A 56430-nucleotide genomic window follows, 5' to 3' on the forward strand; every position below is an offset into this window, starting at 1 on the left:
CACCGGTGGTGCTGAGCCACACCACCACTGGGGCTCTTCCGCACGAACGGTGGGGCTCAACCGCGCGATCGGGTGGGGCTCAGAGGGTCGAATACTCACCTACGTGCGGACTTTGCGGGAGATTTCTAAACTCGGTCAGCTCAGCGCCTGTACGCTCAAGATAGCGAGGCGCCCAGATCCTGTGTTTCGCGAAGGCGGAACACCAGATGGGCATGCTCACCTACGGCAACGGCAAGATCGAAGTTGAATTCGACGACCGCACCCTTGCTCACCTTCAACTCGTAATCATTGCGAAACTTCGTCGCCGAGAGAGTTTCGTTTTCACGTGGACGAACTCCAAGATCGTTGGGCACGGTCGGACCAGTATCTGGATCGACCCGAGCATTCCCCTGCAATTCCAATACCTCGGCAACCGGTCACCAACCATTAACCGGTCTTGGGTTGATGCCCTCATGGATTCGGCCAATAGCAGCAGCGGTCTGATCCTCACAAACGAGCAGCCAGTGTGCCCTGGAGGGATTCGAACCCTAGTCACGACCCAGCCATTGCCTCGTACAGGGCCAACTTCCGCGTAACTTTAACGTTTTTCGGTCACTGTGGCACGTTGTAAATCAGGAGGATTTTCGCGAAGTAACGGGCAAAATGTGGACACGGACGACAGATCAAGGCCAGTTCGCTGGCGTAGACCACTCGGCGGCGCGACAATATGCAGCCGTCTGAATGCCCACCGAGGGGCCCAAGAACGCGGCAGCACCGACATCCGTTGACGGCGTGCAGACCTTCCCGAACCAGACCTCCCAGCACGTCACCGGTACGGTGAAATACAATCCGCTGCCGCCGGTAGGTGGAGACCACTCCGTCACTCTCCTGAACTGTGGCGTGTATTCCGAGAACGTCCCCAACGAAAATGCAGTGCATTCGCTTGAGCACGGCGCCGTGTGGGTCACCTACGACGCCTCCACGGTGACGGGTGATCAGCTCGCAGCGCTGCGCAAGGAAATCCCGTCGGCATACGCGATCCTGTCTCCGTTCGCCGGTCTCCCGTCGTCGATCGTCGCATCGGCATGGGGCACGCAGCTTGACATCGCCGACCCGGCCGATCCCCGACTCGCGGCATTCATTGCCAAGTACCGGGGCGCCGCAACTGCTCCAGAACCCGGCTCACCTTGCACCGGAGGCCTGGACGGACCGGGCAAGGTGTCCTAACCTGCATCGTCGCCAGCGAACACCAGTTCCACGATTGAACGTCAAGAGTTGTGCGCACAACATGATGGGGTTCGGAGGGATGGGCTGGACAGGACCAGGGATGCTCTTCGTCCGAACGGTGGCTAGCGGAATGGCGATCGTGGGCATATCGGTCGTGTACGCCCACCGAACAGCACAACCGGCACGAGTGCCGCGTTCACCCAACGGCTGCCGAGAGCACCCGCCGTCGAACCGTTTGCGTCGGCTGGTGTGTTGATAGACGCAGGATTCCAGACGCCCGCGCAGCCTCGCCGCTAGCAGCAGTGATCGTCTTCGATGTTGCGCTCCCCGGTGAGCGCGCTGATCGGGACCGCGCAGCTCTCGCCTTTCCACGCTTCGAGGCCTTCACGAAAAGCGAATGCTGCGATCACGAGCGCGGCGATAGAGTCGGCCCAGGCCCAACCCAGCAGGGAATTGAGCACAAGGCCCACGAGGAGAGCTGCGGAGAGGTAGCTGCAGATGAGGGTCTGTTTCGAATCGGCGATCGCCGACGCGGACCCCAGTTCGCGGCCGGTTCGACGTTCGAACCAGCTCAGGAACGGCATTACCGCAAGACTCACGGCGGCAAGAACGATGCCCACCGGACTGTATGTGGCTTCACGGAGGCCGAAGAGGGACGACCCGGCCTCGACGATGACGTAGGCCGCTAGGGCGAAGAAGGCGTATGCGATTACGCGCACCGCCACCTTTTCCCGTTTCTCCGGATCCGGAGCGGCGAACTGCCATGCGATCGCGACGGCGGACAGGACTTCCACGATCGAATCGAGCCCGAAGCCGATCAACGCGGCCGACGACGCCACGTTTCCCGCTGCAATGGCGATGACCGCCTCGACGACGTTGTAGGTGATTGTGATGCCGACGATAATGCGGATGCGACGCTGGAGAAGCAGTTTGCGGGCGACATCGAGGACGACGCCAGGGCCGTTCGTCGTGGCGCTCACTCGAGCCTGCCGCAGCAGAGCGGCTGGTCACAGTTCTCGTCGACGCAGGCCGTGCCGCAATCGACCGCGAGGACAACGTCGAACAGGGACTGAAGCGCCCGGGTCAGGTGCCTGTCGGCAATTTCATACCGGGTCTGTCGTCCTTCGGGCACGGCGACAACAAGGCCGCAGCCGCGAAGACAACTGAGATGGTTCGAAACGTTTGAGCGGGTGAGTTCCAGTTCTCGGGCGAGCTTCGCCGGGTAGCCAGGTTCCTCGAGCAGGCTCAACAGGATTTTGGATCGGGTGGGATCGGCCATCGCGCGCCCGATCCGGTTCATCACGTCCAGACGTGAGGCAATAGTCAGCATGTAGTGACTATACAGTCTAGGATGACCATTGGTGATTGTGCCCACAAAGCAACGGCGGACACGACTATGACAGAGCACGACCACGCCCCTGCCGGTGCCTCCGGTCGCCGACGGCTCGTTATTGCCTTCGGAATCACCTCGACAATCCTGGTCGCCGAGGTCATCGGCGCTATCCTCACCGGTAGTTTGGCCCTGCTGATCGATGCGGCCCACATGCTCGTCGATGCAGGCGGGCTCCTAATCGCTCTTGTAGCGGCAACTCTCGTTACGCGTGCCGCCACGGCCCGCCGGACGTGGGGTTATGCCCGGGCTGAAGTGCTCGCCGCTACCGTGCAGGCGGCTGTTCTTCTGGCGGTCGGGATTTTCGTGTTCGTCGAGGGTATTCAGCGTCTCATCGCGCCTCCTGAAATTGCGTCGGGCCAACTGCTCGTCTTTGGCGTCATCGGATTGGTCGGGAACGTCACCTCGATCACGGTCCTCGCCAGCGGCCGAGACTCAAGCTTCAACCTGCGCGCGGCATTCCTTGAAGTGGTCAATGATGCTCTTGGATCCGTGGCTGTCATCGTCGCCGCCATCGTTATCGCGATGACCGGGTGGACGCGCGCGGATGCCGTGGTGGCCATGCTGATCGGCGTGCTGATTCTGCCGCGGACGTTCACACTCCTCCGAGAAACGGTCGACGTACTGCTGGAATTCGCTCCGAGAGGGCTGGACCTCGACTCGGTGCGGAGCCACATTCTGGAACTCCCGCATGTCCGGGCAGTGCACGACCTCCACGCGACACAAATCGCAACGGGCCTGCCCGTTCTCACCGCACACGTCGTCGTTGACGACGAGTGCTTCTACGATGGGCGCGCCTCAACGATCATCGATGACCTACAGAATTGCGTAGCTGAACATTTCGAGATCTCCGTCGAACACTCCACCTTCCAGCTCGAGCGCGCCGTCCACGCCGAACACGAGAACCACACCCATAAGTGACATATTCGAGCCTCGCCTGTCGCGGACGCTCATCCGGTGAGGTTCCAGAAACCCAACACAGGGCTGTGGACGCGTTCATTGACGCACGCCCTTCGGCGCGGTTGGTCACGAAGCATTGGAAGGCGTGCACGTTTGACACCATTCGCTGTCTCGTAAAGCCAGGGATACGAGACGTCTCACGGCCGAGACCGTTCCTCCTCAGAATCGGCGGAACCACGTGGCTGCGAGTCTCATGATCACGTCACATATCCTCCTGGGCGAATTCCGATCCGCACCGTTAGTTCTAAGACACCTCAAGAGCAGGTGATGAACCGGGAATGATGTCGGTTTAGTTGACTCGCGCGGTTTGTCGTCTCTACGACGCCCGAGCGGCAGCTTCAACCATCTCAAGCTCGATCGGCGTGAGCCTTCCGAGTCCGCGATGCCGACAACGCCGGCGGTAGGTCCGTTCCATCCAAATCACGATCACGATCACGAGCCCCAGTCTCAACAGTGTCGCCGCGACAAAATGCATTCGACTTCAGACCTACGCCACGCGACACGCGCCGACTCAACGGCTACGGCATTTCTCCTCATCAGGCAGACCAATTTCACGAGCCGGCGACGCGCTCCGAGCGAATAAGTGGTGAATAAAAGTGCGCGGCATTAAGTGCCACAAGCCAGAGCTAAAGAAACCTGCAGATCAGCGCGCATTCTCGAGACCACGCGTCACTTGAACCCAGGACGGTTCGCAGGACCGGGCGAGGCGCTGCCAAACAAGAAGATTTAAGTGCAGGTCAGGATGCAGTTCTGACCCACCCGCGCGACGCCGAGTCGAGTCCTCTTGACTATTTACTCAAGTCTCGCGAGAAACTACCAACCTAAAATTCCTGGTCAAAAGACACTTTTTCGTAGGGCGGCCGGGACTTGAACCCGGGACCGACGGATTATGAGTCCGCTGCTCTAACCAGCTGAGCTACCGCCCCCAACCGCAGTCACTCCGTGGAGCGGGCGGCGGCATCTGAGGTGATCGTGTCGACCACCGGTTCCCCACGATACAGGCTCTCAAAAGTGTCGAGGGTGCGATTGATGTCGTGGGCACCGATCAGCCTGAGCGACTCGTGCTTGAGGGCGTCGAGCGCTTCGGGGCCCGCAGTGAGTACACGGGTCAGCTTGTCCGCAAGGTCCTGGGCACTTCCTGGCTCGAAGAGGAAGCCGTTCTGTCCGTCGTGGACGAGGTGCGGCAGCGCCATGGCGTTCGCGGCGACGATCGGCAGGCCCGAGGCCATTGCCTCCATGGTCGCGATACTCTGCAGCTCAGCGATCGACGGCATCGCGAATAGGGTGGCGCGGGTGTATGCCGCGCGCAGTTCCTCATCCGTCACGTAGCCGCGGAAGACGACGCGATTGCTGATGCCCAGGCTCTGGGCGAGGTGTTCGAGGTTGCGCTTCTGGTCGCCACCGCCCACGATCTCGACCTGGGTGTCCAGTTCAGGCGCGAGCAGCGTCACGGCGTGCAGGAGCACATCGATCTGCTTCTCGCTCGTCACTCGGCCGACGAAGAGGATCCGGTTCTCCGTGCGCGGCTCGAAGGACGGTGAATAGTTATGGGCGTCGATGCCGCACGAGATGGCGAGCACGCCCTCGAGTCCGGTGTACTTCTCCAGGAACTCGGCGGCGCGCACGGTCGGGGTCGTGACGGCTTCCGCCCGGCCGAAGGTGCGGCGAGCCGCCTTCCAGGCCATCTTGATCAGACGCTCGTGCATGCTCTTCGGAATGAGCGTGAATTCGAGCATGTTCTCGGGCATGAAGTGGTTCGTCCCGATGATGCGGATGCCGCGCTTCGCGGCCTCGATCGTGACGCCGCGCCCGATGTTGATGTGGGACTGGAAGTGCACGACATCCGGTTTGAAGGTGTCGAGAATTCGGCGGCTCTCCGCATGGATCAGCCACGGCAGCGCGTAGCGGAGCCAGTCGTGCGGGTACCAGCGCCAGCTCTTGATCCGGTGCACGAGGAACGTCTGTCCCTCGTGCTCTTCGGTCCAGGTGCCGTGCTTGGCCGAGGCAGCCGGCGCGAAGACCTGCACCTCGTGGCCGCGGGAGGTCAGGCCGGCGGCGAGACGCTCGGCGAACTTCGCCGCGCCGTTGACGTCAGGGGCGAACGTGTCGCAGGCAATGAGGACCTTGATCGGCTTTTTCGAACCCGGAGCCACAGGGGTCGAACCTAGTGGCGAAGCGGTCGAGTCTGACAAAGTGAGGGTGTCCCAACGTGTGTGGGCCGGAGGTCGTCATCCGGCGGTATTTCAGGTCTTGGACGGCGCGAACGCGGCCGACATCTCCTAGCACCCTATTCTAAATCCGCGTGTTCTCGCCCATCCTCGGCGACGGCGCGCCCTATTCCGATACGGTAACGGATGCCTGCGGGTGGTGCCGCGACAGCAGGATGACACCCCAGATCGCGATGGCACCTGCGAATGCGAACGCTACTCCCGCCCACGCTGGAGCCTGTGCGATCTCGCCGAGGACGACGATGCCGATTCCGACCGCCACCAGCGGATCGATCACGGTCAGGCCGGCGATCACGAGATCGGGCGGTCCCGACGAATACGCGTTCTGGACGAAGTAAGCGCCGAGAGCTGCCGCGAGGAGCAGGCCGGCGACGCAGGTGAGCGTCAGCCACTCGAAATTGCCGTTCTGAGTGCGGTTGATGATCACCTTCGCCAGGGTCGCGACGAAGCCGTAGAGCACACCGGCGCCGGTGATGTAGAAGATCGCCTTGAACTGGGTGTGCAGCAGCGCGAACGCGACGACGAAGGAGACGAGCACCGCGGCGAGCACGATCAGGATGGTGATGAGGTTCTTGTCGGTCACCGGCTTGTCCACGGCGAAGAAGGCCGCGACGGTGACGAAGAGCCCGATGCCGCCGACGCAGAGCGCGATGGCGATCTTGGAGGCCCGGTTGACCGGGGTCCTGGTCACCCGGGCGTTGACGATCGACGTGATCACGAGGGCGACGGCGCCGAGGGGCTGCACGACGATGATCGGGGCGAAGGCGAGGCTCGAGAGCTGGAAGACGATGGCGAGGCCGAGCATGAGGGTGCCGATCACCCAGGAGGGCCGGCGCAGCAGGAGCAGCAGCTGGTGCGGGTCGAGGCCTCCCGTGACCGCAACGGTGTTGGCTTCGACCTTGTTGACGCCCCGGTGCTGGAACTGGGCTCCGAGCGACAGGAACACGCCGCCGATCAGGGCGAGCGGTATGCCGATCGCCTGGCGAGGGTCGACGGGGAGGTCGACGGTGAAGTCAATCAGGTCGAGGTGCACTCAACGACCCTACGACGGAACGGCCCGATATCCTTGCTGAATGGCCGTTCGCTCAATTGTTATTTTCGGGGACCCCGTCCTCCACACCCCCGCCAAGCCCGTCGAGACCTTCGACCAGGAGCTCCGCGATCTCGTCCAGGACATGTTCGAGACGATGGACGCCGCTCCTGGAGTCGGTCTCGCCGGCCCGCAGGTCGGCATCCCGCTGCGTCTGTTCACCTACGCCTACCTCGACGACGACAACCGACAGTGGCGCGGCGTCGCGATCAACCCCGAGCTCTGGATCACTCCGGTCCCCGCCGGAGAGGCCGACGAAGACGAGGACGTCGAGGGGTGCCTGTCGTACCCAGGCGAGCGATTCCCGCTGCTCCGCTCCCCCCGGGCGATCCTCCGCGCTGTGGACCTCGACCAGAAGCCGTTCGAAATCCACGCGGACGGCTGGCTCGCCCGGATCTTCCAGCACGAATTCGACCACCTCGACGGCACGGTGTATGTGGATCGCCTCGAGCACTTCTACGCGAAGATCGCAACGAAGGTCACGCGCAAGCGCGGCTGGGGCGGTCCCGGCCTCGCCTGGCTGCCGGGCGTAGACAACCTCGACGAATAGGCTCAGAAGAGGGCTCGAAGGCCTGCCGCCACAAGCGCGGCCACGATCACGACGACGATGAAGGGCACCCGCAGGGCGAACAGGACGACCGCGACGAGGACCGCGGGCACCCGGGCGTCCAGGGCAACGCCCGTCCCCGCGCCGAGCGTCTGCACCGCAATGAGGGCCGCGAGCAGGGCAACGGTCACGAGTTCGCTGATTCTCGCCAGGGTCGGCTTCTTCAGCACGGAGGCCGGCACCAGATAGCCGGCGAGCTTCAGCACGACACAGGCGATGGATGCCGCGATCACGATCTGCCAGAGGGTCACCTGCCGCTCCCCCGCGTTGGAGTACCAGAGGGGGTGCCGGAGCGCGCGCCGGCCCAGTTGGACCAGCCGACGACGATGGCGACGAGCGCGGCCGCAAGCACGGGCAGCCCGGGCGCGAGAACGGGCGTCAGGGCTGTGGCCACGACGAAGGCGGCCACCGCGACGACGAGGGCCTGCCGCCGCTTCAGCCGCGGCCAGAGCAGGCCGACGAAAGCGGCAGCGGCCGCGGCGTCGAGGCCGTACGCGCGGGTGTCGCCGAGGGTGTTGCCGATCAGGGCGCCCACGAAGGTCGTCAGGTTCCAGCCGGCGAACACGATGAGGCCGGTCACCCAGAACCCGCGCCGGCTCGACCGCGGGGTCGGCTGGGCGAGCGCGACGGCCGTCGACTCGTCGATCGTGATCCACGCCGCCGCGAACCGGCGCAGCCAGCCGCGGCCGACGATGGGCGCGGTGCGAATGCCGTAGAGGCCGTTCCGGGTGCCGAGCAGCGCGGCACCGGCGATCGCCGATGGCCCCGCCGCGACCCCGCCGGCCGCGAGTACTCCGATCAGGGCGAACTGGGATCCCCCGGAGAACATCACCAGGCTGAGGAACGCCGTCTGCCAGAGCGTGAGGCCGGACGCGACGGAGAGCGCCCCGAAGGAGACCCCGTATGCGGCCGTCGCGACGCCGACGGCGATGCCCTCGCGCGTCGCGACCCGGTCGAGAGCCCGGGCGGCGATCTCCTGGGAGGCGGCGTCCTCGGCAGTGTCGTCCTTCGAGGTGTCGTCCACGGCAGCGTCGTCGTCGACAGCGTCGTCCTCGGCAGCGTCGTCTTCGGGAGGGAGCTGCGCGGGCATCCCGCTACCGGGAGAGGTTCACGCCGTGCACACCGTTGTGGTAGCGCAGGGACGGGAAGACTACGGACACGGAGAAGCCGACACCCGGGACGGTGCCCGCCGTGAAGGTGCCACCGAAGAGCTCTGCGCGCTCACGCATCTGGGTGATGCCCGCACCGGACACGCTCTCGCTGAGCGCGTGCAGGTCGTCGTCGATCGTGTACCGGGTGCGCGCGGCGACCTCGTCGGGGTCGGAGCTCACCCTGCGGGCGGCCGCGCGGATGCCGTCGTCGTCGACGAGGAGCTGCAGGCCGTCCCTGGTCCAGGTGAAAGAGACGTTCGCCGCCGTGCCGCGGCCGCCGTGCGTGAGGGCGTTGGCGAGTGCGCCCTGCAGGATCCGGAAGATCGCGAGTTCGGCGCCCGGCTTGAGCGGGAAACGGTCGCCGGACTCGGCGAAGCTCACCTCGAGGCCGGCGTCGCGCATCACGCGGAACAGGTTCCGCGCGGACTGCAGGCCCGGCTGGGGCGTGTCGACGGTTTCGCCCTCGCGCACGATCGTGAGCACCCTGCGCATGTCCGCGAGGGCGACCCTGCCGTCCTCGACGAGGGCCGTCGCGACCCGGACCGCGCTCGCCGGGTCGTTCTCCGCCGTGTACCGCGCACCCTCGGCCTGCGTGATCAGCCGGGCGACGTTCAGCACCGCACCGTCCTGAAGCTCTCGGATGATGCCGAGGCGGCCGTTCTGTTCGGCGAGGGACAGTTCGAGGTCGATACGCATCCGTTCGGCCGCCGTGCGGTCGAAGATGATGCGGCGAAGGCGCAGAGCCGTGAGGAGCCACAACAGCAGCAGGACGACGGCGACTGCGGCGAGCACGCCGGCGGCGAGAGGCCAGAACTCCACGGTGTCGCCTTTCCAGAACTTCCGGACGAAAAGAGAAAACAGAATGAAATAGAAATAGAAAAGGCCACCCGGGGTGGAGCCCTGAGTGGCCTTTCGCTCCCCGACTTGGACTCGAACCAAGAACCGTCGCATTAACAGTGCGATGCTCTGCCAATTGAGCTATCGAGGAAAAGCTGGAACAGCGTTTCCGCTTGAACAGCGTTATTACTTTACCAAGAATCGGCCGTTCGCCAAATCGAGGCCGGGAAGCGGTCTCCTCCCAGCGCTTCGGCACCGGCCCGGCACGGGCTCAGTACCCGCGCTGCGGGTCGACGACGCCGACGAAACGGCCATCGCCGAGGAAGGCCAGCACGTTGAGCCGGATCCGTTCGGCGAGCAGCGGAGCGGTCATCTCGGGCGTGTCCGCCGAGTGCGGCGTGATCAGGCAGCGCGGCTCCGTCCAGAGCGGATGCCCGTCGGGCAACGGTTCCGGTTCCGTGACGTCGAGTGCTGCGCCGGCGATGCTCCCTGCGGCGAGGGCCGCGACGAGGGCATCGGTGTCGATGAGCGGACCGCGGCCCACGTTGACGAGGTTGGCGTTGCGGTTCATCAGCGCGAGCTCGGGGGCGCCGATCAGATGCCGGGTGTCCTTGGTGAGCGCTGCCGCGACGACGACGACGTCGGCGTCAGGGAGGACCTCGTGCAGGGCGCTCGTCTGCACCGTGCGCGCCGCGCCGGCCACGGGCTGTGCGGACCGGCGCACAACGGTCACCGTCGTCCCGAACGGTTCGAGCAGCCGGATGAGTTCGAGGGCGATGCCGCCTGCGCCGATGATCACGACATGGCGACCGTAGAGGGAGCGCCCCTCCGGCAGGGTGCTCCAGCTCAGGGCCCTGGCACGCTTGGGCAGCACGCGCAGGAGCGCGAGGGTGAGCGTGAAGGCGTGCTCGGCGACGGGCTGGGCGTATGCGCCCTTGGCGCTCGTCCAGAGCAGTCCGGGCCGGTCCTGCTCGGCCAGGAGGTCGCTGAACGCGTCGACTCCCGCCCAGGGCAGCTGGACCCAGCCGATGCCCGGGTTGTCGTCGAGAGCGGCGCGGAGCTCGTCCGCACGCCCGTAGGAGAGCCAGATCAATCCTCGGGTGGCATCCGAGAGCGGTCCGAGGACTCCCCCGGCCGCCTGCACCGCCCACGTGGCGGTGTCTGCGGGGTGCGGGAGGATCGCGATCGGCCCGCTCGGCGGCCGCTGCCCGAGCGGAACGGCCGTGACCGTGCCGGCCAGGACGGCCTCATGCTGGGCGTGCTCAGGTATCGCTGTCATGCTGTCCGTCCTGGGTGAGTGCCGAAGCAAGCTCGGCGACGTAGGGATGCCACGGGTCGGCGAAGACCTCGTCGATCGTGCCGAGGCCCACGAGCACGCCCTGGTGCAGCACGGCGATCCGGTCGGTCACGCGCCGGAGAACGGCGAGGTCTGAGCTGATCACGACGGCCGTGAACGCGCGTTCGCGCTGCAGTTCGCCGATCAGGTCGACGACGGCGTCACGGACGGTGACGTCGACGCCCGCGAGCGGTTCGTCCGCGATCAGGAGGGTGGGGCCGAGCACGAGCGAGCGGGCAAGCGCGACGCGTTGCCGCTGGCCGCTGCTGAGCTCGTACGGGTATTTCGTGAGCACGGTGAGCGGCAGGCGCACGGCATCCACCATGGTCGCCACGAGCGTCCTGAGGGAACCGGCCTGGTACCGGGCGTCGCGCTCGAGCACGGGCTCCGCAACGAGCTCGCTGACGGTGAGTGTTGCCGGAAGCGTCTGGCCGGCGTCCTGGGCGAGCATCCCGACCTCGAGGGTCAACCGGGCGAGCTTGCGGCGGCTGATGCCCCGCAACCGCAGGCCGAGCACGGTCGCCTCGCCGCCGGTGATCAGCGGTCGTACGTCCGTGCCGGCCGATCCCCCGCTCCCGGAGAGCACCCTGGCGAGGGTGCTCTTGCCTGAGCCGCTTTCGCCGAGCACACCGAGCACCTCACCGGGATTGACCCGGAGGGTGATCCCGCGCAGGGCGGCGAAGGAGTCGCTCGCACCGTGGGCCGGATACGAGACGGAGAGGTCGTCCATCGCGATGGGAAAGGTCCATGCCGCGCCGCGAGTCATGGTTCCTATCCTGCCGTACGCAGCTCCCGCAGCTTCTCACGGCGTCCGGCCTGTTCCACCGGGTCCGGAACGGGCAGCGAGGCGAGCAGGCGCTGCGTGTACGGATCTTTCGGGGCGCCGAGCACCTCTGCGCTCGTGCCCTCCTCGACGAGCTTGCCGTGGTAGAGCACCGCAATGCGGTCGGCGAGGATATCCACGACGGCGAGGTCATGGCTGATGAAGAGTGCCGCGAAACCGAATTCCCGCTGGAGCTCTGCGAAGAGCTCGAGGACGCGGGCCTGCACCGAGACGTCGAGCGCCGAGGTGGGCTCGTCGGCGATCAGCAGGCTGGGCTCGAGCGCGAGTGCCCTCGCGAGGCTCGCGCGCTGGCGCTGGCCGCCGCTCAGCTCGTGCGGGTACCGGTCACCGTAACTGCGCGGGAGCTGGACGGCCTCGAGCAGTTCGTCGACCCTGGCCCGTGCCTCAGCAGGGTTCTTCGCCCTGCCGTGCACGATGAGCGGCTCCGCGACGCAGTCGGCGATGGTCAGCAGCGGGTTGAAGCTCGATGCCGGGTCCTGGAAGACGAAGCCGATGTCGCTGCGGAACTTCTTGAAGGCGCGTTCCTTGAACCCGTTCATCTGGTGGCCGTGCACGGTCAGGGAACCGTCCGTCACCCGGGTGAGGCCGGCGATGGCGCGGCCGATGGTGGTCTTGCCGCTTCCGCTCTCGCCGACGAGGCCGAGGACCTCGCCAGGGCGGATGCTGAAGCTCACGCCGTCGACGGCGGTGAAGCCGCCGCGGCCCATCCGTCCCGGATACTCGATGCGCAGGTCCTTCGCGACGACGACGGGCGTCTCGGCGGTCCAGCCGGGCGTCCGCGCCGCCGCGCGGTCGGCGGCGTGCACGACGCCCTGGCCGAGGTGCGGAACGGCGGCGAGCAGCTTCTTCGTGTAGTCGTTCTGCGGGGAGGCAAACAGGGTGCGCGCATCCGCTTCTTCGACGACCTTGCCCTGGTACATCACCGCGACCCGGTCCGCGAGGTCGGCGACGACGCCCATGTTGTGGGTGATCAGGACGATCGCTGTGCCGAAATCGTCGCGGCAACGGCGCAGCAGGTCGAGGATCTCGGCCTGCACGGTGACGTCGAGCGCCGTGGTCGGCTCGTCCGCGACGATGAGTCCGGGGTCGAGCACGAGGGCCATCGCGATGACGACGCGCTGCTTCTGGCCGCCGGAGAACTGGTGCGGGAAGTAGTTGACCCGGATCTCAGGGTCGGGGATGCCGACCCTGCCGAGGATCTCGACGGCCTTCTTCTTCGCCTCGGCGCGGCTGAACTGGCCGTGGGCGCGGATGCCCTCCATGATCTGCCAGCCGACGGTGTAGACGGGGTTGAGCGCGGTGGACGGTTCCTGGAACACCATCGAGACGTCGGTGCCGCGGAGCTGGCGGAGTTTCTGCTTGCCGACGGAGATCACGTTGTTCGTGCTCGAGCCGTCCTTGCTGCTGAGGAACACGGCACCCGATGACGTCGCGGTCTCCGGAAGCAGGCCGAGGATCGTCTTGGCCGTCACGGTCTTGCCGCTTCCGCTTTCGCCGACGATCGCGAGCACCTCGCCGGGCGCGACCCGGAGGCTGACGCCGGCGACGGCGTGCACGGCGCCGGCGTCGGTCGCGAAGGTCACAGTGAGGTCGGTAATGCTGAGCACGTCGGAGCTTCGCGCGGTGCTGGACACGGCTCCGGCGGACTCGGGGGTGGTGGCGGATGCCGCGGTCATGACCGGTCCTCGAATCCTTCGTCGGTGAAGCTGTCTATGTCGGCGTCGATGCCGTCGGCGCCGCCCTCGAGGCCGTCGAGGCCGCCAGGGCCGCCCGTGAGCGTACCGCCGGGGACGACGGACGTCGCCGCGACGACGGAAACAACCTTGCCGACCGAGCGGCGACCGCGGAGGCGCGGGTCGGCGAGATCGTTGAGGCTCTCGCCGACGAGGGTGATGCCGAGCACGACGAGCACGATCGCGAGACCGGGGAACAGCGAGGTCCACCAGATGCCGCTCGTGACGTCGGAGAGGGCCTTGTTCAGGTCGTAGCCCCACTCTGCTGCGGCGCTCGGCTCGATGCCGAAGCCGAGGAAGCCGAGCCCGGCGAGGGTGAGGATCGCCTCGGAGGAGTTGAGCGTGAAGATGAGCGGCAGGGTGCGGGTGGCGTTGCGCAGCACGTGCCGGAACATGATCCGGCCGTTGCTCGCGCCGAGGACCCTGGCGGACTCCACGTAGGCCTCCGCCTTGATCCGGACGGTCTCCGCGCGGATCACCCGGAAGTACTGCGGGATGAACACGACGGTGATGGAGATGGCCGCCGCGACCACTCCGCCGACGAGGTCGGACTTGCCGCCGGAGATCACGATCGACATCACGATCGCGAGCAGCAGGGACGGGAACGCGTAGACCGCGTCGCACACGACGACGAGGATGCGGTCGAGCCAACCGCCGAAGTAGCCGGAGACGAGGCCGAGGAACACGCCGGCGAAGATGGAGAGCAGTACCGCGACGACGATCACGAACAGCGCGGTCTGGGCACCCCAGAGGACGCGGGACAGCACGTCGTAGCCGCCGACGGTGGTCCCGAGGATGTGAGCGCCGCCCGGGGCCACCTGGGCGCCGAAGGGGCCGTTCGCGTCACGCAACTGGCTGTAGCCGTACGGCGAAATCACGGGGGCGAAGATGGCGGTGAGCACGAACAGGCCGGTGATGACGAGGCCGGTGACGAGCATTCCCCGCTGCAGGCCCATGCTCTGCTTCACCTGGTGCACGACGGGGAGCCGGTTCCAGAGTGCGGCGAGGCCGCCGCGGCGGACGGGGGCAATGGTGGTGTCTGGCGTGTGGCTCATGGTCAGTACCTCACCCTCGGGTCGATGATCGCGGCGATGATGTCCACGATGAAGTTGGACAGCGCCACGATCACGGCGAGCAGGGCGACGATGCCCTGCACGGCGACGAAGTCACGTGCCTTGAGGAATTCGGAGAGCATGAAGCCGAGGCCCTTCCATTCGAAGGTCGTCTCGGTCAGCACGGCACCGCCGAGGAGCAGGGCGATCTGCAGGCCGATCACGGTGATGATCGGGATCAGGGCCGGCCGGTACGCGTGCTTGGAGACCAGCCGGAACTCGCTCACCCCCCGCGACCGGGCGGCATCCACGTAATCGGTGCCGAGGGTGCCGATGACGTTGGTGCGTACGAGACGGAGGAAGACACCGGCGGTGAGGAGGCCCAGGGCGATCGCCGGGAGCACGGCGTGCGCGAGCACATCCATGAGCACCGCGGGGTTGCCGGTCATGATCGCGTCGATCGTGTAGATCCCGGTCTTGCTGGGCAGGAACTGCATCTGCAGCTCCGAGCCGGTCGTCGCCCGTCCCGCGACGGGCAGGACCTTGAGCCAGACCGAGAAGATCAGCTTGAGAAGCAGGCCGGAGAAGAAGACCGGGGTGGCGTAGCAGAGGATCGCGAAGATCCGGAGGGAGGCGTCCTGGCCCTTGTCGCGGAAGTACGCGGCCACCATGCCGAGCGGGATGCCGACGATGAATGCGACGAGGAGCGCGTAGAACGCGAGCTCAGCCGTGGCGACGCCATAGGTGAGGAGGACGTCGACGACGGGCTTGTTCGTGCTGATCGTCGTGCCGAAGTTGCCGGTGAAGATCTGGCCGAGGTACTCGAAGTACTGGACCAGGATCGGCCGGTCGTAGCCGGCGGCGTGGATGCGTTCGGCGAGCTGGTCGGCGGTGAGGCGGCCACCGAGGGCAGCCGTGATCGGGTCGCCGGTCGCGCGCATCAGCCAGAAGACCATGGAGACGAGGATGAAGATCGTCGGGAAGATGAGCAGGAAGCGGACCGCGATGTAACGACCGATGCCCCCGCCGGGGGAGGTTCGTTTGCGCCGGATTCCCTGGGGGGCGGTCGGGCGCGCTGCCACTGTTGTCATCACTGCCTATCGATCGAGAATTGAAAGGGGGCACCCAGCGCTCTGGCTGAATGCCCCCGGTTACAACTGGTGAAACAGGCCGGACTTAGCCCTTCTTCAGCGCCGCGTAGCGGAACTTGAAGGATGCGTCGAGCGTGTCGGTGGTTCCGGTGACCGTGGTCCCGGTGACGGCGACCTGGGCACCCTGGAGGAGGGGCAGGGTCGACAGCTGGGCTGCGACCTTGTCCTGGATCTCCTCGATGAGCTTGGTACGGGCGTCCTTGTCGGTCGTGACGGCCTGCTGCTTGATCAGGTCGTTGACGACAGAGTCGCTGTAGTGGTTTCCGACGAAGTTACCATCGGCGAAGAACGGCGTCAGGTAGTTGTCCGCGTCCGAGTAGTCCGGGAACCAGCCGAGCTGGTAAGCGGGGTATGCGTCCTTCACGCGCTCCTTGGAGTACGTGACGTACTCGGTCGAAGCCAGGTTGACCGTGAAGAGGCCGGAGGCGTCGAGCTGGTCCTTGACGAGCGCGTATTCATCGCTCGAGCCGGGGCCGTAGTGGTCGGTGTTGTACTGCAGGTTGAGGGCGACAGGGCTCGTGATGCCGGCGGCTTCGAGCGTTGCCTTGGCCTTCGCCTTGTCGGGTCCTCCGTTGCCGTCGCCGTAGAGGCCCTTGAGGGACTCGGTGGCACCGGTCATGCCGGCCGGAACGTAGGAGTAGAGCGGCGTGTACGTGCCCTTGTAGACCTGCTTGGCGATTTCGGCACGGTCGACGAGGTCGGCGACGGCCTGGCGCACGGCGAGCGACTTGGCCGGGTCGGCCTCGGGCGTCTTGGCGCCGAACGGCTGGGTGTCGAAGTTGAAGACGATGTAGCGGATCTCTCCGCCGGGTCCGTCGACGACCTTGACCTTGTCGTTGCCGCGCAGGTCATCGATGTCCGTCGACGACAGGCTGCGGAAGGCGACGTCGATATTGCCTTCCTGCACATCGAGCTTGAGGTTCGACGCGTCGGCGTAGTACTTCACGTTGACGACATCCGACTTCGCCGCGCCGAGGTTGCCCTTGTAATCCTTGTTGGCCTTGTACCCGATGAGGTTGTTGAAGTCGTAGCTCGTGATGACGTACTGGCCTGCGAAGGCGTTCGCCTTCACGATGTCGGCATCGGGCGTGATCGCGGTCGCCGAGAAGGTCTCCTCGTCGACGATCACGCCGGCAGGGCTCGACAGGATCTGCGGGAAGACTTGGTCGTTCGCGGCCTTCAGGGTGAAGACGACGGTGGTGTCGTCCGGAGCCGCGACGCTCGCGAGGTTGTACAGCAGGGTCGACGGGCCGTTGGCGTCCGCGATCGACAGCTGGCGGTCGAAGCTGAACTTCACGTCTGAAGACGTGAGCTTGTGACCGTTCGCGAAGACGAGGTCGGGCTTGAGCGTGACCGTGTACTCGGTGGGGGTCGTGAACTCGGCCTTGGTCGCGATGTCCGGCGTCACATCGGCGGTGCCGTATGCGCTGTTCATCAGGAACGGGAAGACCTGGTTCATCACGGCGAACGAGCCGTTGTCGTACGAGCCGGCCGGGTCGAGCGTCGTGACCTTGTCGGTCGTGCCGATCAGGAGGGTGCCTCCGGCGCTTGCGGTGGTGCCGCCTGCCGAGCAGCCGGCGAGGACGAGCGCGGAAGCGGCGACGACCGCCAGTCCCCCGATCAGCCTGGTGCGCCTGGTGGGTGAAAATGCCATGTGCGTGAGCCTCTTTCTCTCGAAATGCGGCAGAGGCGGCATGCGAGGGAGCCGCACCTCTGCATTGCTGTACCGAAAGGAATATCACGAAAAACGCAGTTTGCCCGAATTCTCGCCAGAATATTTACCTAGCTGCAACACGCGAGGTGTGCTCAGTTACTCATCCCTCAGGTTGCGCCGCTCGAGTTCGACCCGCATGAGTTCACGCTGCAGCGCCGTGTACGGCACACGGTCGGTGGGGTCAGCACGCTGCAGCCGGCCGAGCAGCTCGGCTTTCTGGCGGAGGAAGTCCCGGTCGATGAGCGCGACGGTCACGTCGCGCACGTAGCGTTCGACTTCGCGTTCGGTGCGTTCGGGAAGCGGCGCCATCGCCAGGTCGGTGACCAGGTTCTGCAGGGAAACCGGTACGTCCGCGACAACGCGCTCGATCCAGTCCGGCGCCGAGAGGGTATCCAGGTTCGCCGCGATCGCGTCACGCACGACAGCGAGGGACTGGTGGGAGAATCCCGTCTGCACCGCCCGCTGCAGCAGTTCGACACCGACGAGGGCAGGACGCTGGAGCATGGCCATCAGCCCGTCGCGTTCCAGTCGGGTGACCGGGTCCGTCGGCAGTTCGACCATCGAGAACGGGCGTTCGCGCGCGGGCTCGCCGGTCTCACCGCCTCGGGCGGCGGCGGATGTCCCCGGCGCGGTGCGTGAGCGGCTGAGCGCGGCCGAGACGGCCCGGCCGACCTCGCCGAGCTCCATGCCGAGCATCCGGGCGAGCTCGTGCGTATAGCCCGGCCGGAGGGCGGGGTCGCGAATATCGCTCACGAGCGGGGCCGCCGCCCGGAGTGCGGAGACCCGCCCTTCGACAGTCTCGAGGTTGTACTGGGCGAGCAACTGCCGGATCATGAACTCGAACATCGGCTTCTTGGACTCGATCAGCCGTTGCACGGCCCCATCGCCCTTGTGCAGCCGCAGGTCGCACGGGTCGAGGCCCTCCGGGGCGACGGCGACGAAGGTCTGCGCGGAGAAACGCTGCTCCTCGCTGAACGCGCGGACGGCGGCCTTCTGGCCTGCGGCATCCGGGTCGAAGGTGAAAACGACCTCGCCGACACCGCTGTCGTCGCCGAGGACCCGGCGGAGGACCTTGATGTGGTCGACTCCGAAGGAGGTTCCGCAGGTCGCGACGGCGGTCGTCACCCCGGCCAGGTGGCACGCCATCACGTCGGTGTACCCCTCGACGACGACGACCTGGTGGCTGCGGGAGATGTCCCGCTTCGCGAGGTCGAGCCCGTAGAGCACCTGCGCCTTGTGGTAGATCGGGGTCTCCGGGGTGTTCAGGTATTTCGGGCCCTTGTCGTCGTCGAGGAGCTTGCGCGCCCCGAAGCCGATCGTCTGGCCGGTGATGTCGCGGATGGGCCAGACCAGCCGGCCGCGGAAGCGGTCGTAGACGCCGCTCGATCCCTCCCGGCTCGACACCAGTCCGGCGAGGGTCAGCTCCTCATCGGAGTAGCCGCGACCACGGAGGTGTTTGGTCAGTTCGTCCCAGCTCTTCGGGGCGAAGCCGATCCCGAACCGGGTCGCCGCGTGGGCGTCGAAGCCGCGTTCGCCGAGGAATGTTCGGCCGACGGCGGCCCCTGCGCTGCCGAGCTGCTCGACGAAGAAGTCGGCGGCGGCCTGGTTGGCCGCGTAGAGCCGCGCGCGGTTGGTGTGGTCCGGCGCATCCGCCCCGCCGCCCTCGTAGTGCAGTTCGAGGCCGACCCGGCCAGCGAGTCGTTCCACGGCCTCGCTGAAGGTGACGTGGTCCATCTTCTGCAGGAAGGAGTAGACGTCGCCGCTCTCGCCGCAACCGAAGCAGTGGTAGAAACCGACCTGCGGGCGGACGTGGAAGCTCGGGCTGCGTTCGTCGTGGAAGGGGCACAACCCCTTCAGGGAGCCGACGCCGGCCGACTTGAGGCTGACGTAGTCGCCGACGATGTCGGCGATATTGGTTCGGGCCTTGACCTCTTCAATGTCGCTTTGTCGAATCAGGCCTGCCATAGCTGAATGTTATCCCGCCGCACGCCCGACTTCGGCACGGGCCGGGTTCTGCACAGGCTCAGTTCTGGATCAGGCGTTCGTACCACGCGAGCGCGGACTGGTCGGTGAGGCTCGCGACCTGGTCGACGACGACGCGCTTGCGGGCGGCATCGTCCGCGGCGGCGTGGAAGTCTTCCTTCGAGCCGGCGGCGAGGTGTTCGTCGCCGGTGGCGAGCAACCGGTCGGCGAGCAGCGTCAGGACCTGGCGCTGCTGCTGGTAGATCGGCTGCCGGGTGTTCTTCGACATCACGAATGCAGCGACGACGCCCTTGAGCACGGCGATCTCGGCTGCGATATTCGGCGGCACCACGACGTGGGCGCCGAAGCGCGCGATGCGCTCGGCCGGGTAGGCCTGGCGGGTGGCATAGACGGCTGCTCCGGAGAAACGACCGATGAGCTGGCTCGTCAGGTTCTTGAGCCGACCCTGGTCACGCCGCCCTGCCGTCCAGCCGCGCAGCCAGGAGTCGAGGGCGCCGAGGCGGTCGTATGCCGCCGCGAGGTCGGCGTGGGAGACGGCGCCGCCGATCCAGGCGTGCATCGAGGAGACGAGCTCGGTGCTCGCGCGGCCGTTCAGGGCGGCGAGGTCGAGGTAGCCGTTGACGACGGCATCCTCGAAGTCGTGCACGGAGTACGCGATGTCGTCGGAGAGGTCCATGACCTCGGCTTCGATGCACAGCATCCGGTCGGGGGCGTCGGTGCGCATCCACGCGAAAGCGGGCAGGTCATCGGGGTAGTACCCGAATTTGGCGCGGCTGCTCGGGTCGGACACGGATTCGCCGGCGGGCCACGGGTACTTGCAGCTCGCGTCGAGGCTCGCGCGGGTGAGGTTGAGCCCGTAGCTGCGGCCGTCGGGGCCGAAGACCTTCGGTTCGAGCCGGGTGAGCAGGCGCAGCGTCTGGGCGTTGCCCTCGAACCCGCCGATGTCGAGGGACCAGGCGTTGAGCGCCTTCTCGCCGTTGTGGCCGAACGGAGGATGCCCGATGTCGTGCGCGAGGCAGGCAGTGTCGACGACGTCGGGGTCGAGGCCGAGGCGTTGGGCGAGCTCGCGTCCGATCTGCGCGACCTCGAGGGAGTGGGTGAGCCGGTTCCTGGCGAAATCGAGTCCGGCGGTCGGGCTCAGCACCTGGGTCTTTGCGGCGAGGCGGCGGAGGGCGCTCGAGTGCAGCAGCCGGGCGCGGTCGCGCGCGAAGTCGCTGCGGCGTGAGCTGTGTTCCTCCGGGAAGTAGCGTTCCTCGTCGAAGCTTGTGTACCCCGATCGGTTAGCCACCGCTGGTGTCCCCTTCGCCCTCGGTGAGCCGGGCGCGTTCGGAGCCGACGAGTTCCTGCGAGTCGAGCCAGTGCTCGGGCAGGCTGGTCTTCTTGGGGCTGCCTGCCCGGCCGCGGGGACCCTCCGCGCCGATGCCCGGGTACTCCTGGGTCGGGTCGAGGGTGCCGAGAAGGTCGTCGAGCTGGGCGAGGGAGACCACGGAGGCAAGGCTGGCCCGCAGTTCGCCGCCGACCGAGTAGCCCTTGAAGTACCAGGCCACGTGCTTGCGCAGGTCGCGGCAGGCACGTTCCTCGCTGTCGAAGAATTCGGTGAGCAGTTCGGCATGCCGACGGAAGGTGTCTGCCACGACGCCGAGGTTCGGCTGGATGAGTGCGGCCCCGGCACCCTCTGCCGGACCGAAGGCCGCCGCGAGATCGCCGAACAGCCAGGGCCGGCCGAGGCAGCCTCGGCCGACGACGACGCCGTCGCAGCCGGTTTCCGCGACCATGCGAACCGCGTCCTGGGCCGACCAGATGTCGCCGTTGCCGAGCACGGGGACACTCGTGATGGCCTGCTTGAGGGTCGCGATCGCCGTCCAGTCCGCCTGCCCGGAATAGTAGTCGGACGCCGTGCGCGCGTGCAGTGCTATGGCGGAAACGCCGGCGCCTTCTGCTGCCCTCGCTGCCTCGAGGTAGGTGAGGTGGTCGGAGTCGATGCCCTTGCGCATCTTGATCGTGACCGGAACGGCGCCTGCCGCGTTCACCGCGGCCTCGACGATGCTCCGAAAGAGGCCGAGCTTCCAGGGCAGGGCGGCTCCGCCGCCCTTGCGCGTCACCTTGGGGACCGGGCAGCCGAAGTTGAGGTCGATGTGGTCTGCGCGGTCCTCGGAGACGAGCATCGTGACAGCTTCGCCGATGGTCTTCGGGTCGACCCCGTAAAGCTGGATGGAGCGGGTGGTCTCACTCTCGTGGTGGTCGATGAGGCGCATCGAGCCCGGGGTGCGCTCGACGAGCGCGCGCGAGGTGATCATTTCACTCACATAGAGCCCGGCGCCGAATTCCCGGCAGAGCCGGCGGAACGCGGTGTTGGTGATGCCGGCCATCGGTGCGAGGACGACGGGCACGTCGAGCGTGAGCGGGCCGATCCGCAGCGCGGGGACCGGCGACGGGTCCGTGCGCGAAGCGGTGAGTTCAGGAGTCATTGGTTCAATTCTCCCAGATGCGGGCGGCCCTGCTGACCCGTAGGAGCGACCCGCACCGATCGAGGCCTAGATTCCGCAGGAATCGCCCTCGCAGCTCCCGGCGCCGGACTGGCCGAGGAGCTGGATGAACGGGGTGACGCGCGGTGCCGGGGCCGCGGCGACGGGGACGGCGCTGGCATCGGTCATCAACGGTCCTCCCCTGCTGCTGCGGTCGTTCCTGCGGCCTCGTTCTGGTCGGCCTGGGCCTGGCGGAGTGCGCCGGCGAAGGCCTCGGGGTCCTGGGCCCCGGAGATGCCGTACTTCCCGTCGATCACGAAGAACGGGACGCCCTGGATTCCGTAGGCATTTGCCTGGGCTACGTCCGCCTTCACGTCGGCGAGATAGTCGTGGGCGGTCAACGCGCGGACGACATCCGCTCGGTCGAGTCCGATTTCGGCGGCGAGGTCCGCGAGGTCTTCGATGCGACCGACGTGCCTTCCGTCGACGAAGTAGGCCTTGAGCAGGCGTTCCTTCATGTCGAGCTGGCGACCGTGGGCCTTGGCGTAGTGCAGCAGCTCGTGGGAGATGACGGTGTTGGTCTGGTGCACCGAGTCGTAGTCGTAGTGCAGGCCGACGCTCTCAGCGATTCCAGTCACGCGGGCGAGCATCTCGGTGACCTGGGCGACGGGGATACCCTTGCGCTCGCTCAGGTAATCGATGGGACTGCCGGCGAAGTCGACCGGGGTATCGGGGGCCAGCTCGAAGCTGTGGTATTCGACCTCGACCGAGCCGTCGAAGAGGGCGGCCCCTGCCTCGAACTTGCGCTTTCCGATGTAGCACCAGGGGCACTGCACGTCGGACCAGATGTCGACCTTGATAGTTTCGCTCACACCCGGTCCAAGCCGCCGGTCCCCCGATCTATTCCCCCTGCCGCGTGAGTGGATCAAACGCTTGGGGTGTCGACCGCCCCGCCGTAGCGGCGGTTGCGGGCGGCGAAGAGCTCGATGGCATGCCACAGCTCCGCCCTGCCGAAGTCAGGCCAGAGGGTGTCGAGGAAGACCATCTCGGCGTATGCGCTCTGCCAGAGCAGGAAGTTGCTCGTGCGCTGCTCCCCCGAGCTCCGCACGAAAAGGTCGACGTCCGGGAGGTCTGCCGTGTAGAGCTGGCGCTGGATCGCCTTCTCGGTGATTCCGGAAGGCTTCAACCGGCCGGCGGCGACCTCCTCGGCCAGCGCGCGGACGGCATCCGTGATCTCGGTGCGCCCGCCGTAGTTGACGCACATCGTCAGGGTGAGTCCGGTGTTGCCCGCCGTGAGGCGCTCGGCGTACTGCAGTTCGTTGATGACGGATGCCCACAGGCGCGGCTTGCGGCCAGCCCAGCGCACGCGCACGCCCCAGTCGTTGAGCTGGTCGCGGCGCCGGTGCAGCACGTCCCTGTTGAAGCCCATCAGGAAGCGGACCTCGTCAGGGGAACGTTTCCAGTTCTCCGTCGAGAAGGCGTAGACACTCAGGTGCTTGACGCCGATCTGGATGGCGCCGGCGACGACGTCGAGGAGCGCGGCCTCGCCGGCCTTGTGGCCTTCGACCCGCGGGAGTCCGCGCGCGTTCGCCCAGCGGCCGTTGCCGTCCATGACGATCGCGACGTGCTCGGGAACGACCTTCGCCGGCAGCGCCGGCGGGTACTGGCCGGTCCAGTCGAGCGGTCGGAACGGCATGGCGTCCTTGTGCGTGAACGGCTTCGGGGCGAAGGGATTCAGCGAGCTGGGCTTCGGGGTCATCGACTGACGTGCTCCAAGGATCGGAGGCCCCGGCCGAGGTGCCACTGCGTGTATGCGGCGACGACTCCGTTGGCCTGGTTCCTGGTCTGCTCTGGCATGGATTCGGCCTGGTCCCAGTCCCCGGCGAGCAGGGAGCCGAGGAGCAGGATGGTCGCCTTGTCCAGCCGGGGCGACCCGGGGGCCGCGCAGTCGTCGCAGACGATTCCGCCGACTTGCACGACGAGCGCGGAGTGATCGCCGAGTGCGCCGCAGCGCGCGCAGCCCTGGAAGCTCGGCGCCCAGCCGGCCATCGACAGGGCACGCAGCAGGTAGGAGTCGAGGGTGAGGCTCGCGCCGTGTTCCATCCGGGAGAGGGAGCGCAGGGCCCCGACCAGGAGCAGGTACTGCTGCAGGGACCCCTCGGCCTCCGTGAGCTTGTCTGCGGTCTCGACCATGGCGCTCGCCGCGGTGTAACTGGCGTAGTCGCCGGAGATCAGGGCGCCGTATGAGCCGATCGACTCGGCCTGGGTGACGATGTCGAGACTGCGGCCCTCGTAGAGCTGCACATCCGCCACCATGAACGGTTCGAGCCTGGCCCCGAATTTGGAGGCCGTGCGGCGGACGCCTTTGGCGACGGCACGGACCTTGCCGTGCTGGCGGGTGAGCATGGTGACGATCCGGTCGGCTTCACCCAGTTTGTGGGTGCGCAGCACGACGGCTTCATCACGGTAAACAGGCACGTCCTATTCTCCCACCCGAGCGGGCTTTGTGGGTCCGGTCCCGGCCGACGCGCCGGTCGAGCGGTTCCTGCCTCCACGCGCCTGTCGACGGTCAGGAAACCCCGCGGCGGATGGTTTCATTGGAGGGTGCCTCCCATCCTGTTCACGATCCCGCTCTGGATCGACCTGACGGCGGTCGCCATCGGCGCGATCCAGGGGGCCATGTTCGCCGGGCGATTCACCGATCGCCGCTTCGACCTGCTCGGCATTGCGATCATCGGTGTCACTGTCGGCCTCGGCGGCGGACTCCTGCGCGATATCCTGCTCGGCGGGGTGCCCGCTGCCCTGCAGAGCAACTGGTACCTGCCGATCGCAGGCGGATCCGCTCTCCTGGGCATGCTGTTGCAGAGCCTCTTCAACCGCCTCGGCCCGTTCATCATCGCGCTCGACGCTGTGACGATCGGCCTGTTCGCCGCTCTCGGGACGAGCAAGGCGCTCGCGCACGGCCTCCCGGAGATTCCGTCGCTGTTCGTGGGCGTGATCACGGCCGTCGGCGGCTCGGCGCTCCGGGACATGATGCTCAACGTTCCGATCGCCGTCATGCACGTCGGTTCGTTCTACGCCATGGCTGCCGGATTCGGTAGCGCGCTCCTCGTCGTGCTTTTCGAACTGCACGTGGACATCACCATCGCCGCGATCGCCTGCGTGATCGTGACCACGGTGATGCGGATCCTCGCGGCCCGGTACGGCTGGAGCCTGCCAGAACAGCGTGCGATCGGCAGCTGGCCGCGTTGGCGGCGTCGCGTGCGCCCCGCAACGCTCCGCCGCCGTCGCACCCACGACTGAATCCCCCGACCAGGTCCGGAGCTCGGAATTCCGCGGCACCGCAGCTGCAGGGCGGGAATGTGCGGGAGTTGGGCCCACCCAGACGGCGTGGGAGGGACGGAGAAATCGGCGGGATTCCCTCTCGCATTTGTGGGCCCGCGGGGAGACACTAGTGAGGAGTACTCACTTGTCTGGAGGATCCATGAATATGCTGAAGGGCAACTCGCCCGATCCGATGCCGGTGCCCAGCCTGATGCCGGTCCTGTCCCGCGGCAAACACCGCACGCCGCGCTCCGGTGCCTGCTTCATGGAGTTCGCGTCCTACCTCGCAGGCGAAGCGTGGAGTGACCATCCGGCGTGCACGCACCCCCTGGTCGCCTCCCTCGCCCGCATGGTCAACGACTGCACCTCGGACAGTTCCCGGGCCCGCCTGGTGCCCCTGATCCCGTCGGTCATCGGCCTCAAGGGCGACAACCCCCGGGTGCGGCTACTGATCGCGGTCAGGGCCGCGACCGCGGCGCTTCCCGTGAGCAGCTCGGATCACCAGCGTGCGCTTGCCGTCGGGATCCTGAATTGCGAGCGCCAGCTGGAGGGGCTCGATGGCGAGTTGCCCGAAGGACTCGAGGCCCGTATCCGCACCGCGTTCGACGCGGCGCCGGAGACCGAGCGGTGGGCGCGCGAGTTCATCTCCTCCATGGGGGCATGGTCGCGTACCAAGTTCACCGATCGCACGGCGGAGACGATCATCCGGGTCTCGGTTCAGGGTATTGCTGAGGCATGCACCCCGAATCCCGACGACCGCCTGTTCGAGTTGCTGTCCGGGGTGATCGACGATGCGACGCGTGTGCTTGTTTCGACGCAGCCGGCGCAGATGGCGACGTCGGTAGTCGAGCGACCGGCCGAGACACGTCCCGCAGGGGTGCGTGTTCACAGCTGAATCCGGAAGGAAACCAGCCCTTCGGATGTGCAGTTGAACGCAGTTAAGAAACCACAGCGATCGGAGCGATCCGCCGTTGGGCGGATCGCCCCGATTCGCATGCCCCGACTCACATCCCATGGATCCGTATCGTCAAGGGGCGCTATCGTCCAGGGGCGCTGAGAATCAGACCTGCCGGGCGGTTCGCGGATTGAGTTCACGGTATTCGCGGTAGACGAGAACGACGATTGCGGCATCGAGCGCGGTGATGACGGCCATGCCCACTGTGGGGCGGAGGACGAAGGCGTAGAGCTGGTAGCCGAGGAAGGCGATCAGGATCCCCAGCGCGTACGGATAGGCCCGGTGCCATTTGCGCAGGAGGCAGTAGACGAGAGCCACCTTCACGGCTCCGTGGGTGATGAGGAAGGCGATCAGGAAGCCGGCTCCCGTTGCGGCAAGCTCGGAATCCAGCCGGGCTACGTACTGCGCCAGGAAGCGCATGGCGGAGGAGTCGCCCTCCCCCGCCTCGCCCGCTACTCCCGCGAGCAGGGCGTGGACGAAGGCGGGTGACACCCACAACACGAGTCCGGCGGCGAGTTCGATCACGCCGTCGATGCCCTTGATGCCCACTCCGACGGAATAGAGGCGATCCGTGACCGTCCGAGAACGTCGGGACTCAGTGGGAGTCGAGGCCACCGGATACCTGCCTTCCCGCTGATCGAGCCGGTTCCTAGGCCGGAACACCCGCCAGGGCGAGGTCGCCTGCCACCGCACGGATGCCGCGGTTGACCGCGGAGACGACGGCCTTCAGCGAGGCGGTCGAGATATCGGCGTCGATGCCGACACCCCAGTAGCGCCGGCCGTTGACGTCGAGTTCGACGTAGGACGCAGCCAGGGCGTCTCCGCCGGCGGACATGGCGTGTTCGACGTAGTCGTAGAGCGTGATCGCGATGCCGCGCTCGGCCATGATTCCCAGGAACGCGGCGATCGGACCATTGCCGGCCCCCTCGACGCGCTCGACTCCGTCGTCGTCCCGGAGGTCGACCGTGAGGTCGACACGGCCGCCCAGATCGCTCGAGGTCCGCGTGGAGAACAGTTCGAACCGGCCCCACTTGTCGTCGGGCTGCCCACTGGAACTCGGCAGGTACTCGTCGTTGAAGATCTCCCAGATCTGCTCGCTCGTGACCTCGCCGCCCTCGGCATCCGTCTTGGACTGGACGACCCCGGAAAACTCGATCTGGAGCTTGCGGGGCAGGTCGAGGGAGTGGTCGGTCTTGAGCAGGTAAGCGACGCCGCCCTTGCCGGACTGCGAGTTGACCCGGATCACGGCTTCGTAGCTGCGACCGAGGTCCTTCGGGTCCACCGGCAGGTAGGGAACCGCCCACTGGAGTTCGTCGACGGATCGGCCCTGCGCCGCGGCATCCGCCGCCATGGCTTCAAAGCCCTTCTTGATGGCGTCCTGGTGCGACCCGCTGAAGGCGGTGAAGACGAGGTCTCCTGCCCAGGGACTGCGTTCGGGAACGGGCAGCTGGTTGCAGTATTCGGCGGTGCGCTTGACCTCGTCGATGTTGCCGAAGTCGATCTGCGGGTCGATGCCCTGGGTGAACAGGTTGATGCCGAGGGCGACGAGGTCGACGTTGCCGGTCCGTTCGCCGTTGCCGAAGAGGCAGCCTTCGATCCGGTCTGCGCCGGCGAGGTAGCCGAGCTCCGCCGCCGCGATCGCGGTGCCGCGGTCGTTGTGCGGGTGCAGGGAGATCAGGACGTTCTCACGCTGGTCGAGGTGCCGGGACATCCACTCGATCGAGTCGGCGTAGACGTTGGGACTGGCCATTTCGACGGTCGCAGGCAGGTTGATGATGACCTTCCGCTCCGGGGTCGGCTCGAGGACGGCGATGACCTGGTTGCAGACATCGACCGCGAATTCGAGTTCGGTGCCGGTGTAGCTCTCCGGGGAGTACTCGTAGTAGATCGTCGTGCCGGGGACGGTCGCTTCGAGAGCGCGGCAGGTGCGTGCGCCGAAGAGGGCGATGTCGATGATGCCCTGCTTGTCCTCGCGGAAGACGACCTCGCGCTGCAGCACGCTCGTGGAGTTGTAGAGGTGCACGATGGCCTGCTTGGCGCCGGCGATCGATTCGTAGGTGCGCCGGATCAGGTGTTCCCTCGCCTGGGTGAGCACCTGGATCGTGACGTCGTCCGGGATGGCATCCTCGTCGATGAGGCTGCGCACGAAATCGAAGTCGGTCTGGCTGGCCGACGGGAAGCCGACCTCGATCTCCTTGTAACCCATGCGCACGAGCATGTCGAACATGATGCGCTTGCGCTCAGGGCTCATCGGGTCGATCAGCGCCTGGTTGCCGTCACGCAGGTCGACGGCGCACCAGCGCGGTGCGACTTCGATGTGCTTCGAGGGCCAGGTGCGATCGGGCAGGTCGACCGCGAACTGCTCGTGGTACGGACGGTACTTGTGGATCGGCATCGTCGATGCGGACTGGTTGTTTCTCATGATCGTGATCTCCTCGCTGGGGTTGGGATAGCCAACAACAAACGCCGCGACGAGGGAGGCCTCAGATTAGGACTCGTCGCGGCAGCGAAGGAGGAGCTGACCGAACAACACAAGGGAATGCTAACACCGATTTCCGGCCGGCATCCTGAGAAGAGTCTGAAGCGGCGGTCGACGGATGCCGCGCTCCCGTCGCGGGCGCGGCATCCGTCGCAGGACCACCGGTCTCACCCGGCGGCGAGGGCCGCAATCGGCGCCAGTGACACCGCCCGACGAGCGGGCAGGATCGTCGCCCCGACGGTGAGCACGGCGGTACCGACCACGCAGAGGGTGACGAGGAGCCACGGAATCGACGGCGCCACCAGACCGGCATGGGTGACGGATCCGAACAGTGATTGTGCCGCCGCCCACCCGTATGCGACCCCGAGCACCAGGCCGAGGGTGACGGCCGCCACGGTCATCTGCACGCTTTCGGCGAGGATCATCGCGCGAACCTGCCTGCCGGTGAAACCGAGGGCCCTGAGCAGGCCGATCTCGCGAGAACGCTGCAGCACGCTCAGTGCCAGGTTGTTGATCATGCCGACTGCGGCGATCAGGGCGCTGAAGCCCACGAGCACGGAGATCACGGCGAGGCTGGTCGACACCGTCTCGGAGACGGCCGCACGCGTCACCGGGTCGTCCATCAGCGGCTGCATCATGGTTTCGAAGGTCGATCCCGCGACGGCGAACATGGTGATGAGCGTCACCCCGATGACCAGTCCGATAGTGGTGCGGGCACTGCGCTCCGGGTGTTGACTGGCGTTCGCGACAGCAAGCCGGGCCGGCGCGCTGCCGCCCAGGAACCGGCCGACCAGGCTCAACATGGGCGGCATGATCAGATGCGACCCGAGCACAAGGCCGGTGAACGAGAGCAGGCCGCCGGCAAGTCCCAGCAGCACGCCGTACTCCGTGACCTGCCCGGCCCAGACTCCCCCGGCGAGAAACAGTACGCCCGTGGCCATCAGCACGATCGCGAAGGCATTGCGGCCCGGGCGCCGAGCCGACTCTTCGAGCGTGCGCTCCTGTGCTGCGCCGACAGCCTGCATCGGGCTCACGGTGAGGACCCGGCGAGACCCGACCCACGCTGCGCACCAGGTGGACAACACGACGATGACGACGGGCAAGGCGAGCAAGGGCTCGAGGAGACGGTAGCCGAGATCCGGGATCAGCCCGGCGCCGAAGGCAAGCCGGACACCGGCGAAACTCAGCAGGATGCCGGCGGCGGCGCCCAGCACGGCTCCGGCGAGCCCCACCTTCAGCCCGTCGAGGGCCACGGCGCGGCGCTGGTCACCCGCGCTCGACCCGATCAGGCGCATGAGCGCGATCGTGCGGGTCCGACCGGCGATGACGGTGGCCACCGTGTTGGTGGTCACGATCGCACTCACGTACACCGCAATCGTGATGAACAGGAATGCGACGATCGAGAGGGCTGCACGGACCGCTGCAATGCGGGACACGTCATTGCCACTCACGACGGTGGCGAGCACGCTCGTCGTTTCCAGGAGCAGCACCCCGAAGGCCGATGCGAGCGCCGCCACGAGCAGGCTCGCACCACGGCCGGCGTGCCCGGTGGCGCTGGCGGTTTCGCTGCCGCTCATGCGCACTGCTCCATGCCGAGCATGATGCCGGAGATCTCTTCGGCGGTGGACCGTTCCCGGTCTTCGACGACCCTGCCGTCCGCGAGGAAGAGGATGCGATCGGCGAAGCTGGCCGCGATGGGGTCGTGGGTGACCATGGCGATGCTCTGGCCGTAGCCGGTGCTCGCCGCCTTGAGCAGGGTGAGCACTTCGCGCCCGCTCCGGGAGTCGAGGTTCCCGGTCGGCTCGTCGGCGAAGACCAGCTCGGGCCTGGTGGCCAGGGCCCGCGCGATGGCCACTCGCTGTTGCTGGCCACCGGACAGCTCGTGCGGACGGTGCCTGAGCCGGTCGCCGAGGCCGAGGGAGTCGGTGAGCTGATCGATCCAGTCCTTCTCCGCCGCATCCGGCCGCCGCCCGTCGAGCGCGAACGGCAGGGTGATGTTCCCCCGCACGTCCAGCGTCGGGACGAGGTTGAACGACTGGAAGATGAAGCCGATCCGGCGGCGGCGCAGGACCGTCAGTTCCGAGTCGCCCAGGCCGGTGATCTCGGTATCACCGAGCCAAACCCGACCGGAGCCTGCCTCGTCCAGTCCCGCCATGATGTGCATCAGGGTGGACTTGCCCGAGCCGCTCGGTCCCATGATCGCCGTGAACTGGCCACGACGGATGCCGATGGACACGTCGTCGAGCGCCGTTACCGAGGTGGTGGCTGATCCATAGGTTTTACAGAGGTTGGTGACTCTGGCCGCGAGGCCGAGTTCTGCAGATGTGATTTCCATGCTTCAACGCTAGGAATCGCTCCCCCCTCACCGCATCGGGCAGCAGAGGTATCCCGGATGCCGAGGGGATGACTACCGGCCGGACCGGGTCATCCGCTCGTTACTCCGTGAGGCCGTGCTGGAAGGCATACACGACGAGCTGAACCCGGTCGCGGAGGATGAGCTTGGAGAGGATACGGCTGATGTGCGTCTTGACGGTGGCCTCGCTGAGGAATTCACGCGCCGCGATCTCCGCGTTGCTGAGGCCCAGGGCAGCAAGGGCGAAGATGTCGCGTTCGCGGCTGGTCAGTGTGCCGAAGGCCTCGGGTTCCACCGGCTGCGCGGGGGCCGGCGCGTCGAAGTGGGCGAAGAGTTCGCGGGTCGCCGATGCTGCGATGACGGCGTTGCCCGCGTGCACGGTACGGATTGCGGCCAGCAGGAACTCGGGATCCGCATCCTTGAGCAGGAAGCCGCTCGCCCCGCCCCGGATAGCCCTGCTCGCGCTTTCGTCGAGTTCGAAGGTCGTGAGGACGACGATGCGCGGCGGCATCACGCCGGCAGCCTCGGCCGCGGCCAGAATGGCGACGGTCGCGTCGATCCCGTCCATCACGGGCATCCGGATGTCCATCAGGATCACGTCCGGACTGACTGCGGCCGCCATGGTGACGCCAGCGGCGCCGCTGCCCGCCTCGCCGACGAACTCGAGGTCGGCCTGCGAAGATACCAGCATCCGGATCCCGGCACGGAAGAGCGCCTGGTCGTCGACCAGGGCGACACGGATGCGCGGGGCGTCCGCCGCCGCGACCTCGCTCATGCACGCACGTCCGTGGCCTGGACCGGACGCACGACGGGCCCCGCCATGATGGCCGGCAGGTGTGCCGCGACGCGGAAGTACCCTTCGTCGGGCTCTGCGGTCAGCGAACCGCCGGCGAGGAGCGCCCGTTCCCGCATGCCGGGCAGGCCGTGGCCGATCTCCACCGCGTGCGTCTCCCCGACGCCGGCCACCCCTGGGGCCACGGTGGACGGCGCGATCCGGAGGGCATTGTCGATCGTCACCGCGACCCAGTCGGTCGTCCAGTCGAGTCGGAGAGCCACGGTCCGGCTGGTGTCACCGTGCCGGAGTGCGTTGGTGAGCGCCTCCTGCACGATCCGGTAGACGGCGAGCTGGGCGCCGGAGCCGAGCGTGGCCGGCGTGCCGGTCGTCGTCCAGTGGATGTCGAGTCCCGTGCCGCGCATCTGCTCGACGAGGCGGTCGAGGTCGGCGAGCACGGGTTGCGGTCCGCTGACCACGTCCTGCCGCAGCCGGGCGAGCAGGATCCGGACATCTCCGAGGGCCTCCCGTGCGGTTGTGGAAATGGTGATGAGCGCCTCGTCGACGGCGTCCGGGTTCTGCGCCCTCGAGTAACGGGCGCCGTCGGCCTGGGCGATCACCACGGCAAGCGAGTGTGCGACGACGTCGTGCATGTCCCTGGCGATGCGGTTGCGCTCCTGTTCGACGACCACGGCACGCTGGGCCTGGCGCTGCTCCTGCTCGGCGCGGTACTGGGTGAATCTGCTGTCCCTTGCGGCCTGCCGGGAGCGCTTCAGCAGACCCAGGGTCCAGGAGAGGCCGAGAACGGCCAGGCTGACAAAGGTCAGCATCGCCGTCGACCAGACCAGGGCGCCGATGTCCCCCTGCGCGAGCGCTGTGCCGAGGTGTCCCACGCCGCGTTGTGCGACCGCGAGGTAGACCCCGGCCACCAGCGCGCCGACAGCGACCGAGATCAGGCCGGCCCTGCGCGTGGCCGGTCCGGCATAGGCCGCCGTGACGTAGAGCACGGCCAGGACGGCCACGTCACCGCCAAGCACCGGCTCGCCCGCGAGCATCTGTCCGGTCGCGGCCAGCCAGGCGAGGGTGAGGGCCAGGGCTGGCGAGAACCGGCGCACCGCGAGCGCCGCAGCGAACCCGACCAGGACGAGGACGGTCGCGGGGCTGCCCGAGTCGACCAGGAGAAGGAGCAGGAAGAAGAGGCCGGCGATGACGATGTCGAGGGCGAGCGAACGACGGGGAATCACACGGATCCAGCGGTACCGTGCGACACGCGTGGACACTCCCGGCTCGACCATCCTCCCAGCCTACGACCCCGTGCCGGACCGCCAGGGGGCGCCGCAGGAACGTCATCCCTGAGTGAACCGGAAATCCTCCGAGCGATGTAGTCCCGGCAGGTCAGGTCAGGTCAGGCTCCTGGCGAAAGCAAGGGCTTCCCGCACGGAGAGAGCCGGCAGATACGCGCGTGCAAGTGCGAGCCCGATCGCAGGAAGGGCGACCGGGTCGGGGTAGGCCATGAAGAGCGGGTGGAATTCGGGCTGGAACTTCCGTTTGAAGGCGAGGAGCGAACGGAACCCGTAGACGGGCTCCAGGCTGCGCCCGAGGAAGTCGATGAACCGGGAGGCGAGGCTCGACGCCCGGTTGTCTCCGTCGCCCGCGCCGGTCTGGGCGAGCGGGGCCGCCGAGAGGCTCAGGAATTCGATTTCCGGCTGTTCGCTCATCTGCCGGGCGGTCTGCGCGATCAGGAATTCCATCACGCCGTTCATGCTGTCCGGGCGCCGCCGCATGAAGTCGAGCGTCCAGCCGATCACCTTCCCGTCCCGGTAGCTCGGGAGCCAGCTCGTCACCGCGTGCACGACCTGGCCTTCGTCGATCGCCAGCATGAGCCGGACCGCGGGGTCACGGAGCTCGTCGAGTCCGCCGAGGGTGAAGCCCAGTTCGGGGAGTTCCTTCTCCTGCACCCAGAGCTCGGAAATCTCGGAGATCTGCACGTTCTCGAGCACGGGAAGCGCGCGGTACGTCGTCCATTCCGCGCGCACTCCGGCACGTTCCGCCCGGTTGATCGACGAGCGGATGTCCTGCCACTTCTTCCCGGTTGTGTCCCAGGTCCGGGGCCTCAGGATCGTCTCTTCGCCGATCCCCATGGTCTGCCAGCCCATCCGGGCGAAGGTCGCCTGCCAGCTGCCGTGCAGGCTGTAGAAGACCGGGACCCAGCCGTGGTCGTCGCACATGATGGCGAAGTCGGCGATCGCCCGCGCGGCGTCTTCGACGGGTCCGACCGGCTCCGTCGTGGTGATGGCGACGCCGGCCTCCACGCGATACGCGATCGCGGTCGATCCGGAAGCGTTGAACCACAGTGAGTTCCCCTCCCACGTGGTCATGTATGCGAGGGAGCCTCCACCGCCCCTGCTGAGGATGGCCCGCAGCCGGGCCGCGTCGTCGCTCCGGCCGCCGGCGACGGTGCTGCGCATGCACTGGATCGCCCCGATGATGACGATCGCCCAGAACACCGGTCCGACCCACTGGTAGAGCAAGGTCGACGCCCAGTCGGTCGGCAGGAAGGAGAGTCGTTCGAGTCGGAGGAATCCGACGGGAATGAACCGCTCCGGCACGTCGCTGACGAGGTCCACGAGGTTCACGGCGGGGGTGAACCGGTCGCTGAGCGCGAGTCCCCCGATGACGTACACGGCCGCGAGGCCGAAGAAGGAGACCACGGTCGTCACGAAGAAGCGGCGGAGCCTGCCCGGCCTGCTGCGCACGGGGAAGCGACGCAGGTTCACGATGATCAGCACGGCAGTTGCAAGCGGAACCAGCACCGACACGACGAGCACGACGGCGACCTCCCAGTACTGGAAGGAGCGCCAGTGCCAGACGTACGGCTGGCCGGAGATCGGCAGGAGGCCGTAGTACCAGGCGCCGAGAACGGCCATGCCGGTGTTCACGACGATCGCGAGCCAGGCCGCGAATCGTCTGCCCCGCAGGACTCCGAAGGCGGCGACAAGAAGGGTGAGGAGCGGCAGCAGCGAGACGAGCACCGGCCCCACGCCGGCGACCCTCTCGAGGGTTAGTTCGTGCACGCACTGCCGGGTGATATCGCCCAGGAGGCACCGGTCCACGACATCGGTGACGGAGGGCACGCCCTGGGTGAGCAGGAGTCCGAGCGGAGCGAGGAGGCCGAAGCGCGTTCCGGAGAAGATCGTGATGACCGGGCCGACGGCGAGGATGCCGAGCACGGACGCGAGGAGTGTCCGCGTCTCGCGGTGCGAACTGCGGCGCCAGGTCAGGTCGATCCGCCGGGGCCGGAAGACGGCCCCGAGCGCGAGACCGGCGAGGGCCCCGAGAAGGCGGTACACGTCTGAGGGCTGGCCGGAGTAGAGCACGAGCACTAGGGCAACCATCAGGGTGAATACGCGAATGCGTCGCCGCCAGAGCGGCCCTGCGAAGCTGCTCGCCGCCATGATCGTGCCGAAGATCGGCGTGAACGGGTCGAGCGCCCAGAGTTCGCTGACGCCCCGTGACCACATCTCTCCGCTCGCGACACCCGCGTCCTGGAGCAGGAGACCGATCCCGGTGCCGAGGATGGCCGTCGACAGGAAGGCGATGACCGTTCGGCCACTGCCGAGGAGATGCTCGGCATAGCCGAGGACCACGAGGGTCGCGAGGATCGCGAGCAGGAGTTCCGCGAGATTGTCCACGAGGAACACGCTCGTGATCGGCGACCACCAGTGCCCGCCGTCGATGACCGACTCGTATCCGGTCCCGAACCAGAGCCGGATCCACCGCGACGGCCCCTGGACGATGCCCGTCGAGAGTGCGAGGACGAGCAGGATGAGCGCGTAGCCGAGGGACACCGGCTGTGTCCTGAGCCGTCGCCAGACGACCCGGATGGTCACGGCGAGACCGGCTCCGGCCCGGGAGAGCCACCCGGTTTCGGCTGTTCCGCCGGCACCGTGGGAGCCTTCGGTGGACGTCGACATGGCGTTCACGGGGTCACCGCGAGTCCGGTGCGGGCCGCGATCAGCGGCAAAGCGGTCGTCCAGGCGAACTGCACGGTGTGCCAGTCGTGCGCGGTCCCTGGCGAGACGATCAGGTCCGTGCCTGCGCCGGCCGCGGTCGCCGCGGCGTCGAGGGTGTTCGCCCAGGCCAGGAAACGCGTGTCACCTGCCCCGACGGCGAAGATGATGTGCAGGTTGGAATAGGGGGCGTGCGCAGCGAGGATCGCGGCCGGCGCGGCGGCCGCGTAAGCGGTGGCACTGCCGGCGAACGCGGTCTGGATCGTGTGGGCGGCATCCCCGTTCCTGGGCACGAGCTCGCCTGAGATGTCGAGAATGGTGCCGAAGAGCTCCGGGTGCGCGGCGCCGAGCTGGATGGAACAGGTGCCGCCCTGGGAGAACCCCGCAATGGTCCACCCGGCGGGGCTTGCGGCGACCGAGAAGGTGGACCGGATCCAGGCGGGCACGTCGACAGTGAGGTAACTGGCACTGTTGCCGAGCACGGAGTCGACGCACATGGGGTTGCGGTCCGCTGCCCCCAACTGGTCAGGGACGACGACGATGGGCGTCTGGCCGGCGTGGGCGGCGGCGTACGTGTCGAGGATCGCGTCGAGTTTCCCTGCGGTGAAGACGTCTGCCGGTGTTCCCGGCTGGCCGGAGAGCATCACGACGACGGGGAGCACGGGAGGATGTGCCGTGCGGGCGGCGGCCGGCAGGTACACGATGGCCGGGCGGGCGTCGAAGCCGGATACGGTTGCCGGAATCGTGACGGTGCCGATGCTGCCCGCGGTCTCCCCCACGCTGCTCGCCGTTGCGGCGGTCGCGCCCACGTCGAGTGCTCCGTAGAGCGGAACTCCGAGTGCCGCGCGCACCGTGGTGTACTGCCCGAAGTCGGCGTTGATGCCGGCCGCGGCGGCGAGGAGGCAGAGCGGAATCAGGGCGATCGCGACGCCCCGCCGCCAGCCACGGCCGGTCAGGCTGTTGATCGCGAGACCGATCCCGGCGAAGACGGCCACGACCCAGCCGCGGGTCACCATCGACAGCGACACACCGAACAGGTCCCAGACATCGCTCGTCAGCCAGGCGAGGACCCAGCCGAAGAGCGCCCCTGCTGAGAGACTCGCGGCGACACGGAAGAAGACGATTCCGCTGTACCGGCGGACGAGCACGAGGAGGACGGCGAGTCCGGCAAGAACGTAGAGGACCACGACGACGGGCCCAGCAACGATGCTGGTGTCAAGCAATGCGGCCATTTCGGTTTCCTCCCTCCCTACCCTCACACTCCGAGGGACGGCCTTCCCGCCAAATCGCGGGTTCTGAGCAATAGCTCAGGGAAGGATGCTGGCAGGCCTGCCCGTCCCCAGCAAAGGTTCAGGGCGGCGAACCCCTAGAACCCGAGGCGACCGAGCTGCTTCGGGTCGCGCTGCCATTCCTTGGCGACCTTGACCCGGAGGGACAGGAAGACCCGCTTGCCGACGAGGGGTTCGATCTGCTTGCGCGCCCGCACCCCGACGTCCTTGAGCCGGCTGCCTGACTTGCCGATGATGATGCCTTTCTGGCTGTCCCGCTCGACGAAGAGGTTGGCGTAGACCTCGACGAGTTCCTGGTCGTCGCGTTCGATGATGTCGTCGATCGTCACGGCGATGGAGTGCGGCAGTTCGTCGGTGACGCCCTCGAGCGCCGCCTCACGGATGTACTCGGAGATGCGCGATTCGAGGCTTTCGTCCGTGACGGCATCCGCGGGGTAGAGCGGGGCGTCGGAGAGCGGCAGGAGGCGCAGGAGCTCGGCGGCGAGGATGTCGAGCTGGATGCGGCTCGTCGACGAGATCGGGACGATCGCTTCCCAGTCCCGGAGTGCGGACACCGCGAGCAGCTGGTTCGCGACGCTCGTCTTCGAGGAGAGGTCGATCTTGGTCACGATCGCGACCTTGCGGGCGCGCGGGAAGTTGTCGAGCTGCTCGTTGATGAAGCGGTCCCCCGGGCCGATCGGCTCGTTGGCGGGGATGCACAGGCCCACCACGTCGACACCGGCGAGGGTGGACTGGACGAGGCTGTTGAGTCGCTCGCCGAGCAGGGTCCGCGGCTTGTGGATGCCCGGCGTGTCGACGAGGATCAGCTGGCCGTCCTTCTGGTGCACGATCCCGCGGATGGCCCGCCGGGTCGTCTGCGGCTTCGACGAGGTGATGGCGACCTTCTCACCGACCAGGGCATTGGTGAGGGTCGACTTGCCGACGTTGGGTCGGCCGACGAACGACACGAACCCCGCCCGGAATTCATTTTCTGTGGTCATGGCCGTTTACTCCCTCATCGTCCGTCACTCCGAGGAATGCGGTCTGCGCTTCGATCAGCGCTTCGTCTCGTTGGACCAGCACTGTGCTGATCCGTTTGCGGCGGCCCTCGGTGCGTTCCGCGGTGAGGACCAGCCCGCTCGTTCGTGCGACCGACCCGGCAACGGGCAGTCGTCCGAGGGCCTTGGCCAGCAGTCCGCCGACCGAATCGACCTCGTCGTCGTCGAGTTCGAGGTCGAACAGTTCGCCGAGTTCATCAACCGGGAGCCGGGCGCTGACCCGGAATCGGCCGTGGCCGAGGTCTTCGACCTCGACGACATCACGGTCGTACTCGTCGGAAATGTCGCCGACGAGTTCTTCGATCAGGTCTTCAAGCGTGACCAGGCCCGCTATGCCACCATACTCGTCGACGACCATGGCGAGGTGGTTCGACTCGAGCTGCATCTGCCGGAGGAGCTCGTCGGCCTTCTTCGACTCGGGGACGAACACGGCGGGCCGGGCGAGGTCGCCGACGGTGAGGCTCTCGATGTTCGGCGGTCGCTCGTAGACGAGCCGGGCGACGTCGCGGAGGTACACGATGCCCGTGACATCGTCGACTTCGCCGTCGATGACGGGCACTCGGGAGAAGCCCTTGCTCAGGAAGAGGCCCATCGCCTCGCCGAGGGAGGCATCGACCTCCATCGTCACCATGTCGGTGCGCGGGATCATGACCTCGCGGACGACGGTGTCGTTGAACTCGAAGATCGAGTGGATGAGTTCCCGGTCGTCCTCCTCGAGGACGTCGAGCTCGGTGGCCTCGTCGACCATGCTGAGCAGCTGGTCTTCCGAGGTGAAGGTCGCGAGCCGGGTGCGCCCCGGGGTGACCCGGTTGCCGAGGGCGACGAGGGCGTTCGCGATCGGCCCGAGCAGTACGCGCAGGAAGTGCACGAGCGGCGCGGTCCCGGCCAGCAACCCGTCCGGGTGCGCCCTGCCGACGCTGCGCGGACTCGCGCCCACGAGAACGAACGACACGGCCGTCATCAGGGCCGCGGACAGCACGAGGGCGAGCCAGAGCTGCTCGATCGTGGTGGCGAAGACGAGGGTCACGAGCACCGCGGAGGTCGTCTCTGCGATGATCCGCATGAAGCTGATCGCATTGAGGTGGGCGCCGGTGTCTGCGGAGATCGCGCGGAGGGACCGTTTCGCCCGGTGGGTCTCGGCGAGCTCGGCGATGTCGACGCGGGAGAGGGCGAGGATGGCGGAATCGACGGCGGCCATCAGGCCGCCGAAGGCGACCAGGACGATGGCCGCCACGAGAAACCACCCGATGCTCATCGCGCGCGGCGGCGTTCCTGCATGGCGAAGCCGATCAGGATGTCGCGCTGGATCCCGAACATTTCCTTCTCCTCGTCGGGCTCCGCGTGGTCGAAGCCGAGAAGGTGCAGGATCCCGTGCGCGGTCAGCAAGAGGAGCTCGTCAAGGGTCGAGTGCCCGGCCGTCTCGGCCTGGCCCTGGGCGACCTGCGGGCAGAGCACGATGTCACCGAGGAGGCCGGCCGGTGTTTCGGCGTCTTCTGTGCCAGGCCTGAGTTCGTCCATCGGGAAACTCAGGACATCGGTGGGCCCCGGTTCATCCATCCACTGCACGTGCAGCTGCTCCATCGCGCCCTCGTCGACGAGGAGGATCGCGAGATCGGCGTCGGCGTGCACGTGCATGGTGTCGAGGGCGAAGGCCGCGAGGCGCTGGAGCGCGACCTCGTCGACCGGGATGTCGGATTCGTTGTTGATTTCAATGCTCATGAGGGTCTCCGTTTCGGAAAGCGGTCGCGGATGCCGCCGGGTCGTTCTGGGCCGCGCTTGACGAACTCGTGGGCCTGTTCGCTTTCGATGCGCTGCGCCTGCCTGAGTGCGTCGTATTCGGTCCACGCGTCGACGATCCTGCCGACGAGGGAATGGCGTACGACATCCGCGCTCGTCAGGCGCACGAAGCGGATGTCGTCGACCGTGTCGAGCACCCGGGTCACCAGGCGCAGCCCGCTCGTGCCTGCGGGCAGGTCGATCTGGGTGACGTCGCCGGTGACGACCATCTTCGACCCGAAGCCGAGCCGGGTGAGGAACATCTTCATCTGTTCCGGCGTGGTGTTCTGCGCCTCGTCGAGGACGACGAAGGAGTTGTTCAGGGTGCGGCCGCGCATGTAGGCGAGCGGGGCGACCTCGATCGTGCCGGCCGCGAGCAGTTTCGGCAGGAGTTCCGGCTCCATCATCTCGCCGAGCGCGTCGTAGAGCGGACGCAGGTAGGGGTCGATCTTGTCGGTCAGGGTGCCGGGCAGGAAGCCGAGGCGTTCCCCCGCTTCGACGGCCGGACGGGTGAGGATGATCCGGTCGACCTCCTTGCGCTGCAGGGCCTGGACAGCCTTCGCCATCGCGAGGTAGGTCTTGCCGGTTCCGGCGGGGCCGATCCCGAAAACGATCGTGTCGGTGTCGATGGCATCGACGTATTCCTTCTGGCCGATCGTCTTCGCGCGGATGCTCTTGCCCCGTGAGGTGAGGATCGGCGGCCCGAGGCGAACGGAGGGGCTCGAGGTGCTGTCCTCGCCGAGCATGCGGGCGCTCGACTCGACCTCGGCCGGCGCGAGGTCACGGCCCTCGCGGATCATCACGAGCAATTCTTCGATCAGACGGCGGGCGGCGGCGACCTGGCTCGGCTCACCGGAGAGCGTCATCTCGTTGCCGCGGACGTGCACGCTGACCGCGGGGTGTTCCTTCTCGATCGCGCCGAGCAGCCGGTCCTGCGCGCCGAGAAGGCGCACCATGGCGACCCCGTCGATGAGGATCCGGGTCTCGACCGTCGTTTCGGACGGGAGCGCACCGGAGGGCAGGGACGGCACGGACTTCTCCGACGGCTCAGACGGCTCAGACGGCTCAGACGGAACCAAGTGTTCCCTCCCCGAGCGAGCTGGTCGCCCCGTCCTCCGACGGTTTCAGGGCGAGCACGTGGGCGTGGACGTGGAACACGGTTTGTCCGGCGGCGGCGCCGGTATTGAAGACGAGGCGGAACTGGCCGTCGGAAAGCTCGGTGGCGACCCGCCCGGCGACGGCGACGAGCTCGGCAAGGAGTCCGGGGTCGCCGGCGGCGAGTTCGACGACGTTGCGGTACGCCTCCGTCTTGGTCGTGACGACGATGTGCACGGGGGCCTGCGGGTTGATGTCGACGAATGCGATGATGCGTTCGGTCTCGGCGACGATGGTCGCGGGGATGTCGCGCGCGACGATGCGGCTGAAGACGGAGGGTTCTGCGCCGGTTTCTGACATGGTCCTATCTTAAGCGGCAGGTCGCCCTGCCGGGGGTCACCACCGGTCGAGGGCGGCGTTGAGCACGGCGAGGGCGGCGGGCCCGGCCGTCGACGTGCGCAGCACGGTGTCGCCGAGGCGCACCCGCACGGCCCCGGCGGCTTCGAGCATCTCGAGTTCCGAGGCGGCGATGCCGCCCTCCGGACCGACGACGAGCACGATGTCCGGCGCCGCGGTTGCCTGGGAATCGGCCGCGTCGGCCGCGTCGGCCGCGTCGTCAATCGACGGCAACCGGGTCAGCCGGATGTCGGCGGTGGGCTCGAGGAGCAGCATCCGCGTGCCCCGCGCCAGCACGGCGAGTTGTTTGGTGCTCGTGAGGTCTGCGACCTCGGGAAGCCAGGGCCGGATCGATTGCTTGGACGCCTCGCGTACGATGGCGCGCCAACGCTCCCGTCCCTTGGCGACCTTCTGGCCCTCCCAGCGTGTCACCGAGCGGGCGGCCGCCCACGGAACGACGCCGTCGACGCCGAGTTCGGTCGCGGCCTGCACCGCCATCTCGTCACGGTCGCCCTTGGCGAGTGCCTGCACAAGGCGGATGCGCGGGCTCGGCCTCGCGATGTTCCGCGCGCTGTCGACCCGCAGGGCCAGCCGTCCGGGCTCCGCTTCCTCGACGGTCGTCTCCAGGAGCAGACCGGACCCGTTCCCGGCGAGCAGGTGCTCCCCCGGCCGGACCCGGCTCACGGTGACCGCGTGTCTGGCCTCGGCACCGGTGATGGTCGCGACGGCTCCGACGGGGCAGTCCTCCGCGCGGAGGGACTCGTCGATGAAGAAGTGCGCCATCCGGTTAGACGCGGAACCGGTCGCGGAGCTTCGCGAAGAGTCCCTGCTGCACCGCACTGAGCGCGGGAGCCGGGGACTTGTGCTTCGCGGCGAACTGTTCGATCAGTTCCCTCTCCTTGTGGTCGAGCTTGGTCGGCGTCACGACGTGGATCCCGACCTTGAGGTCGCCGCGGCCATTGCCGCGGAGGCGCGAGACTCCGCGGTCCTTGACCGTGATGACTTCGGAGCCCTGCACTCCGGCACGGATCTCGACGGTGATGTCGCCGTCGAGGGCCTTGACCGTTGTGGTCGTGCCGAGGATCGCATCCGTCATGGGCACGTCGAGGGTGCAGAGCAGGTCGTCACCGTCGCGGCTGAACACGTCGTGGTGGCGGACCTTCATTTCGAGGTACAGGTCGCCGTTGGGGCCGCCGGCAGGTCCGGCCTCTCCGCTCCCGGGCATCTGCAGGCGCAGGCCCGTGTCGACGCCGGCGGGGATGTCGACCGGAACCGTGCGGCGGGCGCGGACACGGCCCTGGCCCTGGCAGGTCACGCACGGGGTTGCGATGATCGTGCCGAAACCGCGGCAGGAGCCGCAGGGGCTCGAGGTCATCACATTGCCCAGCAGGGAGCGCGCGGCGCGCTGGATGTTGCCGGTGCCGTGGCAGATGTCGCACGTGACGGGGGCGGTTCCGGGCTGGCAGCAGGTTCCGCTGCAGGTCGCGCAGACGATGGCCGTGTCGACCTCGAGGTCGCGGTGGGTTCCGAAAATGATCTCATCGAGGTCGAGTTCGACCCTGATCAGGGCATCCTGGCCGCGTTCGCGGCGAGACCTCGGTCCACGGCTGCCGCCGCCCCCTCCGAAGAAGGTCTCGAAGATGTCGCCGAAGTTGCCGAAGTTGCCGTCGAACCCGGCGTTTCCGCCCGTACGGCCGTTGCCGCCGTGGTCGTAGTTGTCGCGCTGCTTCGGGTCGCTCAGCACGTCGTAGGCGTGGGTGACGTGCTTGAACCGCTCAGACGCATCCGCGCCGGGGTTCACGTCGGGGTGGAGCTGGCGGGCGAGGCGACGGTACGCCTTCTTGATTTCGTCGGTGGAGGCATCGCGTGCGACGCCGAGTACTTCGTAATGGTCAGCCAAAGCTGGCTCTCCTAGGTCTGTTTTCGTAGGTGTGCGGCGTGGGGGCTGGTCGAGGGACTCGCCTATTCGAGCAGGCGGGACAGGTAGCGGGCGACGGCACGGACGGCCGCCATGTTGTTCGAGTAGTCCATCCGGGTGGGGCCCAGGACGCCGAGGCGGGCAAGGTCTCCACCCTGCGAGCTGTAGCCGCTGGTCAGCACGCTGGTCTCGGAGAGTCCGAATGGCGCGTTCTCCCTGCCGATACTCACCGACACCCCATGCTGGTCTGTCGCCATCTCGCCGAAGAGGCGCAGCAGGACGACCTGCTCCTCGATGGCCTCGAGCACCGGGTAGATGCTCCCGGTGAAGTCTTCCTCCGTGCGCACGAGGTTCGCGGCGCCGGCCATCACCAGCCGCTCCTGCCGGTTCGCACCGACCTGGTCGCGAAGGGTGAGGGTGACCAGGGAGACAACGTCCGGTTGCTCGCCGGCCAGGTCGGCGGCATCCGTGAGCGCGATCGCTGCTGCGCTCATGCTGAGGCCGACCACGGCGGCGTTGAGACGGGCGCGGAGGCGGACCAGCAGCTGCTCCTCAAGCGGCCGGGGCAGCTCGATCACGCGTTGCTCGACCCGGCCGGCATCCGTGATCAGCACGGACAGGAGCCGGGTCTCCGAAAGCGCCACGAGCTCGATGTGGCGCACCCTCGCACGGGACAGCGAGGGGTACTGCACGAGCGCGACCTGATGGGTGAGCTGGGAGAGCAACCGGACGCTGCGGGCGAGGACCTCGTCGAGGTCTGCGGACTGCCCGAGGAACGTCTCGATGGCCTGGCGCTGCGCCGCGGAGAGCGGGCGCAGATCGGCGAGGTGATCGACGAAGAGCCGGTACCCCTTGTCGGTCGGGATCCGCCCTGAGGAGGTGTGCGGGGCGATGATGAGCTCCTCCTCCTCGAGGAGAGCCATGTCATTGCGAATGGTCGCCGCCGACACTCCGAAGGAATGCCGGTCAACGATGGTTTTTGACCCGACGGGCTCGCGCGAGGCGACGTAGTCTTGAACAATGACCCGCAGAACTTCGAGGCTGCGATCCGAAACCATGACTGAATCGCCTCCTTTCCGGGTGACTGGGTGCCGGCGACTTTGGCACTCACGGCGTTTGACTGCCAATCATATCGCGACACACGGGGACACCCCCATTGCTAGCGGATGATTGGGCGCAGTACCTTGAGTCTTGTAACGGTCCTCCATCCGCACGGAAAGGCACGATGATGAGCAATTCAACCGGTAACAACGGCGAAGATCCGAACCTGGGCCAGCGCCCCCCGCAGCAGCCATACCAGCCGGCAGCACCCACACCCGTTGCCGCTGCTCCCCTCACCGAGACCGAGGACCGCCAGTGGGCGTCCTTCGCGCACCTCGGCGGCATCATCGGCCCGCTCCCCTCCCTGATCATCTGGCTCGTGTTCAAGGATCGCGGTCGCTTCACCGCCCAGGAAGGCAAGGAAGCCCTGAACTTCCAGATCACGATCGCCATCCTCTACGTGATCGGCTCGATCCTCCCGTTCGTCGGTGCCCTGATCATCTTCGCCGCCTGGGTCGTGGCGATCATCTTCTCGATCCTCGGGTTCCTGAAGGCGAAGGACGGCCAGGCCTACCGCTACCCCTTCGCCCTGCGTCTCATCAAGTAGCGCGGCGACCGGCGGAACCTCACACCACCCGGAGTATCTCGCGGGACCAGCACAACCAGATAACGCGTACAAGGAGCCCGAATGTCCACACCACCCCCCGCCAATTCCTACCAGCCCGTTACGCCGATGAACCCGTCGGACGAACGCTTGTGGGCCACCCTGATCCACGTGGGCGGAATCCTCTTCGAGTTCGTGCCCGCGCTCATCGGTTACCTCGTGCTCAAGGACCGCGGCCCGTTCATCCGCGCGCACGCGGCGACGGCGCTCAACTTCCAGATCACCCTGGCCATCGCCTATGTGGTCAGCGGAGTGCTGACGCTGGCGCTGGTCGGGTTCCTGCTGCTGCCCGCCGTCTGGGTCTTGAGCGTCGTCTTCAGCATCATCGCGGCCCTCGCGGCCAACAAGGGCGAGTACTACACCTACCCGCTCACCATCAAGTTCGTCAGCTAGACCGCAGCACCTTAATCCGCGAGAAGCCGCCGTACGACGGCGTCCGCGAGAAGCCGTCCTCTCCTGGTCAGTTCGACCGTCCCGGAGAGGGCGGCTTTCGCGTTGACGAGTTCATCGGCGATGAGACCGGCGACCTCGCGGCGACCGAGCGGCGAGAGCGAGTCGATCCGGATGCCCTCCCGGATGCGGGTGAGCAGGAGGACCCGCTCCACCTCGCGGGTCGTGTCGTCGAGGGTCTCGCGCCCTGCGGCAGGTGAGTCCCCGGCGAGGATCCGGTCGGCGTATGCGGAGGGGTGCTTGACGTTCCACCACCGCACGCCGCCGACGTGGCTGTGCGCACCGGGTCCGACCCCCCACCAGTCCTGGCTGCGCCAGTATGCGAGGTTGTGCCTGGACCGGTGCGCGGCATCCGTCGCCCAGTTGCTGACCTCGTACCAGCCGTAGCCGGCCGCGTCGAGGAGTTCGTCGGCGAGTTCGTAGAACTCGGCCTGGGTGTCCTCGTCGACGGGGGCGAGTTCGCCTCGGCGGATCTGCCTTGCGAGCTTCGTGCCGTCCTCGACGATGAGCGAATACGCGCTGATGTGGTTCGGGGACAGGCCGATGGCCTGCTCGAGGCTCGCGCGCCAGTCGGCACGGGTCTCCCCCGGCGTGCCGTAGATGAGGTCGAGACTGACGTCGAGCCCGGCATCGCGGGCCCACCCGGTGACGAGCGGGATGCGCTCCGGGTCGTGGGTGCGCTCGAGGGTCGCGAGCACCCGGGGCACGGCGGACTGCATGCCGAAGGAGACCCTGGTGAAGCCTGCGGCGGCGAGAGTGTCGAGGTAGGCGGCGTCGACGGAGTCCGGGTTGGCTTCCGTGGTCACCTCGGCGCCGTCCGCGAGGCCCCAGGTGTCGCGGACGGAGTCGAGCATCCGGACCAGGTCCACAGCGGGCAGGAGTGTGGGGGTGCCGCCGCCGAAGAACACCGTCGCGGCTTCCCGGTCCGGAACCCCGGAGTCGCGGAGGATGCGCCCTGCGGACTCGACCTCGGCGACGGCCTGGCCCGCGTAGTCGTGCTGGGACGCTCCGCGCAGCTCGGTCGCGGTGTAGGTGTTGAAGTCGCAGTAGCCGCAGCGCACCCGGCAGAACGGCACATGCAGGTACACGCCGAAGTCGCGCTCGGATGCCCCGACGGCGGCGGATGCCGGGAGCAGGCCGTCGCGCGGTGCCGGATCGCCGAGGGGAAGGGCGCTGCCCATCGTCAGACCGCGCCGACCGGGTGCAGGGCGCGCAGGTAGCGGGCGGTGTACTTGGCCTGCTGCATGCGGACGATCGGCCAGGCGAGCCGGTAGTACCAGGTGCTCGGACGTGAGAAGGCCCGGATCGTCAGCCAGACGGAGTCATCGGCCTGTCGGTCGACGATGAACGCCTCCTCGCCGCTCGCGGGGTGGCCGTCAAGGGTGCCGTAGCCGAAACCGATGCGGTCCGTCTCGTCGATGACGTAGACGACACGTACGGGCGAGTCGACGGTGAACGGGCCCACTGCCACCGAGAGGCGCGCGGACATGCCGTTGACGATGTACGGGGTGCCGTCGTCGGCGAACGTCGCCTCGTCGACCGGGTGCTCCTGGTTCACCGAGGGGGTGCCGTCGGCGTTGAACACGATCCCGGAGTACTGGACGCCGGTGCTCTGCTGGAGGTCGGTGACGGTCATGCCACTGCCGAGCTGCACGCCCCAGGTCATCAGGAGCGCGGCAGCGGTCCGGAACCGCTCTTCACCGCTGCCGAGGCGAACGGTGCGTTCGAGCGGCCGGTAACCGCGCGGCGGGTACCGGAGCAGGTCGGGGGCGAGGGTGCCGCCGATCGCCGCATAGGTCACGGCCGCGTCGGTGAAGGTGGAACGCCGCATCCGCCTACTTCTTCTCTTTCTTGGCCGGCTCGTCCCCCGAGAGCGCGGCGATGAAGGCCTCCTGCGGCACCTCGACGCGGCCGACCATCTTCATGCGCTTCTTGCCCTCTTTCTGCTTCTCGAGCAGCTTGCGCTTGCGGGAGATGTCGCCGCCGTAGCACTTGGCGAGGACGTCCTTGCGGATGGCGCTGATCGATTCGCGGGCAATGATGCGGGCTCCGATCGCGGCCTGGATCGGAACGTCGAACTGCTGCCGTGGGATGAGTTTCCGCAGCCGCCCGGTCATCAGCACGCCGTAGTCGTATGCCTTGTCGCGGTGCACGATGGCGCTGAACGCGTCCACCTGCTCGCCCTGCAGCAGGATGTCGACCTTGACCAGGTCTGCCTCCTGCGAGCCGATCGGTTCGTAGTCGAGCGAGGCGTACCCGGCGGTCTTGCTCTTCAGCTGGTCGAAGAAGTCGAAGACGATCTCGCCGAGCGGCATCGTGTAGCGGATCTCGACCCGGTCCTCACCGAGGTATTCCATGCCGAGCAGGGTGCCGCGGCGGCCCTGGCAGAGTTCCATGATGACGCCGACGTAATCCTTGGGCGCGAGGATCGCGGCCTTGACGATCGGTTCCTCGACCTTGGCGATCTTGCCGTCAGGGAACTCGCTCGGGTTCGTCACGGTGACGGTCTTCTTGTCGTCGGTCGAGACCTCGTAGATCACGCTCGGGGCCGTCGTGATCAGATCGAGGTTGAACTCGCGGTCGAGGCGCTCGGTGATGATCTCGAGGTGCAGCAGCCCGAGGAACCCGCAGCGGAACCCGAAGCCGAGGGCGACGGATGTCTCCGGCTCGTAGACGAGGGACGCGTCGGAGAGCTTGAGCTTGTCGAGTGCTTCACGGAGAGCGGGGTAGTCGCTGCCGTCGATCGGGTAGAGGCCGGAGAACACCATCGGCTTGGGCTCCGTGTAGCCGGGGAGGGCGACGGTTGCCGGGCGCAGCGCGGTCGTGACGGTGTCGCCGACCTTGGACTGGCGGACGTCCTTCACACCGGTGATCAGGTAGCCGACCTCGCCGACGCCGAGACCCTTGCTCGGGGTCGGTTCGGGGCTTGTCACGCCGATCTCGAGGATCTCGTGCGTCGCCCGGGTGGACATCATCTGGATCTTCTCGCGCGGGCTGAGCTTGCCGTCGATCATACGGACGTAGGTGACGACGCCGCGGTAGCTGTCGTAGACCGAGTCGAAGATCATCGCGCGGGCGGGGGCGTCCGGGTCGCCGACGGGGGCGGGAATGAGCCGGGTGGCGCGGTCGAGCAGTTCGGCGACGCCGATTCCGGTCTTGCCGGAAACGCGCAGCACGTCCTCCGGCTTGCCGCCGATGAGGCTCGCGAGTTCCTTCGCGTACTTGTCTGGATCTGCGGCGGGCAGGTCGATCTTGTTGAGCACCGGGATGATCGTGAGGTCGTTCTCGAGGGCCAGGTAGAGGTTCGCGAGGGTCTGGGCTTCGATGCCCTGGGCCGCGTCGACGAGCAGAATGGCGCCCTCGCAGGCCGCGAGGCTCCGGGAGACCTCGTAGGTGAAGTCGACGTGACCGGGGGTGTCGATCATGTTGAGCGCGTAGGCCTGGCCGTCGAGTTCCCAGGGCATCCGCACGGCCTGGCTCTTGATCGTGATGCCGCGTTCGCGTTCGATGTCCATGCGGTCGAGGTACTGGGCCCGCATCAGGCGGTCGTCGACGACGCCGGTGATCTGCAGCATCCGGTCGGCGAGGGTGGACTTGCCGTGGTCGATGTGCGCGATGATGCAGAAGTTACGGATGAATGCCGGCGGTGTTGCGGCCGGCAGGAACGCCGTGAGGGGTCTGGGTGACATGATCCGGTAATTCTCCCATAGCTCAGGCCCGCCGCCGATTTCGCCGTCTCCGCTGCGGCAGATCGAACGCGGTTCGGCCGGGGAGACCGAGTAGCCGACACGATTATCGGCCGGACCGATTAACTGGTATCGTTGCCTGTTGGCTTGCGTGTTGGGTCCCACCCCACCACGATTTTGCCGTACGGCGCCCTCTACCGCCACGCGGCCCATCCGAACAAGAACCTAACGAAAGCGTATAAACGTGGCAAATATCAAGTCGCAGATCAAGCGAATTGGCACCAACAAGAAGGCCCAGGAGCGCAACAAGGCGGTCAAGAGCGAGTTCAAGACCGCTGTTCGCGCTGCGCGCCTCGCTGTCACCTCCGGCGACAAGGACAAGGCTGTCGCCAGCCTCGCGATTGCGTCGAAGAAGCTCGACAAGGCCGTCAGCAAGGGTGTCATCCACCGCAACCAGGCCGCAAACAAGAAGTCGGCGCTCGCCAAGTCCGTCGGCGCGCTCGTCTAGTCTCTGCACCACCCAAAAAGCCCTCCGCCTCAGGCGGGGGGCTTTTTTGTCGTCCCGACCCCTTCGCGGGGCGGGACCCGGGTCTGTCAGCGCACCGAGGTGCGCTCGTAGAGGGCCATCGACCATACGTAGCCGGCGACCGAGAGCAGGGCGCACCATCCGATCGCGAGCATCGGGTTCCAGCCGAGCGGGGTGCCGAGCAGGAGACCGCGGACGGTCTCGATGAACGACGTGAACGGCTGGTACTGCGCAAACGACTGCATCCATTCCGGCATCGAGCCCGTCGGCACGAAGCCGCTGCCCAGGAGCGGAAGGATCGTCAGGATCATCGGCAGGTTACTGGCGGTCTCGACGGTTTTCGACTGCATGCCCATGGCGACTCCGAGCCAGCTGACCGCGAACGAGACGAGCACGGTGAGTCCGGCGACGGCGAACCACTCTGCGACTCCCGCCGTCGGCCGGAATCCGACGAGGAGGCCGACTCCGAGCACGAGGGCGACGGCGATGATCGCCTGGATCGTGTTGCCGACGACGTGCCCGGCGAGGACTGCAGCGCGCGAGATCGACATTGTGCGGAACCGTGCCGTGATGCCCTCGGTCATGTCCATCGCGACGGTGATCGAGGCGCCGCTCGCGGTCCCTGCAATGGTGATCACGAGGATGCCCGGCATGACGTATGCGAGGTAGGCGTCGCGGCCGCTCGCGGGATCGACGCCGGGCAGTCCTGCCCCGAGCGTGCCGCCGAACACGAAGACGAGGAGCAGCAGAATCACCACGGGCCCGAGGATGGTGAACATCGACAGGCCGGGATACCGAACCATGTGCAGCAGGTTGCGACGCAGCATGGTGATCGCGTCGGCGACGGTATGCGATGGCCGGCGGCCGCGTGGTGTTGCCTGACGCCGGGCCGTGAGGGTGGTCATGATTCGGTTCCCTTCGTGTCGACCCGGCCCGGCCGATCCTTCGTGCCGGTGAGGGCGAAGAACACGTCGTCGAGATCCGGGGTGTGGATGCTGAGGTCGTCGACCTCGACGCCGGCGGCATCGAGGCGATCCAGGATGCCGCGCAGCGCGCCGACCGTACCGTCGCCCGGCACCGTGAGCGCGAGTCCCGCCTCATCGCGAGCGGACTCACCGAACAGGCGCGAGGCAGCGTCGAGCGCCGCGCTATCCGGGAGACGCAGCCGGATGTGCCCGCCTGGCACGAGGCGCTTGAGCTCGTCCGGCGTTCCCTCCGCGACGATCCGGCCGCCGTCGAGCACCGCAATGCGGTCCGCGAGTTCGTCCGCTTCCGCCAGTTGCTGGGTGGTGAGCAGCACCGTCGTCCCCTGCGCGACGAGGTCGCGCACGATGTCCCAGACGGTGTGGCGACTCCTCGGGTCCAGCCCGGAGGTGGGCTCGTCGAGGAAGATCACGCTCGGGGCCTGGACGAGCGTCATCGCGAGGTCGAGACGGCGGCGCATCCCGCCGGAATAGGTCGCGAGCGGCTTGCGGGCCGCCTCGACGAGGTCGAACTGCTCGAGCAGTTCGGTCACCCTGGCCTTCGATCGTTTCGCGCCGAGGTGACGCAGCCTGGCCATCAGCTGGAGGTTCTCCTCGCCGGTGAGCAGGCCGTCGACCGCCGAGAACTGGCCGGTGACGCCGATCGCGGCGCGCACGCCGTCGTGGTCGCGCAGGACGTCGCATCCGTTCACGAAAGCCGTGCCGCCGTCCGGTCGCACGAGCGTGGACAGGATGTGCACGGTTGTCGTCTTCCCTGCGCCGTTCGGGCCGAGCAACGCTGTGACGGTGCCCGCGGCAACGGAGAGGTCGACGTCGTCGAGTACGACCCGTCCGCCGTAGGACTTGCACAGTCCGTGGACGTCGATCGCTGAGCTGGTCATGGTCTTCCCTTCTCGTGATGTCTTCTGGTGGTGGGGATCTCGGACGGCACGGTCATCGGGCGCGCCGGATGCTGATGTCGCTGTGCTGGGTGCGGGCACGGACCGAGACGGTCGGCTCCGAAGCGTCGGGAGCGCGGTCGCCCGCCAGTTCGTTGCGCACCCTCCCGTCTTTCGAGGAGAGGTCGAGCCAGGCGGGCACGCCGGACCGGACGCCGATGGTGACCTGGCCGTAGCCGCTCTCGACCTGGATGGAACCGCTCGAGACCTCGTGCACGTGGATGCTGCCATATGCGGTCTTCGCCGTGACGGAGGCGAGCGCCTGTGTCACGTCGAGGTCGCCGTAGGAGAGTTTCGCGTCGAGATCGCCACAGGCCTCCCCGACCATGATGCTGCCGTGGGACGCCTTGAGGATCGCGTCACCGGCAATGGTGCCGACCCGGATCTGGCCGTGGTCGGCCGTGACCTCGATTCCACCCCCGACGGTCGCAACGGTCGCGTTGCCGTGCGCCGCGCGCAGCCACAGGTCGCCGGTGGCGTCGAGGTCGACGGGTCCGGTTGAGGACTTGATGCGGGTGTTGCCCAGGCGCCCGACGGTCCGCACGCCGCCGACACTGATCTCTGCGGTCAGCCGCGACCCCGCGGGGAGCTCGACCGTCACGTCGACGGACTCCGTCGGGCCGATGACGCTGAAGCGGGGCTTCGGACCGGTCACGGTCAGTCGCCGGCCGTCGAAGTCGACCGTCGTCTCCTCCGCGCCGCGGCGGTCGACGGCCTTTGCCGGGTTGGTCGCCGACACCGTTACGACGGTCTCCGTGCGGTCGCCGGCGAAGACGTCGATCATGCCGACCGGCAGGTTGATGGCGAGGTCGATCGGGGTGGGTGTTGGGTAGCTGGGCATGCTGGCGCCTCCCTTTCTGTGGGCTGGAGCAGTTCTTGGAACGGGTGTCCGGCCCCGACATGCGGGCCGGTGGATGCCGGGGCGGGGCCGGTCAGCGCGCCCAGCCTGCGAAGTTGTCGCCGGTGCGGAGCGTGCGCTGGGCGGAGCGTCGTTGCCTGGGCTGGACTTCCGCAGCGATCGCCCGGACGAGCCAGGTGTTGACGGACAGCCCGTCGGCCGCGGCCGCCTCATCCACCCGCGCTTTGAGGGCATCGGGCAGGCGCAGCGTCGTGCGCGAGGTGCTCGCATCGTCGAGGTCGACGGGTGTGGCCGGCCGCTCGTCGGCGTCCGACTCCGGGTTCGGCTGGGTCACCACGAACTCGATCTCGCGGCCACGGAGTCGCAGGTCGACCGAACCGGGCGCGAGCTCACGGGTGATCTCCCCGACCGCCGCCGACAGGACGTCGAGGAGCACAAGCCTGGCCGCGGCATCCAGCCCGGCGGCGAGCCGTTCGGCGACGGCTCGGGTGTCCTCCGCGCCGTTCGCCGCGGTCTCCGCCAGCTGGAGTTGCAGGTCGGTGACGTACTGTCCGAGTTCCATGTCACCATGGTGACACCATCGTGGTGTCATGTCAAGCGATTATGGTGTCACGCGGTCAGCTGGGTCGTGACGGGGCGGGAAGTCAGTCCTCGCCCCGGCGGGCGATGACGCCGATGAGGCGTTCGAGGGCGAAAACGGGATCCCGTTCGGCGCCCTTGACCGCGGCATCCGCTTCAGCGAGGGCGACGATGCAGCGTCCGAGTCCCTCGTCGGTCCAGCCGCGCAGGTCGCGCTGGGCGCGTTCGACCTGCCAGGGCGCCAGGCCGAGCTGGCCGGCGAGCTGGCCCGATCCGCCACGGGCGCCGTAGACCTTGGCCATCGTGCGGATCTTCATGGCGAACGCCGCGACGACGGGGACCGGGTCTGCACCGGAGGTGAGCGCGTGACGCAGGATGACAAGGGCGTCGCCGTACTTGCCCGCGATCGCGGCGTCGGCGACCTTGAACGCATTCGCCTCGACACGGCCGCCGTAGTACCGGTCGACCGTGGTTTCGGTGATCTCGGCCGTGGAGTCGGCGATGAGCTGCTGGCACGCCGCGGAGAGTTCGGCGAGGTCTCCGGAGAACGCAGCCACGAGGGCGCGCAGGGCACTGCCGCTCACCCGTTTGCCTGCCGTGCGGAATTCGGCCGCGGCGAAGTCGTGCCGGTCGGTGTCCTTCTTGAGTTCCGCGCAGACGATCTCGATGCCGCCGCCGAGACCGGACCGGATGGTGTCGAGGAGTTTTTTTCCGCGCACGCCACCGGCGTGGCGGAGCACGACATAGGTGTCGTCCGCGGGGTTCTCCAGGTAGTCGAGGGCTTCGGCGAGGAAGGTGTCGCTGCACTTCTCGACGTTCGTGACCCGGATCAGGCGTGGTTCGCCGAAGAGCGACGGGCTCGCCATCGTGAGCAGCTCACCTGGCGCGTAGCTGTCGGCGAGCACGTCGCTGATCTCGAGGCTCGGGTCCTCGAGCTTGAGGAAGTCCCGCAGCTGCCGGATGGCCCGTTCGGCGAGGAAGGTCTCTGTGCCGGAGACGAGCACGATCGGGGCGGGACGGACCTCGTGCCAGGCGAGTTGCGGGATCGCGACGGCCTTGCCGGTGCGGGCGGTCTTGGCGGGTGCTGCGCTGCGGACGGCCACGCGAGTCCTCTCCCCTGGGCCTGCTCACGGGCGGGCTCAGGGTTTCCAGCCTAACCGGCACCGGGGACACTGAGCCTCGACACGACACCGGTTTCAGCCGCCCTTCTCCGTCCAGACCGTGAGGGCTCCTCCCCCGGCGGCGGCCGGTGCAACGACCGAGAGCCCCTGCCGGTCGGTGCGCACGGCGAGGGTGCCGACCGAGCGGAGCATGTCGAGCAGGGAGGCCGTCGGGTGCCCGTAGCCGTTGTCGGCACCGACGGAGATGAGTCCTACGGTTGCGTGCAACTCGGCGTAGAACTGTGGGCTCTGGTCCCGGCTGCCGTGGTGGGCGACCTTGACGACGTCGACCCTGCCCGGCGCGGACACCCGGTCGAGCGCGACCTGGGCGTCCTCGCCGAGGTCGCCCAGAAACACCGAGCGGATGCCGCGCCCGTCGAATTCGATCGTGACGCTCCCCGGGTTGCCGGTCTGCATCTCCGACCCGCCGGGCACGGGCCAGAGGATGTCCCAGCGCAGGCCGCCGAGCGTGCCCGCGTCGCCCTTCGCCGCTTGCCGCACCTCGGCGCCGCCCTCGGTGAGCCGGGCGTGCAGCCGTTCGTCCTGCGCGTTCTCGGGGATGCCGACGAGTGCGGTGCCGACCCGGCCGATCACGGCCCCGATTCCGCCGATGTGGTCCATGTCGTAATGGGTCAGCACCAGCAGGTCGATCCGGTCGATCCCGAGCGAGCGCAGGCACTGCTTGAGCCGTTTCGGGTCCGGCCCGACGTCGACGAGGGCGAAGCGGTCCCGGTCGGTCCCGTGGTCCCTGACGACGACGGCATCACCCTGGCCGATATCGCACGCTGCGATCTGCCAGTCGGCGGGGAAGGTCAGGGCGCGGCCGATGCCCTTTCCGATCAGGGTGCCCGCGTATCCACCGACGACCAGCACAAGCACCACGAGCGCGACGGCCGACCAGCCGTCGAGCGTCGAGCGGGTCCGGCGGGCACCGCGTGAACCGGCGTCGCCGTCGCGGCCTCCCATTCGCTCCCCGATTCCGGCTCGTGACCCGGTCCGTGTGCCCTGCCGCAGAAGCAACACGAGCACGGCGGCGGTGAGGACCAGGGTCACGATCACCCCCAATGGCCCGCCGAGCCAGGGCAGGCTACTGCCCGGCAGCTCCGCCGCGGTCCGCGCGACTGCTGCGATCCACGCGGACGGGACCCACGCCGCCCAGAGAACGACGCCTGCCACGCCGGGGAGCCAGGGCAGCAGCAGGCACGCCGCAAGGCCGAGGACCGTGGCGAGCGGGGCCGCCGGCTCGGCGAGCAGGTTGGCCGGAACGCCATAGAGCGGAAAGGTGGGGCTTAGCAGCACGAGCACGGGCTGGCAGGCCAGCTGCGCTGCGAGCGGGATCGCGATCAGGGCGGCGAGCCCGGTCGGCAGCCAGCGGGCCAGGGATCGGGTCAGCGGCCCGGCAAGCACGAGAAGGCCGCCGGTGGCGAGCACGGAAAGTGCGAACCCGTAGCTGCGGGACAGCCAGGGGTCCGTCGCCAGCAGCACGATGACGGACAGCGCGAGCAGGGGCAGACCGCGACCGGGCCTGCCGATGCCCAGTCCGATGAGGAGCACCGCCGCCATCACGGCGGCGCGGAGCACGCTCGGCTCGGGGGTGACGAGCACGACGAAGCCGAGCAGGACGCCGAGCGAGGGTGATGCGCGCACCGCGCCCGAGCCGGAGCCGGCCGAGCCTGAGCCTGGCGCCGATCAGCATGATGATCGCGATCACGACCGCGCAATTCGCCCCGGAGACCGCGGTCAGGTGGCTGAGCGAGCTGGACTTCATCGCCGCATCGAGGTCGTCGCCGACGGCACTCGTGTCGCCGATCGCGAGCCCGGGCAGGAGCGCTCCCCCGTCACCGGGGAGGGTTGCGGCCTCGGCGGCGAAGCGGGCGCGCAATTCGTCGGCCCAGTCGAGCCACCACGGCGCTTCGGCGACGGGCACCGGTCGTCCGTCGCCGAAGACCAGCAGCGCGGCGGAGTCGCCCGGCTCCGTGGACACGAGTGTCGCGTCCAGGCTCACGGTCGCACCGATCCGCAGGCTCTCCCCCGGCGCCGCTGCGAACACGAGGACCGGAACGGACAGGCCGTCCCCGGTGTCGTGCGCGGCTGCCCTGGCCGAACCGGTCCCCGCGCCCAGTGCGACGAGGGTGCCCCTGAACCGGATGCGCCCGCTCCCTGCACCGGCATCGGCACCGGCATCGGCATCGGAACCACCGAATCCCGACAGTGCCGGGGCCCTGGCCGGCACGGAACCGACCACGATCCGCGCCGCGACAGGCACATGGGCCGCCGCGATCTTCGCGACGCCGGCCGGCAGTCGGGCGGGTGCCGCGACCGCGACGAGCGAGGCCAGGAGGGCCGCGGCCGTGCAGCAGACCAGGACGGTTCCCGCGGTCACCGTCCGGTTC

At 67.6% G+C, this 56430-nt stretch carries 53 protein-coding genes, 2 tRNA genes and 1 pseudogene; 8 read left to right on the plus strand and 48 right to left on the minus strand.

Features of this window, described 5'->3' with window-relative positions; all coding sequences use genetic code 11:
• Nucleotides 1–155: 155 nt before the first annotated feature.
• Complete coding sequence (locus E3O39_RS19940) at nucleotides 156–353, minus strand: hypothetical protein (RefSeq protein WP_174774867.1); 198 nt, start codon at nucleotides 351–353, stop codon at nucleotides 156–158.
• A gap of 367 nt (nucleotides 354–720) precedes the next feature.
• Here E3O39_RS19940 and E3O39_RS17805 point away from each other — a divergent pair, with 367 nt between their 5' ends.
• Nucleotides 721–1206 carry a DUF3105 domain-containing protein gene (locus tag E3O39_RS17805; protein ID WP_134446020.1) on the plus strand — a complete coding sequence of 162 codons (486 nt, stop codon included), beginning with the start codon at nucleotides 721–723 and terminating at the stop codon, nucleotides 1204–1206.
• A gap of 293 nt (nucleotides 1207–1499) precedes the next feature.
• Here E3O39_RS17805 and E3O39_RS17810 read toward each other — a convergent pair whose 3' ends face one another.
• Together E3O39_RS17810 and E3O39_RS17815 are read right to left on the minus strand one after the other, a co-directional pair.
• On the minus strand, nucleotides 1500–2186 hold the full coding sequence (locus E3O39_RS17810) for a cation diffusion facilitator family transporter (RefSeq protein WP_134446021.1): 687 nt from the start codon (nucleotides 2184–2186) through the stop codon (nucleotides 1500–1502).
• The gene (locus E3O39_RS17815; protein WP_134446022.1) at nucleotides 2183–2536 is read right to left on the minus strand and encodes a helix-turn-helix transcriptional regulator; all 354 of its coding nucleotides are present in this window, start codon (nucleotides 2534–2536) and stop codon (nucleotides 2183–2185) included. The genes E3O39_RS17810 and E3O39_RS17815 overlap by 4 nt, the downstream gene beginning before the upstream one ends.
• Nucleotides 2537–2602: 66 nt before the next feature.
• On the opposite strand from E3O39_RS17815, the gene E3O39_RS17820 reads away from it, so the two are divergent.
• Nucleotides 2603–3517 (plus strand): cation diffusion facilitator family transporter, encoded by a 915-nt coding sequence (locus tag E3O39_RS17820; RefSeq protein ID WP_134446023.1) that lies wholly within the window; start codon nucleotides 2603–2605, stop codon nucleotides 3515–3517.
• Nucleotides 3518–4408: 891 nt separating this feature from the next.
• On the opposite strand, the gene E3O39_RS17825 is transcribed toward E3O39_RS17820, so the two are convergent.
• The 3 genes from E3O39_RS17825 to E3O39_RS17835 all read right to left on the minus strand — a co-directional run bounded on the left by E3O39_RS17825 (nucleotide 4409) and on the right by E3O39_RS17835 (nucleotide 6817).
• A tRNA-Ile gene (locus tag E3O39_RS17825) sits at nucleotides 4409–4482 on the minus strand.
• A 9-nt stretch (nucleotides 4483–4491) separates the two neighbouring features.
• Complete coding sequence (locus E3O39_RS17830; protein ID WP_241985129.1) at nucleotides 4492–5709, minus strand: glycosyltransferase; 1218 nt, start codon at nucleotides 5707–5709, stop codon at nucleotides 4492–4494.
• A gap of 181 nt (nucleotides 5710–5890) precedes the next feature.
• On the minus strand, nucleotides 5891–6817 hold the full coding sequence (locus E3O39_RS17835) for a DMT family transporter (RefSeq protein ID WP_134446025.1): 927 nt from the start codon (nucleotides 6815–6817) through the stop codon (nucleotides 5891–5893).
• Between the two features lie 40 nt (nucleotides 6818–6857).
• On the opposite strand from E3O39_RS17835, the gene def reads away from it, so the two are divergent.
• Nucleotides 6858–7424 (plus strand): peptide deformylase, encoded by a 567-nt coding sequence (gene def, locus E3O39_RS17840; RefSeq protein WP_134446026.1) that lies wholly within the window; start codon nucleotides 6858–6860, stop codon nucleotides 7422–7424.
• A 2-nt stretch (nucleotides 7425–7426) separates the two neighbouring features.
• Here the strand turns inward: def and E3O39_RS17845 are convergent, their stop codons facing one another.
• The 16 genes from E3O39_RS17845 to recO all read right to left on the minus strand — a co-directional run bounded on the left by E3O39_RS17845 (nucleotide 7427) and on the right by recO (nucleotide 24225).
• Nucleotides 7427–7732 carry an AzlD domain-containing protein gene (locus E3O39_RS17845; protein ID WP_134446027.1) on the minus strand — a complete coding sequence of 102 codons (306 nt, stop codon included), beginning with the start codon at nucleotides 7730–7732 and terminating at the stop codon, nucleotides 7427–7429.
• A complete protein-coding gene (locus tag E3O39_RS17850; protein ID WP_134446028.1) occupies nucleotides 7729–8571 on the minus strand; it encodes an AzlC family ABC transporter permease in 843 nt (280 codons plus the stop codon). Before E3O39_RS17850 ends, E3O39_RS17845 begins: the two co-directional genes overlap by 4 nt.
• A gap of 4 nt (nucleotides 8572–8575) precedes the next feature.
• Nucleotides 8576–9451, minus strand: coding sequence for a sensor histidine kinase (locus tag E3O39_RS17855; protein ID WP_134446029.1), 876 nt, complete (start codon nucleotides 9449–9451; stop codon nucleotides 8576–8578).
• A 96-nt stretch (nucleotides 9452–9547) separates the two neighbouring features.
• Nucleotides 9548–9620, minus strand: a tRNA-Asn gene (locus E3O39_RS17860).
• A gap of 120 nt (nucleotides 9621–9740) precedes the next feature.
• The gene (locus E3O39_RS17865) at nucleotides 9741–10748 is read right to left on the minus strand and encodes a D-isomer specific 2-hydroxyacid dehydrogenase family protein (RefSeq protein WP_134446030.1); all 1008 of its coding nucleotides are present in this window, start codon (nucleotides 10746–10748) and stop codon (nucleotides 9741–9743) included.
• Nucleotides 10732–11571 (minus strand): ATP-binding cassette domain-containing protein, encoded by an 840-nt coding sequence (locus tag E3O39_RS17870; protein ID WP_134446031.1) that lies wholly within the window; start codon nucleotides 11569–11571, stop codon nucleotides 10732–10734. The genes E3O39_RS17865 and E3O39_RS17870 overlap by 17 nt, the downstream gene beginning before the upstream one ends.
• Nucleotides 11572–11576: 5 nt before the next feature.
• On the minus strand, nucleotides 11577–13325 hold the full coding sequence (locus E3O39_RS17875) for an ABC transporter ATP-binding protein (protein WP_134446032.1): 1749 nt from the start codon (nucleotides 13323–13325) through the stop codon (nucleotides 11577–11579).
• Nucleotides 13322–14437 carry an ABC transporter permease gene (locus E3O39_RS17880; protein WP_134446033.1) on the minus strand — a complete coding sequence of 372 codons (1116 nt, stop codon included), beginning with the start codon at nucleotides 14435–14437 and terminating at the stop codon, nucleotides 13322–13324. The genes E3O39_RS17875 and E3O39_RS17880 overlap by 4 nt, the downstream gene beginning before the upstream one ends.
• A gap of 2 nt (nucleotides 14438–14439) precedes the next feature.
• A complete protein-coding gene (locus E3O39_RS17885; RefSeq protein WP_134446034.1) occupies nucleotides 14440–15525 on the minus strand; it encodes an ABC transporter permease in 1086 nt (361 codons plus the stop codon).
• Nucleotides 15526–15610: 85 nt separating this feature from the next.
• A complete protein-coding gene (locus E3O39_RS17890; protein WP_134446035.1) occupies nucleotides 15611–17239 on the minus strand; it encodes an ABC transporter substrate-binding protein in 1629 nt (542 codons plus the stop codon).
• 156 nt (nucleotides 17240–17395) lie between these two features.
• A complete protein-coding gene (dnaG, locus tag E3O39_RS17895; RefSeq protein WP_134446036.1) occupies nucleotides 17396–19264 on the minus strand; it encodes a DNA primase in 1869 nt (622 codons plus the stop codon).
• Between the two features lie 58 nt (nucleotides 19265–19322).
• Entirely contained in the window at nucleotides 19323–20570 is a 1248-nt protein-coding gene (locus E3O39_RS17900; protein WP_241985130.1) for a deoxyguanosinetriphosphate triphosphohydrolase, read from the minus strand.
• Complete coding sequence (gene dusB, locus E3O39_RS19635; RefSeq protein ID WP_134446038.1) at nucleotides 20563–21750, minus strand: tRNA dihydrouridine synthase DusB; 1188 nt, start codon at nucleotides 21748–21750, stop codon at nucleotides 20563–20565. Before dusB ends, E3O39_RS17900 begins: the two co-directional genes overlap by 8 nt.
• A 185-nt stretch (nucleotides 21751–21935) precedes the next feature.
• On the minus strand, nucleotides 21936–22619 hold the full coding sequence (locus E3O39_RS17910; RefSeq protein ID WP_134446039.1) for a DsbA family protein: 684 nt from the start codon (nucleotides 22617–22619) through the stop codon (nucleotides 21936–21938).
• A gap of 53 nt (nucleotides 22620–22672) precedes the next feature.
• On the minus strand, nucleotides 22673–23506 hold the full coding sequence (locus tag E3O39_RS17915) for an isoprenyl transferase (RefSeq protein ID WP_134446040.1): 834 nt from the start codon (nucleotides 23504–23506) through the stop codon (nucleotides 22673–22675).
• A complete protein-coding gene (recO, locus tag E3O39_RS17920) occupies nucleotides 23503–24225 on the minus strand; it encodes a DNA repair protein RecO (RefSeq protein WP_134446041.1) in 723 nt (240 codons plus the stop codon). The genes E3O39_RS17915 and recO overlap by 4 nt, the downstream gene beginning before the upstream one ends.
• Nucleotides 24226–24351: 126 nt before the next feature.
• On the opposite strand from recO, the gene E3O39_RS17925 reads away from it, so the two are divergent.
• Nucleotides 24352–25050 (plus strand): trimeric intracellular cation channel family protein, encoded by a 699-nt coding sequence (locus E3O39_RS17925; protein ID WP_134446042.1) that lies wholly within the window; start codon nucleotides 24352–24354, stop codon nucleotides 25048–25050.
• Nucleotides 25051–25231: 181 nt separating this feature from the next.
• Nucleotides 25232–25966, plus strand: coding sequence for a hypothetical protein (locus tag E3O39_RS17930; protein ID WP_198413475.1), 735 nt, complete (start codon nucleotides 25232–25234; stop codon nucleotides 25964–25966).
• 165 nt (nucleotides 25967–26131) lie between these two features.
• Here the strand turns inward: E3O39_RS17930 and E3O39_RS17935 are convergent, their stop codons facing one another.
• The 16 genes from E3O39_RS17935 to hrcA form a co-directional block, all read right to left on the minus strand.
• Nucleotides 26132–26575: a DUF2127 domain-containing protein gene (locus tag E3O39_RS17935; RefSeq protein ID WP_166787234.1), complete on the minus strand. Its 444-nt coding sequence runs from the start codon at nucleotides 26573–26575 to the stop codon at nucleotides 26132–26134.
• Nucleotides 26576–26675: 100 nt separating this feature from the next.
• Nucleotides 26676–28448, minus strand: coding sequence for a 2-isopropylmalate synthase (leuA, locus tag E3O39_RS17940; RefSeq protein WP_134446044.1), 1773 nt, complete (start codon nucleotides 28446–28448; stop codon nucleotides 26676–26678).
• A 224-nt stretch (nucleotides 28449–28672) separates the two neighbouring features.
• Nucleotides 28673–30082: an ABC transporter permease gene (locus E3O39_RS17945; protein ID WP_134446045.1), complete on the minus strand. Its 1410-nt coding sequence runs from the start codon at nucleotides 30080–30082 to the stop codon at nucleotides 28673–28675.
• Complete coding sequence (locus tag E3O39_RS17950; protein ID WP_134446046.1) at nucleotides 30079–30840, minus strand: ABC transporter ATP-binding protein; 762 nt, start codon at nucleotides 30838–30840, stop codon at nucleotides 30079–30081. Before E3O39_RS17950 ends, E3O39_RS17945 begins: the two co-directional genes overlap by 4 nt.
• A 100-nt stretch (nucleotides 30841–30940) precedes the next feature.
• On the minus strand, nucleotides 30941–31633 hold the full coding sequence (locus E3O39_RS17955) for a response regulator transcription factor (protein WP_134446047.1): 693 nt from the start codon (nucleotides 31631–31633) through the stop codon (nucleotides 30941–30943).
• Nucleotides 31630–32925: a sensor histidine kinase gene (locus E3O39_RS17960; protein WP_134446048.1), complete on the minus strand. Its 1296-nt coding sequence runs from the start codon at nucleotides 32923–32925 to the stop codon at nucleotides 31630–31632. The genes E3O39_RS17955 and E3O39_RS17960 overlap by 4 nt, the downstream gene beginning before the upstream one ends.
• A 105-nt stretch (nucleotides 32926–33030) precedes the next feature.
• On the minus strand, nucleotides 33031–35604 hold the full coding sequence (locus E3O39_RS17965) for a bifunctional lysylphosphatidylglycerol flippase/synthetase MprF (RefSeq protein ID WP_134446049.1): 2574 nt from the start codon (nucleotides 35602–35604) through the stop codon (nucleotides 33031–33033).
• A 5-nt stretch (nucleotides 35605–35609) separates the two neighbouring features.
• Nucleotides 35610–36872 (minus strand): esterase family protein, encoded by a 1263-nt coding sequence (locus tag E3O39_RS17970; protein ID WP_134446050.1) that lies wholly within the window; start codon nucleotides 36870–36872, stop codon nucleotides 35610–35612.
• 134 nt (nucleotides 36873–37006) lie between these two features.
• Nucleotides 37007–37909: a GTPase Era gene (gene era, locus E3O39_RS17975; protein WP_134446051.1), complete on the minus strand. Its 903-nt coding sequence runs from the start codon at nucleotides 37907–37909 to the stop codon at nucleotides 37007–37009.
• Nucleotides 37893–39221 carry a hemolysin family protein gene (locus E3O39_RS17980; protein WP_134446052.1) on the minus strand — a complete coding sequence of 443 codons (1329 nt, stop codon included), beginning with the start codon at nucleotides 39219–39221 and terminating at the stop codon, nucleotides 37893–37895. Before E3O39_RS17980 ends, era begins: the two co-directional genes overlap by 17 nt.
• Nucleotides 39218–39685, minus strand: a complete 468-nt coding sequence (gene ybeY, locus E3O39_RS17985) for an rRNA maturation RNase YbeY (protein WP_134446053.1) — start codon at nucleotides 39683–39685, stop codon at nucleotides 39218–39220. Before ybeY ends, E3O39_RS17980 begins: the two co-directional genes overlap by 4 nt.
• Nucleotides 39682–40698, minus strand: a complete 1017-nt coding sequence (locus E3O39_RS17990; RefSeq protein WP_134446126.1) for a PhoH family protein — start codon at nucleotides 40696–40698, stop codon at nucleotides 39682–39684. The genes ybeY and E3O39_RS17990 overlap by 4 nt, the downstream gene beginning before the upstream one ends.
• A gap of 109 nt (nucleotides 40699–40807) precedes the next feature.
• Nucleotides 40808–41197, minus strand: coding sequence for an HIT domain-containing protein (locus tag E3O39_RS17995; protein ID WP_134446054.1), 390 nt, complete (start codon nucleotides 41195–41197; stop codon nucleotides 40808–40810).
• Between the two features lie 36 nt (nucleotides 41198–41233).
• Nucleotides 41234–42016 carry a 16S rRNA (uracil(1498)-N(3))-methyltransferase gene (locus E3O39_RS18000; protein WP_134446055.1) on the minus strand — a complete coding sequence of 261 codons (783 nt, stop codon included), beginning with the start codon at nucleotides 42014–42016 and terminating at the stop codon, nucleotides 41234–41236.
• Nucleotides 42017–42020: 4 nt separating this feature from the next.
• A complete protein-coding gene (dnaJ, locus tag E3O39_RS18005; RefSeq protein WP_134446056.1) occupies nucleotides 42021–43133 on the minus strand; it encodes a molecular chaperone DnaJ in 1113 nt (370 codons plus the stop codon).
• Between the two features lie 62 nt (nucleotides 43134–43195).
• Complete coding sequence (gene hrcA / locus E3O39_RS18010) at nucleotides 43196–44209, minus strand: heat-inducible transcriptional repressor HrcA (RefSeq protein ID WP_134446057.1); 1014 nt, start codon at nucleotides 44207–44209, stop codon at nucleotides 43196–43198.
• Between the two features lie 170 nt (nucleotides 44210–44379).
• On the opposite strand from hrcA, the gene E3O39_RS18015 reads away from it, so the two are divergent.
• Complete coding sequence (locus E3O39_RS18015) at nucleotides 44380–44799, plus strand: DUF4870 domain-containing protein (RefSeq protein ID WP_241975264.1); 420 nt, start codon at nucleotides 44380–44382, stop codon at nucleotides 44797–44799.
• Between the two features lie 81 nt (nucleotides 44800–44880).
• Nucleotides 44881–45249 carry a DUF4870 domain-containing protein gene (locus E3O39_RS18020; RefSeq protein ID WP_241975265.1) on the plus strand — a complete coding sequence of 123 codons (369 nt, stop codon included), beginning with the start codon at nucleotides 44881–44883 and terminating at the stop codon, nucleotides 45247–45249.
• 11 nt (nucleotides 45250–45260) lie between these two features.
• On the opposite strand, the gene hemW is transcribed toward E3O39_RS18020, so the two are convergent.
• From hemW to lepA, 3 genes are read right to left on the minus strand one after another with little or no spacing between them, the layout of a single operon-like run.
• On the minus strand, nucleotides 45261–46487 hold the full coding sequence (hemW, locus tag E3O39_RS18025) for a radical SAM family heme chaperone HemW (protein WP_134446059.1): 1227 nt from the start codon (nucleotides 46485–46487) through the stop codon (nucleotides 45261–45263).
• Between the two features lie 2 nt (nucleotides 46488–46489).
• Entirely contained in the window at nucleotides 46490–47137 is a 648-nt protein-coding gene (locus E3O39_RS18030; RefSeq protein ID WP_134446060.1) for a DUF1990 family protein, read from the minus strand.
• A gap of 4 nt (nucleotides 47138–47141) precedes the next feature.
• On the minus strand, nucleotides 47142–48995 hold the full coding sequence (gene lepA / locus E3O39_RS18035; RefSeq protein WP_134446061.1) for a translation elongation factor 4: 1854 nt from the start codon (nucleotides 48993–48995) through the stop codon (nucleotides 47142–47144).
• Nucleotides 48996–49236: 241 nt separating this feature from the next.
• Here lepA and rpsT point away from each other — a divergent pair, with 241 nt between their 5' ends.
• Nucleotides 49237–49500: a 30S ribosomal protein S20 gene (gene rpsT / locus E3O39_RS18040; RefSeq protein WP_134446062.1), complete on the plus strand. Its 264-nt coding sequence runs from the start codon at nucleotides 49237–49239 to the stop codon at nucleotides 49498–49500.
• 86 nt (nucleotides 49501–49586) lie between these two features.
• Here the strand turns inward: rpsT and E3O39_RS18045 are convergent, their stop codons facing one another.
• The 7 genes and pseudogenes from E3O39_RS18045 to E3O39_RS19945 all read right to left on the minus strand — a co-directional run.
• Nucleotides 49587–50423, minus strand: coding sequence for an ABC transporter permease (locus E3O39_RS18045; protein ID WP_134446063.1), 837 nt, complete (start codon nucleotides 50421–50423; stop codon nucleotides 49587–49589).
• Nucleotides 50420–51382, minus strand: a complete 963-nt coding sequence (locus E3O39_RS18050; protein WP_134446064.1) for an ATP-binding cassette domain-containing protein — start codon at nucleotides 51380–51382, stop codon at nucleotides 50420–50422. Before E3O39_RS18050 ends, E3O39_RS18045 begins: the two co-directional genes overlap by 4 nt.
• A 52-nt stretch (nucleotides 51383–51434) precedes the next feature.
• Nucleotides 51435–52280 (minus strand): DUF4097 family beta strand repeat-containing protein, encoded by an 846-nt coding sequence (locus E3O39_RS18055; protein WP_134446065.1) that lies wholly within the window; start codon nucleotides 52278–52280, stop codon nucleotides 51435–51437.
• A 91-nt stretch (nucleotides 52281–52371) separates the two neighbouring features.
• A complete protein-coding gene (locus E3O39_RS18060) occupies nucleotides 52372–52860 on the minus strand; it encodes a toxin-antitoxin system HicB family antitoxin (protein WP_134446066.1) in 489 nt (162 codons plus the stop codon).
• Between the two features lie 82 nt (nucleotides 52861–52942).
• A complete protein-coding gene (gene holA / locus E3O39_RS18065; protein ID WP_134446067.1) occupies nucleotides 52943–53980 on the minus strand; it encodes a DNA polymerase III subunit delta in 1038 nt (345 codons plus the stop codon).
• Between the two features lie 93 nt (nucleotides 53981–54073).
• The gene (locus E3O39_RS19725; protein WP_134446068.1) at nucleotides 54074–55684 is read right to left on the minus strand and encodes a ComEC/Rec2 family competence protein; all 1611 of its coding nucleotides are present in this window, start codon (nucleotides 55682–55684) and stop codon (nucleotides 54074–54076) included.
• Nucleotides 55685–55760: 76 nt separating this feature from the next.
• Nucleotides 55761–55805 (minus strand): annotated as a pseudogene (locus E3O39_RS19945) (hypothetical protein); the annotation flags it as partial.
• Between the last annotated feature and the right edge of the window lie 625 nt (nucleotides 55806–56430).

The organism is Cryobacterium sp. MDB2-A-1 (genome assembly GCF_004402675.1).
Lineage (GTDB): Bacteria > Actinomycetota > Actinomycetes > Actinomycetales > Microbacteriaceae > Cryobacterium > Cryobacterium glucosi.

What these genes read in the sequence shown, in the direction of transcription:
- E3O39_RS17805 (WP_134446020.1), top strand. Translation starts at nt 721, where the DNA reads ATGCCCACCGAGGGGCCCAAGAACGCGGCAGCACCGACATCCGTTGAC.
- E3O39_RS17815 (WP_134446022.1), bottom strand. Translation starts at nt 2,536, where the DNA reads ATGCTGACTATTGCCTCACGTCTGGACGTGATGAACCGGATCGGGCGC.
- E3O39_RS17820 (WP_134446023.1), top strand. Translation starts at nt 2,603, where the DNA reads ATGACAGAGCACGACCACGCCCCTGCCGGTGCCTCCGGTCGCCGACGG.
- def (WP_134446026.1), top strand. Translation starts at nt 6,858, where the DNA reads ATGGCCGTTCGCTCAATTGTTATTTTCGGGGACCCCGTCCTCCACACC.
- E3O39_RS17850 (WP_134446028.1), bottom strand. Translation starts at nt 8,571, where the DNA reads ATGCCCGCGCAGCTCCCTCCCGAAGACGACGCTGCCGAGGACGACGCT.
- E3O39_RS17865 (WP_134446030.1), bottom strand. Translation starts at nt 10,748, where the DNA reads ATGACAGCGATACCTGAGCACGCCCAGCATGAGGCCGTCCTGGCCGGC.
- E3O39_RS17870 (WP_134446031.1), bottom strand. Translation starts at nt 11,571, where the DNA reads ATGACTCGCGGCGCGGCATGGACCTTTCCCATCGCGATGGACGACCTC.
- E3O39_RS17875 (WP_134446032.1), bottom strand. Translation starts at nt 13,325, where the DNA reads ATGACCGCGGCATCCGCCACCACCCCCGAGTCCGCCGGAGCCGTGTCC.
- E3O39_RS17880 (WP_134446033.1), bottom strand. Translation starts at nt 14,437, where the DNA reads ATGAGCCACACGCCAGACACCACCATTGCCCCCGTCCGCCGCGGCGGC.
- E3O39_RS17885 (WP_134446034.1), bottom strand. Translation starts at nt 15,525, where the DNA reads ATGACAACAGTGGCAGCGCGCCCGACCGCCCCCCAGGGAATCCGGCGC.
- E3O39_RS17890 (WP_134446035.1), bottom strand. Translation starts at nt 17,239, where the DNA reads ATGGCATTTTCACCCACCAGGCGCACCAGGCTGATCGGGGGACTGGCG.
- dnaG (WP_134446036.1), bottom strand. Translation starts at nt 19,264, where the DNA reads ATGGCAGGCCTGATTCGACAAAGCGACATTGAAGAGGTCAAGGCCCGA.
- dusB (WP_134446038.1), bottom strand. Translation starts at nt 21,750, where the DNA reads ATGACTCCTGAACTCACCGCTTCGCGCACGGACCCGTCGCCGGTCCCC.
- E3O39_RS17915 (WP_134446040.1), bottom strand. Translation starts at nt 23,506, where the DNA reads ATGACCCCGAAGCCCAGCTCGCTGAATCCCTTCGCCCCGAAGCCGTTC.
- E3O39_RS17930 (WP_198413475.1), top strand. Translation starts at nt 25,232, where the DNA reads ATGAATATGCTGAAGGGCAACTCGCCCGATCCGATGCCGGTGCCCAGC.
- leuA (WP_134446044.1), bottom strand. Translation starts at nt 28,448, where the DNA reads ATGAGAAACAACCAGTCCGCATCGACGATGCCGATCCACAAGTACCGT.
- E3O39_RS17945 (WP_134446045.1), bottom strand. Translation starts at nt 30,082, where the DNA reads ATGAGCGGCAGCGAAACCGCCAGCGCCACCGGGCACGCCGGCCGTGGT.
- E3O39_RS17950 (WP_134446046.1), bottom strand. Translation starts at nt 30,840, where the DNA reads ATGGAAATCACATCTGCAGAACTCGGCCTCGCGGCCAGAGTCACCAAC.
- E3O39_RS17955 (WP_134446047.1), bottom strand. Translation starts at nt 31,633, where the DNA reads ATGAGCGAGGTCGCGGCGGCGGACGCCCCGCGCATCCGTGTCGCCCTG.
- E3O39_RS17960 (WP_134446048.1), bottom strand. Translation starts at nt 32,925, where the DNA reads ATGGTCGAGCCGGGAGTGTCCACGCGTGTCGCACGGTACCGCTGGATC.
- E3O39_RS17965 (WP_134446049.1), bottom strand. Translation starts at nt 35,604, where the DNA reads ATGTCGACGTCCACCGAAGGCTCCCACGGTGCCGGCGGAACAGCCGAA.
- E3O39_RS17970 (WP_134446050.1), bottom strand. Translation starts at nt 36,872, where the DNA reads ATGGCCGCATTGCTTGACACCAGCATCGTTGCTGGGCCCGTCGTCGTG.
- era (WP_134446051.1), bottom strand. Translation starts at nt 37,909, where the DNA reads ATGACCACAGAAAATGAATTCCGGGCGGGGTTCGTGTCGTTCGTCGGC.
- E3O39_RS17980 (WP_134446052.1), bottom strand. Translation starts at nt 39,221, where the DNA reads ATGAGCATCGGGTGGTTTCTCGTGGCGGCCATCGTCCTGGTCGCCTTC.
- ybeY (WP_134446053.1), bottom strand. Translation starts at nt 39,685, where the DNA reads ATGAGCATTGAAATCAACAACGAATCCGACATCCCGGTCGACGAGGTC.
- E3O39_RS17990 (WP_134446126.1), bottom strand. Translation starts at nt 40,698, where the DNA reads ATGGTGCGCCTTCTCGGCGCGCAGGACCGGCTGCTCGGCGCGATCGAG.
- E3O39_RS17995 (WP_134446054.1), bottom strand. Translation starts at nt 41,197, where the DNA reads ATGTCAGAAACCGGCGCAGAACCCTCCGTCTTCAGCCGCATCGTCGCG.
- E3O39_RS18000 (WP_134446055.1), bottom strand. Translation starts at nt 42,016, where the DNA reads ATGGCGCACTTCTTCATCGACGAGTCCCTCCGCGCGGAGGACTGCCCC.
- hrcA (WP_134446057.1), bottom strand. Translation starts at nt 44,209, where the DNA reads ATGGTTTCGGATCGCAGCCTCGAAGTTCTGCGGGTCATTGTTCAAGAC.
- E3O39_RS18015 (WP_241975264.1), top strand. Translation starts at nt 44,380, where the DNA reads ATGAGCAATTCAACCGGTAACAACGGCGAAGATCCGAACCTGGGCCAG.
- E3O39_RS18020 (WP_241975265.1), top strand. Translation starts at nt 44,881, where the DNA reads ATGTCCACACCACCCCCCGCCAATTCCTACCAGCCCGTTACGCCGATG.
- hemW (WP_134446059.1), bottom strand. Translation starts at nt 46,487, where the DNA reads ATGGGCAGCGCCCTTCCCCTCGGCGATCCGGCACCGCGCGACGGCCTG.
- E3O39_RS18030 (WP_134446060.1), bottom strand. Translation starts at nt 47,137, where the DNA reads ATGCGGCGTTCCACCTTCACCGACGCGGCCGTGACCTATGCGGCGATC.
- lepA (WP_134446061.1), bottom strand. Translation starts at nt 48,995, where the DNA reads ATGTCACCCAGACCCCTCACGGCGTTCCTGCCGGCCGCAACACCGCCG.
- E3O39_RS18045 (WP_134446063.1), bottom strand. Translation starts at nt 50,423, where the DNA reads ATGACCACCCTCACGGCCCGGCGTCAGGCAACACCACGCGGCCGCCGG.
- E3O39_RS18050 (WP_134446064.1), bottom strand. Translation starts at nt 51,382, where the DNA reads ATGACCAGCTCAGCGATCGACGTCCACGGACTGTGCAAGTCCTACGGC.
- E3O39_RS18055 (WP_134446065.1), bottom strand. Translation starts at nt 52,280, where the DNA reads ATGCCCAGCTACCCAACACCCACCCCGATCGACCTCGCCATCAACCTG.
- E3O39_RS18060 (WP_134446066.1), bottom strand. Translation starts at nt 52,860, where the DNA reads ATGGAACTCGGACAGTACGTCACCGACCTGCAACTCCAGCTGGCGGAG.